Raw genomic sequence first — 55452 nt, forward strand, 5'->3', positions numbered from 1 at the left:
GCCTTGCATCTCGGCCAGTGGGTGCCTGTGCCTGTGCCACGGCAGCCGGGGCGGCGGACGGCGTGGCTGCGATCGGCGGGTTCTCGGCCGCCGGCGGCCTGCGGGATGTCGGGTTGAAGCTGAAGTTGGAGGTCAGCGAGGTGTTCACCCAGGGCAGCTGGCGCTGCCTGGTCTCGCTCAGCACCCGCACGCGCACGTTCTTGAACATCTGCTCGACTTCCAGGCCGGGGACCATGATCTCGTCGGCCAGGTTGCGGGTGTAGATGCTGTTGCGGCCGGCCGGGCCGTCCTCGGCCGGCGCGCCGGGTGCCGAGGCGAAGGCGATCAGCGTGCCGCGCGCGCCCATCTCGGCCAGGCCGCCGGCCGAGCGGACATTGCGCGTCTTTGCCGCGAACGGGTTGTCGCGGCAGGCGTCGAGGATCACGATGCGGGGGTACGAGCCCACCTTGTCGATCTTGCTGAGGAACAGCTCCTCGATGTCGACCGACTCGTCCTTCACCTCTTCCTGGTCGCGCAGGTTGATGTCCACCGGCAGCAGGTAGTTGCGCCCGTCGATCTGCACGCCGTGGCCTGCGTAGTACAGCACCGCGATGGCATCGTCCTGCTGGACCATGCGCGCGAATTCGCGCAGCGCCCGCCTGAACTGGAGCACGCCGACATTGAGCTGCAGGTTGACCTCGAAGCCCAGCTTGCGCAGGTTGCCGGCGATCAGGCGCGCATCGTTCACGGGGTTGTCGAGCGGGACCTTGGGGTATTGGCTGTTGCCGACGACCAGGGCGATGCGCTTCTCAGGGGGGCGCTCCTGGGCGTGCGCCGGCAGGACCACGAACTGCAGCGCAGAGGCGAGCGCGAGCGACAGCATCCAGAGGAGCCGGGAAACGAGCGGAGTCGTCGAGCCGAAGCTGTTCATGGCGCGGACTATCTACCTGCGCCGCTCGGATCGCAATGCGTATTTGCGGCGCGAACAATGGCGGCTGCCGGGCAGGCGCTGGATGCGCATGCCAACGAAGAAGGAAGGGCGGGCGCGAGGGAAGAAGCGGCCTCCTTCGGAGGGGCGCTCCGCCGGGCGTTCCTTGGTGGCTATTTCCAGTTGGCGGCGAGCAGCGGCGCCAGGCTGTTCTGATGGTCCTGCGGCAGGGTGGTCTGACCGGGCGGCGGGGGCGCGAAGCTGGCCATGGCCTGCACCAGGTTCTGGACCATGGTGTCGATCAGCACATGGCCGTCGCTGGTCCTGAATTCCTCGACGTGGTAGCCGCTGCCCGCGTACCAGCTGTTGAGGGTGGAATCCAAATCGGCCAGGGCGTCGAAGCCGTTCATAGCGTTCCTGCCATCGGCCTTGAGGGTGTCGATGCCGAAGAGCTCGCGGCCGGAGTCGATCGACCCGTTGCCGTTGAGGTCGCGAACGAGGATGCCGTCATCGGCGCCAATCCAGCCGGTGCCGGTGCGGATGGTGTCGGCGTTGTGGTCGAAGAGGACGGAGCCATCGGCGCGCTTGAGTTCCAGACCGTCGCCGTCGAGGTCGAGCATCAGAGGGTCGACGGGTTGGCGCCATGCGCGGGCGTCGCGGAAGCACATATTTGTGATCGCCCCCACATTCCAAGGCTTCGCTCGGGTGAGCTCAGGAAACAGACGGCTGAGCTCCCCATCCAAAGCCTTCCACTCCGCCTCCTTCATTTGGCGGCGGCCCTCGTTGTAGGTGTCTACATATGGATCGCCACCGTTTCCGTCCGACCTCCTGATGTAGCCATTTCTATCCCGCAAATAAAGAACCCCGGGGGACAATTCCGTAGTGTAACTAATCAAATTCAAAGCAATATTAGATCCTTTGAAGAGCAAACTCCCCTGGGACCAATCCAATGTTATGCCTGTATATGATTCTTGCGTCTTGTCGACAAGGTACTTTGTCGTCTCCCAAACGACTTCTTTTGGGCTAAGACCGAGAATTGACATACATCCTCAACAATATGTAGATCACAATAGAAATGAAAACAATCACGTTCAAATTGCCAGAACTAAACGACACCCAGGAGTTTTTCGCCATAAACACCAGACAAACAACTCCAAGCCCAATAAAAATGGCAAAAAACGGATCGCTTAGCGCCCTCAACATCACGGGTGTATTATTTTAATAAATCACTGCTCTAGCAAACCTCTTCGGAAAGCGACAAAACAAAATCCACCTGCAAGCGAGCGTCTAGTTCATCCTCAAATTGCATGATTTTCTGGGGCGGTGCATGGGGGCAGGCCACAATATGAACTTTATTTGGATTTCGGCGAGCGACAGCTTCGACCACAGGAGTGGCAAGATTGGAGCTTATTTTTTCGGCTTCGAATATATATAGCTTAGATCCAACGTGGATGCGCACCATTTCATCTGAATTTTGGCAGCCGGCCACCAACAGCGACCAAAGCGGCAACAATGTTGCAGAACCGAAAAAAGATGTCATTTTAAAAAAATTGAGAAAACAGTTTGTTTTATTCATGTGGTGGTGCAAGTCGTGCCTGCCGTCAAAGTTGCATCGGAACCGAGCCAGCCGGTGCCGGTGCGGATGGTGTCGGCGTCGTGGTCGAAGAGGATGGGGCCATCGGCGCGCCTGAGTTCGACGCCATCGCCGTCGAGGTCGAGCATCAGAGGGTCGACGGGTTGGCGCCATGCGCGGGCATCGCGAAAACACATCTTTGCATCGGCTCTGATTCCGGGTCAAGGCACACCCGCAAAGGGATCACCGCCGAAATCTTTGCCATCGCCGAGGCGCATGCGTAACCAGCGCGAAAGCCATCGCCTTGGGAACTGATCGAACTTGCCCCAGTTCTCCGCATAGTCGCGCACGGACTTGCCGCCGATGGAGGCGTAGTCTTCGCCGAGTCCGATGGGTGACCACATCCAGTCGCCCCAGGTTCCGGCCCAGCCCCATTGAGGCAAGCCGAGCCCACCTTCATCTAAACCCCGCACTGCGCTGTCGACACCCTTAGCGCGAATATCGCGTGCCGAAGGAATACCTCGGCCCGCAATGGCGTCGTCAAGAACCTTGTGAGCCAGGCCGTCCGAAACTCGTTGAAATTCCGCATCGCTGATTGGTTCTCCCGTGAGGCGCTCCCGAATTCCCGAAGTTGCTCCGCGGACAAATTCGCTGGCAAAGGAGCCGTCGTTGCTGTTAATGCTGGCTGCTCGATCAAGCCACGTCGATAGATTGCCAAGCTCTGTCGATCGCCCGGAATCGATCTCGGATGCTCTTGCGTTATCGACGATGCCACGCATGTAGTCATATTCGGCATAGCGCTCCTCTTGCCTCATTGTCGCAAGATCAGCGAGTTCGTTATGCGTTAAATCGATTGCTGTGGTCATTTCTTCTCTCCTGGTTGTTCGGTTTATTTGGTTAATTTATTTAACAAATCTTCTATCCATTTGTGCATTTCCCTGGGCGTGGTTTGATACCCTTTCGCAGATCCGTAGCGCACTGGAATTCCAGACAACATTCTGGCACTGCCGTAGTAATCACTATCTGCTACTAAGTCTTGTCTGAAAAAATTCGTGTCCTAACAACCACCCCCGTTTTAAGGCTCGGCAACGTCCCGTGGGTCTGATAACCATCCTTTTCGCCGACATAGCGATCAAAGCGCGAACCATTGTCAGTGCGATCTTTCCTTAATTGCCACTGCTGGACAATAAATTCTCCTTGGGTATTTTTCCAATCCGGGGAAATCAAGATATGCATGCACCTATTATTGGGCACACCATCTTGAGCGCATGGCAGCATGCTAGGGTATGCCGCATATAAGACAACGTAGTCAGTCGCCGGTGCGTCTGGGTCTTTCAAATACCCTCGATTCAAATAAAGTACATGCCTTGTTTGCCCATGATCAACATTGGGATTTGCGGCTGCCGCGGATACCGAGGCGCCCTTGTCTTCATTAGTGCGCATGGCAGGGAACACGCACGAGGTTGCGGTACTGGGCTTCCGTCATGCCCGCGAGCAGGCCGCTGATCTTGACGTTCCCATCCAGGCTGAGCTTCAGGCTCTGCCAGAAGTCCGAGCCCTGGGCCCATTGGGTGATCAGGGTCATGGAGCAGGGCGGGCTTGGCATCGCGGGTGGTCGCGCTGCTGCAGGCGGCTAGGCTCATACCGAGGGGGTGGCTCAGGCGCACGGCCTCGGCCAAATAGCTTGTTTATTCATGGAAAGGTTTTTTCAACGCATGTGCAACTGATAGACCATCAGGACGGCAAAGCCAACCAGTACGGCCACAACGACAACAAATGCTATCCATGCTCCAGCGCTCGATCGGCGACGCGGCTGGGCTGGAGCTTGCGCTGCATCGCATGATGCCAGCCTGTTACTCATCTCGATTGACCCTGAAGTGTCGTTGTGAGCGGCGATCAATACTGAATCGTCTTTTTGCTCGGTTTGATTTTTGCTGTTCATGTGACGTCTAATTCTCTGGTGACGACCGCTCTGAAGTCTTCCCTGATGCCGCCCGCCGGAACTTGCGCACCCGCTGGGCTAGGCCGGCACTTTAACGGCTTGTGAACTCGAATTTGAGCGAACCTGCTCTTCGTCAGAATTGATCAGATTTGATGTGAGTGCGCCTCGTCCCCGCGACGCTTGACGGCCTAGGCACCGGCCTTTTCAATTCACAAATGTGTCCGACAAAAAATTTTTGATTGGCGGCCCCGCGCAGCCTTAAGCCAAACACCGGAAATACAAGTGCCCAGGCAACTGGCCGCACCGAGGCAAATGTTTCCAGAATCGCCCCGGCACGGTGAGCGAGCGATGCCATACGCAACCCAGCCCATGGCATCGCCGACCCGAACACTTTTCGCTACCCTAGCGCGATGAACGCATTCGCCCCGCAGCACGCCGGCATCCCCATCGGCCCGCCGCCGCCCGCGCCCGACCTCCCGGTGCCGCCTTCACCGCCGGCGGCGCCTCCACCCCAGCCCGAGGGTGATCCTCCGCCCGCCGATCCGCCCATGACCGAGCCCGGCAGGCCGCCGCCTGTGGTCGATCCGCCGCCCGGCGCTTCGGCCTTGGGGCTGGGCCGGCTGCATGCGCGGCGCCTGCGCGAGGTGTACCGCTCGGCCGGCTGGCCTTGCTGCGACGCGATCGAGGTCGAACTGATCGCCGCCGGCCTGCTGGAACGCGTGCGCTGGCCTCAAGGCCACGAAACGCTGCGCGTGAGCGATGCCGGCGTCGCGCACATCGCGGGCAGCCTGGTCGTCAACCGCGCCGCGCTGTCGCGGCACGAGGCACTGGTCGAGCAGGTGGCGCGCGCAATGACGCGCGCCGGCCGCATCGCCTGGCGGGGGCTGAGCCTGCGCGCGCGCCTGCCCGCCGCGAACGAGGGCGACAAGCCGCGCTGGTGCATCGCGCGGCCCGATGTGTTCTCGATCCGCAACACGAGCGTCGAGGCCTATGCGCAGCCCGTCGTCCACGAGGTGAAGGTCAACCGCGCCGACCTGCTCGGCGACCTGCGCAAGCCCGACAAGCGCGCCGCCTACCTCGATCTCGGCGGCGAGTGCTGGTACGTGCTGGGCTGCGATGCCCGGGGCCGGCCGATCGCCGAGCCGGACGAGATCCCGGCCGAGTGCGGCGTGCTGGTCGCGCAGGGCGAGCGGCTGGTGGTGGCGCGCGCGGCCGTGCATCGCGCGCTGGCGCGGATGCCCTTCAGCGTCTGGATGGCGCTGGCCAAGGCGCAGCCGCTGGCGGGCTTCGACGACGAATCGCAGGAGCTGCTGGCGGAAACCGAGGACTGAAGCGGCTCAGGAGCCGCGCCGCACAGGTACCGGGCGTCCGAGCGGGGCGGCGCCGCCCTGGTCGTCGTTGTCCTCGTCCTCGTCCTCGACATTGGCGTCGAGGCTGCCTTCATCGTCCGCCAGTTCGCCGGCCGAGGCTGCCGTGGGGTCGTCGACTTCATCCGTCACCTCGCCGACATCGAAAGGCACGGTGCCGATGCGGTCGGGCAGGATGTCGGCGTCCTCCACGGGCGCAGCCGGATCGGCCGAGGCGCGCTCGCCGGTGCCGGCGGCATCGGTGTCCGTGCCGTGAGCGATGGGCAGGGCGCCCTCGGCGCTCTCGTCGGGCATGGCGGTGCGGTTGCGATCGGTCTGCACGTCGCTGCCGCTGTCGCTGCTGTCGCTGGGACCGAGCGCGTCCACGTCGGTGCCGCGAGGCCGCGACGGCGCATGCTCGCCGCCCAGGATGCTGCTTGTGGCCATGAGGTTCCTCCTTGGTCGATGGCGTGGCTCGACTGTGCGCGGCGGCAGGGCGTGGCGTGTGGGCAGCCGCCGACGCCGCTTGTCGGCCGGCGTGCAGCAAGGCCGAGGCACGGCCCTCAGCCCAGCAGGCGCGGCAGTGCCTGAACGAGCAGGAGTCCCGCCACGCCTTGCACGCTGGCGCAATGCCACATCGGCAGCGTGTTGTCGAGCGTGGCGCGTGCCTGCGGCTGCAGTCGGCCGGCGAAGGAGCGCGCCAGCAGGTAGGCGCCCATCAGCAGCAGCACGGCGACATGCAGCCCCTGGTAGGCGAGCAGCATGGCGACGGTGGCGCTCCAGGCCTGCGCCTGCGGGTTCAGGCCGGCCTGCGCCTGCGCGAAGAGATCGATGCCGAAGGCGCCGGCCGCGCACAGCATGGCGATCGCCACGTGCACGCGCAGCCCCCGCTGGCCGCGCGGATCGGCGCCGCGCAGCCGCCGCGGTGCCGTCGCCATCAGCAGCGAGCCGGCCGCGAGCAAGGCCGCCGAGGCCCAGGGCCAGTGCAGCGGCGGCAGCGCGGCGCCGGGCGGCGGGCAGGTATCGGCCGCCATCGCGACATGCACATGCGCATACGCGAAGGAGGCGAAGACCGTCATGTCCACCGCCACCAGGACGAGCATGGCCCACCACGAATGCGAGTCGACGGTGCGGCGGCTGTTCACGGGCAATTGCACCCCTCGTGCGACCTCGGCGCGCGGGCGCGGCGGCGGCTGGTCCGAGGCCCACAGCCAGCGCAGCACCGCCCCGATCGCGACCAGCCCGCAGGCGAAGGCCGCCACCGCCAGCTCCACCGTCAGCAGCAGGAAGAAGCCCGCCGTGCCGGCAGCTGCCAGCAGCGGCCACCAGCCATCGGTGGGGAGCCGCAGCAGGTGCAGAGGGCGCGCATCGACGATGCTGGTGACCAGCGTCTCGCGGCCGCCGAAGACGGTGCCGGGCAGCCAGTGCCGCCCGTCCTCGACCTCCCGCGGCAGCGACGGCTGCGCCCACAGCGGCTCGCGCGAGGCGAGCTCGGGAATGCTGCGCACGCCGTATTCGCGCTGCGGCAGCCATTCGAGCGTGCCGGCCTGCCACGGGTTGCCGTGGTCCTTCTGCGGCCGGCGCAGGATGCGTGCGGCATCGACGATGAACAGCAGCACGCCCGCGGCCAGCGCGAAGGCGCCGAGCGTCGACAAGAGGTTGAGCGCGTTCCAACCCAGGTCGCCGGGGTAGCTGTGGATGCGCCGCGGCATTCCCAGCAGTCCCGAGATGTGCATCGGGAAGAAGGCGAGGTTGAAGCCGCCGAACATCAGCCCGAAGACCCAGCGGCCCCAGCGCTCCGACAGCCGGTGCCCGTTGAACACCGGCGCCCAGTAGTAGAAGCCCGCGAACAGCGGAAACACCATGCCGCCGATCAGCACGTAGTGCAGATGGGCGACGATGAAATAGCTGTCGTGCGCCTGCCAGTCGAAGGGCAGCACCGCCACCATCACGCCGGTCAGCCCGCCCAGCACGAAGACGAAATGAAAGCCCAGCAGGAACAGCGTCGGCGCGTTGAGCCGCACCTCGCCGCGCCAGAGCGTCGCGATCCACGCGAACACCTGCACGCCGCTCGGGAGCGCGACCAGGAAGCTGGCCGCCGAGGTGATCATCATCGACAGATCGCCCAGCCCCGCCGCGAACATGTGGTGGATCCACAGCGCGAAGCTCACCAGCCCGACGCCGGCGAGCGCGGCCACGACGGCGCGGTAGGCCACCAGCGGGGTGCCCGCGAGCGCGGGGATCATCATCGAGACCATGCCCGCGGCGGGCAGGAAGATGATGTAGACCTCCGGATGCCCGAAGAACCAGAACAGGTGCTGCCACAGCAGCGGATCGCCGCCCCGCCCGGCGATGAAGAAGGGCCAGTCGAAGGCGCGCTCAAGCTCGAGCAGCGTCGTTGCCGCGATCACCGCCGGGAAGGCGAACACGATCATCAGCGCCGTCACCAGCATGGCCCAGGCGAAGACCGGCATGCGCATGAGCGTCATGCCCGGTGCGCGCGTGAGCATGACGCCGATGATCAGCTCGATCGCGCCGGCAATGGCCGAGATCTCGATGAAGCCGATGCCCAGCAGCCACCAGTCGGCGCCGCGCCCCGGCGAGAACTCCTTGCCGGTGAGCGGCGGGTACATGAACCAGCCGCCGTCGGGCGCCTGGCCGAAGAACAGCGTGCAGAAGAAGACCAGCCCGCCGATCGCATAGGCCCAGAAGGCATAGGCCGACAGCCACGGAAAAGGCAGGTCGCGCGCGCCCAGCATGCCGGGCAGCAGGTAGACCGCCACCGCCTCCACGATCGGCACCGCGAACAGGAACATCATCACCGTGCCGTGCATGGTGAAGAGCTGGTTGTAGGTGCGCGGCTCGATCAGCGTGTTGTCGGGCAGGGCCAGCTGCGCGCGCATCAGCAGCGCGAGAACGCCGGCCAGCACGAAAAAGAGCATGGCGGTCGCGACGTAGTACACGCCGATGCGCGTGTTGTTGACGGCCGAGAGCGCGCGCCAGCCCTGGGGGGGCTCCCAGGCGCGCTGCAGCGCCTCGCGCTCGCCCGCGGGCCGGGGCAGGGCAGAGGGCAGATCGCTCATTTCAGCTGGTCCAGCCAGGCGGCGATGGCCTGCAGGCCGGCTTCGTCGATGCGCTCGTGCGAGGAGGGCATGCGCGCCCCCGGCTTGAGCTGCTGCGTGTGCGCCACCCAGCGCGCGAGGCCATCGGCATCGTTGGGCATGAGGCCGGCGCCGAGGAACAGGCGACTGCCCACATGCGTGAGGTCCGGGCCGAGGCGGCTTTCCTCGCTCACGCCGCGCACCGCGTGGCAGGCGTTGCAGCGGTGCGCAAGGAAGGCGTCGCGCCCGCGTTCGAGCGCGGCCGTGGCCGGCGGCGCGGCGGCCGCGGCCTGCGCGGCAAGCCAGGCATCGAAGGCGGCAGGCGGCTCGGCCACCACATGCAGCGCCATGCGCGCATGCTGGTCGCCGCAATACTCGGCGCAGGCGCCGCGCCAGGTGCCGGGGCGGTCGGCCTGCAGCTGCAGGTGCTGCATGCGGCCGGGCACCATGTCCATCTTGCCGCCGAGCGCCGGCACCCAGAAGCTATGGATGACGTCGGCACTGGCGAGCGCGAAGTACACCGGCCGGCCCACCGGAATGTGCAGCTCGTTCGCGCCCGCGACCTCCAGGCCCGTGGCCGGATCGCGATAGCGCAGCTCCCACCACCACATGTGGCCGGTCACGGCAACGATCAATGCGTCCTTGGGCGGCGCCACCCGCCAGGGCGGCTTGTGCCATTCGCTGTAGACGAAGAGGGCGGCGAGCACCGCGCCCGGGAAGGCGAGGCCGCCGCCGAGCACCCACCACCGCGCGTTCACCCGCGCCCGGCGGCGGCGAACGGCGAGCGCGAGCAGTGCCATCACGCCCGCGAAGATCAGCGCCGCGCCGGCGACCAGCACGCCGGTCACGCCCAGCAGCGTGTCTGCCACCGGGCCCGCCGCCTGCAAGGCCGACTGCATGAGGGCGCCACTCATTCGAGCGCCAGCAGGTACGCGGCCATGTCGCGGGCTTCGTCGGCCGAGACGCCCATGGCGGGCATGGGGGTGTCGGGCACCAGCGCGGTCGGCCGGACGATCCAGCGCGCCAGCGTGTCGGGGCGGTTCGGCACCTCTCCCGCGATGTAGCTGCGCCGGCCGAAGGCCGCAAGCGCAGGCCCGGTGCTGCCGCGCGCCGCCGGCACCTCGGGGATGGCGTGGCAGCTGCCGCACTGGTACTGGGCGAGCAGCGCCTGCCCGCGCAGCACCTGGGCGCGCGGTGCATCGGCGTAGGGCAGCCGGCTGCCGCCGAGGCAGCCGGCCGCGAGCGCCAGCGGGACCAGCAGCAGCAGCGCGGTCCGCGGGCCGGGGCGGTCCAGCGAGGCGAAGGCCATGGCGGGCATTCTCGCGTCGCGAATGCGCCTTGCGCCGACAGGGCGGCGCTGTTGCGCGTCGGACAATGCCGCCAGAACATGGGAACCCTGAAGACCGTCCTGCTCACCACGGCGGCGCTAGGCCTTGCCGCCGCGGCCGCTGCGGCGGCGGTCGTGTATGGCGGCCTCTACAACGTGGCGGCGACTTCCCAGCACACGCAGCCGGTGCACACCCTGCTCGAGACCGCGATGCGCCAGTCGGTGCGCCTGCGTGCGCGCGGGGTCGAGGTGCCGCGGCTCGACGACGAGCAGCTGGTGCTGCGCGGCGCGGCCTGCTTCCGCGCCACTTGCCAGCAGTGCCACGGTGGGCCCGGGGTGGCGCAGGGCGAGATCGGCAAGAGCATGCAGCCGCTGCCCGGCCCGCTGGTGGACGCGCGCCACCACTGGAATGCGCGCGAGCTCTACTGGGTGACGAAGCACGGCATCAAGATGAGCGGCATGCCGGCCTGGGAGTACCGCCTGGCCGAGGAGGACCTGTGGGCGGTGGTCGCGTTTCTGGAGCGCTTGCCCGATCTGACGGCGCGGCAGTATGCGGAGCAGACGCGCGCCCCGGCCACCTGCGGCCCGAGCGAAGCGGCGGCGGCCGTCGCGCCGGGCGATGCGCGGCGCGGCGCGCGGGCGCTCCACCAGTACGCCTGCAATGCGTGCCACAGCATTCCCGGCATCACCGGCTCCTCCACGCATGTCGGGCCGCCGCTCGACGGCATTGCGCGCCGCGCGATGATCGGCGGCCGGCTCGCCAACACCCCCGACAACATGGTGCGCTGGCTGCGCCGCACGCACGAGGTCGACCCGCGCACGGCCATGCCGGAGATGGGCCTGACCGAGCAGGATGCGCGCGACATCGCGGCCTATCTGTCGACGCTCGATTGAGTTCGCGGCCGCCGGCCGCTGCCGCCGGGCGCGTTCAGGTCGTGTAGTCGCCGCTGGCTCCGGGCTGGAACAGGATCTCTTCCACCCGGGCGAGGCCCTGGCTGCCGCCCGGCAAGGTCCAGCTTGCCGTGGCGCCGAGGCGCAGGCCGATCAGGCTGATCCCCACGGGCGAGAGCACCGAGACGAAGCCGGCCGCGGGCTCGGCGTCCTGCGGATAGCACAGGGTCAGCTTGCGGCGCTCGCCCGACCGTGCGTCCACCAGCGTCAGCTGCGAGTTCATGGTGACGATGTCGGCCGGCACCTCGCGCGAGCGGATCACGTCGGCGGATTCGAGCAGGGCTTCGAGCGCCGGATGCGGCCCTGTTTTTTCGAGCAGCTTGAGCAGCCGGGCGTGATCGAGTTCGGTGAGCATGCGCTCGCCGGGAAGAGGCGTGTGGGTGGCCATGAGCACTCCAATCGAATGCGGGCGCGTGTGCAAACGGCGCTCGCGAATGCGCGGGGCGGGGGCCCGGCGATCGATGGTTGCGCTAAAGAAGAAAGGGGGAGGGGGATCGCCGGGCGGAAGAAAGTGCGGCCGGCACGGGCTGGCCGCCCGGCATCGCGGCCTCGACGCAGGCCGCACGCGCACGACGCACGGCCGCGCGCAGGGCGGGCTGGGCGTCGAGGTGGATGCTGGCGAAGGCCGGGGAGCGCATCGGCCCATTCTAGGCCGGGCGCGATCGCCCCACGCCGCGAACAGCCTCGACTACGACCTTCGCGTTAGCGCGCATGGCCGATAGGCAAGCCGCACCCCCCGCACCCACACTGCGCCTCGTGATCGCCCGTTCACCGACGTTGTCGGACGCAGGAGGAATGGCCATGATCCCAAGACGCTGCCCTGCGGCGAAGCGATTGCTGCTGCCGCTCGCAGTCATCCTGTGCCTCACGGCCTGCAGCAAGGGCCCGAAGCCCGGCGAGGTGCTCGACGAAGCCAGGCAGGCGGGGCGCGACGCCGCCTCCTTCCCGCATGCGGCCGAGGACTACTTCCGCGACATGGACGGCGGCATCGCGCTGACGCCCGAGGAGGTCCGCGGCCGCAACATGTGGCTGGTCTGGAGCGGCGGCAACGACCGCTTCTGGACGCAGATGACCGACTACACCTTCGGCGCCTTCGACCTGCTGAAGGTGGTGAGCACGCATCCCACCCTCGGCTATTCACGCGCCACCCGCTGGAGCTACTTCGGGCTGGTGAACGAACCCTGCTTCGAGGCTGCGACCGGCCCCGACAAGTCCCGCCGCGGCCTCTGGCTCGATGTGCGCAGCAAGGACTGCGGGCCCGACCCGTTCGAGAACGAAAGCAAGTACCCGGGCGTCAAGACCGGATCGCGCGGCCAGTCGCTCGGCGACGGCACGACGCAGCCCGTGGGTTCCTTCTACGGATGGGGCACCGGCATCGCGGGCCTCAGGCTCTTTCCCAACCCGGCCTTCGATGCCAAGGCCGCCAGGGAATGGGACGCGGAGAAGTACTACACGGACCCGGGCTACTACAACCGCAAGGACCTCGTGCGCCCGTATCGCGTGGGCATGTCCTGCGGCTTCTGCCACGTCGGCCCCAGCCCGGTGAAGCCGCCGGCCGATCCGAACAGCCCCAAGTTCGAGAACCTCAGCTCCTCCGTGGGCGCGCAGTACATGTGGGTGGACCGGCTTTTCATCTACAACGCCAACAAGCCCGAAGGCCGCACCAACTACATGTTCCAGCTGGCCCACACCTACCGGCCGGGCAGCATGGACACCTCGCTGGTCTCCACGGACAGCATCAACAACCCGCGCACCATGAACGCCGTGTACGAGTTCGGCGGCCGGCTGGAGATGGCCAAGCGCATCGGGCAGGAAAAGCTCGGCGCCGGCGAACTGCACAACAGGCAGTTCAACGACTTCGTGAGCAGCGGGCCGCTGCTGGACTTCTTCACCAAGCCCGACACCGTGCGAACGCCGCATGTGCTGAAGGACGGCGCGGATTCGGTGGGCCTGCTGGGCGCGCTCAACCGGGTCTACCTCAACATCGGCCTGTTCAGCGAGGAATGGCTGCTGCACTTCAACCCGGTGGTGGGCGGCAAGACCATCACGCCGATCCCGATCGCGACCGCGCAGAAGAACTCCAGCTACTGGCAGGCCACCGAGGCCGGCACGCCCGACACGGCGCTCTTCTTCCTCAAGGCGGCCAAGCCCGACCGGCTCGCGGACGCGCCCGGCGGCGCCGAGCACCTGCAGGCCGGCGCGGCCGTGCTGGAGCGCGGCAAGCTCGCCTTTGCCGACACCTGCGCGCGCTGCCATTCCAGCAAGGGGCCGACCCCGCCGCCGGCCCTGGAGCTCACGGCCGCGAAGTGCGCCGGCGCCGGCTACCTCGACTGCTTCAAGCGCTATTGGAAGTGGACCCAGTCCGACGAGTACAAGGCCGAGATGCGCAAGGTCGTGCAGGCGCCGGACTTCCTGCAGGGCAACTACCTGTCGACCGATGCACGCATTCCGGCGACGCTGCTGCGCACCAACGTCTGCAGCCCGCTCGCAACCAACGCGCTGGCCGGCAACATCTGGGACAACTTCTCCTCGCAGACCTACAAGCAGTTGCCCTCGGTCGGCACGGTGACGCTGCGCGATCCCTTCAGCGGCGAGCCGCGGCCCTATGCAATGCCGGCCGGCGGGCGCGGCTACACGCGCGTGCCTTCGTTGATCAGCGTCTGGTCGACGGCGCCGCTGCTGCTCAACAACACGGTCGGGCCCTTCGACATCGATCCTTCCGTCAACGCACGCCTGCGCAGCTTCGAGGCCTCGATCGAGCAGATGCTCTGGCCCGAGCGCCGCGAGCGCGACGCGGTGCTGGGCGAGAAGGCCGAAGGCCTGATCGACCGCACCACCGAGCGCAGCACCGTGACCGTGCCCACCGGCTTCGTGCCCGAGGCCCTGCAGCCGATGCAGGGCACGCTGCACCGCTGGCTGCCCTGGTTGTTCGAGCAGGACGGCGACGTCGTGCTCGGCCCCATCCCCAAGGGAACCCCGGTGGCGCTCCTGGCCAACCTCAAGTTGCGCGCCGAGGGCGACACGCTGCACGAGAAGGCGACCCATGTGCGCGACGTGGGCGAGTTGCTGATCGAGCTCAGGCGCGCGCTGAAGAGCGCGCCCGCCGACGCCACCGACGAGCAGCTGCGCGAGCACTTCGCCAAGCTGCGCCAGCCGATGCTGACGCTCAGCAAGTGCCCGGACTTCGTGGTCAACCGCGGCCACTACTTCGGCACCGCGCAGTTCAACCGGCAGGAGGCCTTGAGCGACGACGAGAAGTCCTTCGGCCGCGAGCCGGAGCTGAACGACGAGGACAAGCGCGCGCTGATCGCTTTCCTCAAGACCTTCTGAACCCGATGCCCGAAGCCGAATGGGACTACGTGATCGTCGGCTCCGGCCCCGGCGGCGGCACGCTGGCCGCTCGGCTGGCGGAGTCCGGCATGCGGGTCTTCCTGATCGAGGCCGGCGGCGACCCGCGCGCCTCGGCGCCGCGCTTGCCGGACGACTACGACGTGCCTGCCTTCCATGCCTTCGCCTGCGAGAACCCGGCCATCAGCTGGAACTTCCGCGTGCGCCACTATGCCGACGAGGCGCGGCAGTCCCGCGACTGGAAGTACGAGGCCGGGCAGGGCGTGCTCTATCCGCGCGCTGCGGCGCTGGGCGGCTGCAGCGCGCACAACGCGATGATCTTCATGCTGCCGCACGCCTGCGACTGGGACCACATCGCGCGCCTGACCGGCGACCGTTCCTGGCGCGCCTCGCGCATGCGCGGCTACGCGCGCCGCATCGAGAACTGCGGGCACCGGCCGCTGTGGCGCTGGCTGCGCCATGTGGGCCTCGATCCGACGGGGCATGGCTGGGGCGGCTGGCTGCGCACCGAAAAGGCGATTCCGCTCTCGGTGCTGGGCGACGACGGCCTGGTGCGCGTGCTGCGCGACAGCGCGAGCGTCTTCGCCGGCAGCTTGCCCACGCCGGTGCGCAGCACGCTGCGCTGGGTGCGCGGCGGGCTGGGCGATCCCAATTCGCGGCGGCTCTGGCCCGGCAGTTTCGAGGGCCTGTGCTACACGCCGCTGTCGACTTCGGACCACCGGCGCGCCGGCATCCGCGAGCGGCTGCTGGAGGTGGCGAAGCAGCATCCGGGCAAGCTGCACATCGAGCTCGACGCACTCGCCGCGCGCGTGCTCTTCGACGAGGCCGGCGCGGCCTGTGGCGTCGAGTACCGCAAGGGCGTGCATCTGTACCGCGCCCATGCCGCGCCCAGCGGGGCCGAGGGTGTACGCCGCGAGGCGCGGGCGGGGCGCGAGGTGATCCTCTGCGGCGGCGCCTTCAACACGCCGCAGCTGCTGATGCTCTCGGGCATCGGGCCGCAGGAAGAACTGCGCCGCCACGGCATCGCGCTGCGTGCCGCGCTGCCCGGCGTCGGCCGCAACCTGCAGGACCGCTACGAGGTCGCCGTCACGCACCGCATGCGCGGGCCCTGGGAGGTGCTGGAGGGCGCACGCTTCGACCGCGACGACACGCAGTGGCGCCGCTGGCAGGAAGGGCGGCTGGGCATGTACGCCTCCAACGGCGCGGCCCTGGGCGTGGTGCAGCGCTCGCGCTTCGCGATGCGGCCGGGTCTTGCGCCCGATCTCTTCTGCATGGCGGTGCTCGCGCGCTTCGAAGGCTACTTCCCCGGCTTCTCGACGTTCGTGCGCGAGCAGCCCGATCAGCTGACCTGGGCCGTGCTCAAGGCCCACACGCGCAACCGCGCCGGCACCGTGCGCCTGCGCTCGGCCGATCCGCGCGACATGCCGCTGGTCGACTTCCACTACTTCGACGAGGCCGACGACCCCGGCGGCGAGGACCTGCGCGCGGTGGTGGAGGCGATTCGCCAGGTGCGCCGCATGACGGCGCCGCTGCTGGCCAAGGGATGGATCGCCGAGGAGCTCGCGCCCGGCCCGGCCGTGCAGAGCGACGAGGCGCTGGCCGGCTATGTGCGCGACACCGCCTGGGGCCACCACGCCTCGTGTTCCTGCGCGATCGGCCCGCAGGCGCACGGCGGGGTGCTCGACAGCAGCTTCGCGGTGCATGGCGTGCCGCGCCTGCGCGTCGTCGATGCCTCGGTGTTCCCGCGCATTCCAGGCTTCTTCATCGCGTCCGCGGTCTACATGGCCGCGGAGAAGGCGGCGGATGCGGTGCTGCGCGCGGCCGCGCGCACACCACTTGCGGCAGGGCCCGTCGACACGGCAGGCCCTGATTGACGGTCCCCGACCCCGACCGGACACCGGCGGGGTCTTCACTCGAGGAGATGGCGATGGCCTACGACGTGCAGCAGCTGCTCGACATGACCCAGCAGCAACTCGACGAGCTTTTCACCGCCAGTCCGGCGGGCGACATTCCCTCCGGCGAGGCCGAGGGCACCGCGATCATCGCGCCCGGCACGCGCTACACCGAGTCGATCGCGAAGATGGTCAACTTCTTCGGCTGGCAGGGCAAGGTCTTCGACCCCGAGCACGGCGTGCTCAAGAACAAGGTCAGCCCCTTCGGCATCCAGGCCATCGTGGCCCAGGTCTACAAGGGCGACAGCTGGCTGGACCAGAAGGAGTGCGTGGTGCTTGACTACTCCAAGACCTCGGTGGTGGCCCACTGGATTCGCGACGAGATCCGGCTCATCTCGCCGGACTTCTACCTGGGCAAGGTGTACTGGGGCAAGGAACGGCTCATCGACTTCTGCCTCAGGTTTTAGCCTGCCATCCCACATCCGGATGCAGTGACTCCTCAATCGCACTTCGTGGTGGTCGCCGCCATCGCCCCGGGACGCGAAGCAGGGCTGCGCAAGCTCCTGGCCGGCATGACCCTGGCGCCGGGGGTGGCCGATCCGGCCAATGCGGTGCTGCCGTTCGGCGCCTTCGAGCGATTGCACTTCGCGCGCTTCGCGGTACTGGGCGACGCGACCATGGCCGACCTCGAGGTCTTCGGGCTGCCGCGCCCCAAGCTGCCGACCTACCTGCTCTTCATGGGCGACTGCGACGGCGCCGCCGAGGCCCAGCTCGCCGAGCTGGTGCAGCGCGCCGGCGAAGGCCTGCGCCGCATCTTCCTGCACTGCCGCGGCTTCGACCTGCGCGACGACCTGCTCGAGTGGCTGATCGAGCATGACCGGCCCGTGGCCGCGCCCTACGTCAACCGGATCGGCCGCACCGTGCAGCAGATCCGCGAGGAAAGCGCGCTGCAGCGGGCGCTGTCGGCGCGCGTGCCGCGCGGGGTGCGCGACGCGGCCATCGATCCGCAGGTGCTGCGGCGTGATCTGCTGAACTTCGTGCGCACCCGGCAGGCTGCCGGCGAGCTGCTGCTGACGCCGCCCGCGCCGACGCCGCCGGGCTGGTGGGCGGGCAACACGCTGCACGCCATCGGCCTGCCGTTCGCGGCACTGCTGCTGTCGCCGCTGCTGCTCGCGGCGCTCCCTTTCGTCCTCGCGCTGCTGCGGCGGCACGAACGCGCCGACCCGGAGTACTGCCCGCGACCGCGCGCCGCTGCCGTGAGCGAGATGCAGGAGCTGGAAGACCACGACCTGAGCAACAGCTTCACCGCGCTGGGCGCCGTCAAGCCCGGCCGGTTCCGGGCCGGCCTCGTGCAGGTGCTGCTGCTGGCGATCGCCTGGGCCTGCCGCCATGTCTTCGGGCGCGGCCACCTGGGGCGCGTGCGCACCATCCATTTCGCGCACTGGGTCTTCCTCGACAACAAGCTGCGCGTGCTGTTCGCCAGCAACTACGACGGCAGCCACGAGGCCTACATGGACGACTTCATCAACAAGGTCGCCTGGGGCCTCAACCTGGTCTTCAGCAACGGCTTCGGCTGGCCGCGCACGGCCTGGCTGATCAAGGAGGGCGCGCGCCGCGAGCTGCCCTTCAAGTACTACCAGCGCGGCCACCAGCTGCCGACCCAAGTCTGGTACAAGGCCTACCCGGGCCTCACGCTCAGCGACATGGAGCGCAACCGGCGCATCCGCGAAGGCTTCGAGCGCGTGGGCATGAGCGATGCGGAAGCGCTCGCGTGGCTGAGGCTGCTATGAGCACGCACGACACGCCGCCGGTCGACTTCGAAGACATCCAGGGCCTGGTGCGCTTCGGCTACAAGCGGCTGACGCAGGCCTGCTTCCTGCTGCTGCGCATCCGCGATGCAGCGGCCGCCCGCGCCTGGCTCGGCACGGCGCCGGTCACGCCCGCCGGCGAGCGCAAGCCGCCGCCGCGCACCGCGCTGCAGATCGCCATCAGCGCCCCGGGCCTGGACAAGCTGGGCGTGCCGAGGGACATCGTCGAGGGCTTCTCGGCAGAGTTCCTGGCCGGCATGACCGGCGACGCGAGCCGGGCACGGCGGCTGGGCGATCTCGGCGCGAACGATCCTGCCGGATGGAAGTGGGGCGGCGCGCCGCACGATGTGCCGCATGTGCTGGCGATGGTCTACGCGGTGCCGGGCGAGCTCGACGGCTGGCTTGCGACCGTGCGCGCCCAGTGCGCGGCCGGCTGCGAGGAAACGGAGGCCCTGTTCACCGCCAACCTGCGCGAGACCGAGCCCTTCGGCTTCATCGACGGCATCTCGCAGCCGCGCGTCGACTGGGAGCGCCGGCGCGCCGCGCGCGACGAGGAGCAGTTCGGCTTTACCAATCGGTCCTGCCTCGGCGAATACCTGCTGGGCTATCCGAACGAATACGGTGCCTACACCGACAGGCCCTTGCTGGAGCCGCAACGCGATCCCGGCGCGCTGCTGCCCCGGGCCGAGGAGGCCCCCGGCATGGCCGACCTCGGGCGCAACGGCAGCTACCTGGTGATGCGCCAGCTGCGCCAGGACGTGGACGGCTTCTGGCAGTTCATCGACCGCCAGGCCGGCGGCGACTCGCTGCTGCGCCGGCGCCTGGCCGAGGCCATGGTCGGACGCAAGCTGGAAGGCGGCGAGGCGCTCGTGGGCCCCGGGCGCGAGCGCATCGACGGCATCGAGGAAGACGAGCGGCGGCGCAACGGCTTCACCTACCGCAGCGACCCCGACGGCCTGCGTTGTCCTCTGGGCGCGCACATCCGCCGCGCCAACCCGCGCAATGCCGACCTGCCGCCGGGCTGGGCGAATCCGCTCTCGCGCCTGTGGCGGCGGCTGGGCTTCGGCGCGGACCCTCTGCGTCCCGACCTGGTCGCCTCGACCCGCTTCCATCGCCTGCTGCGCCGGGGCCGCGAGTACGGCGGCGCGCCGGGTGAGGAGACCGGCCTGCACTTCATCTGCCTGGGCGCGAACATCGGGCGCCAGTTCGAATTCGTGCAGAACGCGTGGCTGATGGGCACGCGCTTCGACGGCCTCTCCGGCGAGGCCGATCCGCTGCTGGGCCATCGGCTGCCGGACCCGGACGGCAGCCTCGCCGACGGCTTTTCGATGCCCGTGGGCACGGGCCCGGATCGCCGCGTTTCGGGCCTGCCCCAGTTCGTGACCGTGCAGGGCGGGGCCTACTTCTTCCTGCCGGGCATCGGCGCGCTGCGCTACCTGTCGAAAGTCCAAGCCTCATGAACCACTCGAACGCGAGCCGCCCTGCGCCCCGCGCCAACACCGGCTCGGCGCTGAAGAACTTCATCAGCGACTCCGGCATGGCCCTGCTGCGGCTGGAGCGCAGGTTCGATCCCTTCGTGCGGCCGGCCTTCGACGCGCTGCTGCGCGACCCGCTGGCGCGCCTGACCACCGCGCTGATCAACAGCCGCCGCCCGAACGAGGGCCTGGGCATCGCCGAAGAGAAACTGCTGCCCGGCGAGGAGGCGTTCGTCGACTCCATCATCCGCAGCTTCAACCAGCAGATGCGCGATCTCTGGAAGCCCGGCGGCTTCGAGCGCGGCGGCAACACCAAGACCCAGGGCATCGTGCGCGCCGAGTTCATCGTGCACGACGACATCCCCGCGCACATGAAGCGGGGCATCTACGCCGAGGCCCGGCGCTTCAACGCCTGGGTGCGCTTCTCCGGGCCCGGGCCCTACATCACCCCCGACATCGAGGACGTGGGCTTCATGAGCATCGGCATCAAGCTGATGGGGGTGCCGGGCCCGAAGCTGATGGAGGAGGAGCAGCACACGCTGGACATGTTCGGCGTCTCCACGCCCACCTTCGTCACGCCCGACGTCAAGGCCAACGCGGCGCTGCAGATCGAGAGCGTGAAGAACGCGCAGATCTTCTACTTCGTCAACCTGCGCGAATCGCATGTGCTGGACCTGGTGATGCAGTCGCTCTTCATCAAGACCCAGTCGAGCCCCTTCGAGGCGCCGTACTTCAGCTGCGTGCCTTACCTGCTGGGCGAAGGGCAGGCCATGCAGTATTCGGTGTGGCCGAAGTCCGCCCGGCGCACGCCCATCCCGCGCCTGCCGCTGCGCCCGCCCGACGACTACCTGCGCCAGGCCATGGTCGCGACCTTGAACCGGGAAGAGGTGGAGTTCGACATCCGCCTGCAGATGCAGACCGATCCGCACTTGATGCCGATCGAGAACGCGGGCGTGCTGTGGCCCGAGAAGCTGTCGCCGCGCGTCAGCGTTGCCACGCTGCGCATCCCGAAGCAGCGCTTCGATTCGCCGGCGCAGATGGAATTCGCGAAGAAGCTCTCGTACAACCCCTGGCACACCACGCCCGAGCACCGGCCGCTGGGCAACCAGAGCCGGGCGCGAAGGCGGATGTACTGGGAACTGTCGAAGCTGCGGCACGACATGAACGGGGTGCCGCACTACGAGCCGACCGGGGACGAGGTGTTCGAGTAGGGCGGGCTCGATCGGGCCGTGGGCAGCCGCCGCCCCAGCTTGCGCCGGCGACTGCGCCGCAGCCAGTGCCGGCCCGGGACCGGTCGCCGGCAGCAGCCCGCAGAGGCGAATGAAGGCGAGGTGCTCGTCATGTCACATCTCGTGCGGGTCCATCTTCTTGCCGGTGGGGAACAGGTCCACCGAAATCAGCACGGCGGTCGTGCTGCCGGTGTTCTTCCACCAATGCGAGGTGCCGTTCTTTTCGGGCGCCACGTCGCCGGCGCGGTGCACGATGGGTACCGCGCAGCTGCTGGCGTACTCCACCACCTCGCCGGAGACGATGTAGATCATCGCCGGGCGTTCGTTGTGGCTGTGCCAGGGCACGACGCCGCCGGGCTTCATCTCGAGCTGACGCAGGCGGAACAGGCGGCCCTTGAGCGCCAGCGGCTCCTTCGACAGGTCGGTGCTGTGGCGCACCACGTCCGTCACGTCCTTGGGGCTCATGGGGCCGGGCGGCTGGCCCTGGCCGTCGGCCACGACCATGCCGGCCGGGCATTCGCCGGCATGGACGGCCGGCGCCAGGATGCCGAGGGCACCGGCGGCGAGCGCGGCGAGCAGGGCGGGGCGCCACGGCAGGCGGCGCGGGGGATTGGCGATATGCATGGTGAATCTCCTGGAGGCGAAGGTTGTTGACGAGGGACGGATCGCCGTTCGGCGGCTCCGAAGTGCACTGTGGCGGCCGGGCTTCACGCTGCGGTCCGCCGGAGTTCACGCTTTGATCACGCATTGCCAGCCGGGCCGGATCTGGCGCACAGTGCGCACAGCGCGCACCTGTCGCGACATGGGAAGAGGACGAAGACCGCGATGAGCCCGACGCCCGAAGTGCATGCCTGGATCGCCGACGCCGGCGCCTTCCGGCTCGGCCGCGGCCTGCTGGCGGGCCGGCGCGTGCTGCTCAAGTGCGCACGGCAGCCGCCGACCGGCGCCGCCGAGCGCGCAGCCCTGCGCCGCGAGTGCGAGCTGATGGCCGGCCTGTCCTGCGCCGCAGCGCTGCAGCCGCGCCTGTTCGAGCTGCCGTCGGGGCTCGCGCTGGTCATGGAAGATCCGGGCGGCGAACCGCTGTCCGCGCTCCTGGCGGCCGGCCCCCTGGCGCTGCCGCTGGCCCTCGGCTTCGGCGTGCAGCTCGCCCATGCGCTGGCCGAGCTGCACCGGCGCGGCCGGGTCCATCACGCATTGCGCCCCGAGATCGTGCTGTGCGACGGTGCGTCGGGCGGTGCCTGGCTGCTCGATGCCGCGGAAGCGGGCAGCGAGGCCGGGCAAGGGCTGCCGCCCACCGCCGCCACGAGCACCGTGGCCCGGCTGCGCCATGCCTCGCCCGAGCAGACCGGCCGCACCGGCAGCACCCCCGACCACCGCAGCGACCTGTACGCGCTCGGCGTGTTGCTCTACCAGATGCTGACCGGCGAGCCGCCCTTCGCGGCCGACGATGCGCTGGCGCTGATCCACGCGCACATCGCCGGCACGCCGGTGGCGCCCGCCGCGCGCGTGGCGGGACTGCCGCAAGCGGTGTCGGACATCGTGATGAAGCTGCTGGCCAAATCGCCCGACGAGCGCTACCAGAGCGCGGCCGGCCTGGCCGAGGACCTGGCCTTCTGCGCGCGCGAATGGACGGCGCAGCGCCGCATCGCACCCTTCGTGCCGGGCCTGCGCGACCCGGCGCAGGGCCTCGCGATCCGTGCGCACCTGTACGGCCGCGAGCCGGAGCAGGCGCTGCTGCGCGCCGCCTGCGAGCGCGTGCGCGAGCCGCAGGCGCGGCCCGCGATGCTGCTGGTGGACGGCTATCCGGGCATCGGCAAGACGGCGCTGGTGCTCGCGCTGTGCCGGCCGCTGGTGCGCGGCCAGGGTGGCTACTTCGTTTCGGGCAAGTTCGACCAGGTGGTGCGGGGCGTGCCCTTCGGCGCCCTGATCCAGGCCTTTCGCGAGCTGGTGCGGCAGATGCTCACCGAGAGCGAGGCGCGCCTGGCGCACTGGCGCGCGGTGCTGGTGCAGGCGCTGGGCGCCAACGGCGGCGTGCTGGCGCAGGTGATCCCCGAGATCTGCTTCATCGTCGGCGAGCAGCCGCCGCCCGTGCCGCTCGCGCCTCCCGAGGCGCAGAACCGCTTCCAGCGCGTGTTCCGGAACTTCGTCGCCGCGGTGGCGCAGCCGGCGCATCCGCTGGTGGTCTTTCTGGACGACCTGCAGTGGGCCGATGCCGCGACGCTGGGCCTGCTCGAACCCCTGCTGGACGGCCCGGAGATCCGCGGCCTGCTGCTGATCGGCGCCTGCCGCGACAGCGAGCCCGATGCGACGCAGCGCCTCGCGCCCGCCCTGCGAGGGCTGAAAGCCGCGGGCGTGGCGGTGCAGCGCGTCGCGCTCGGGCCGCTGCGCCTGGACGATCTGGCAGACCTGGTGCGCGACATGCTGCACGGCGAGCTCGACGAGGCCCTGCCGCTGGCACGGCTGGTGCTCGAGAAGACCGGCGGCAACCCCTTCTTCGTGCACCAGTTCCTCCGCAGCCTGGAGCGCGACGGCCATTTCCGCTTCGACGCGGCGGCGCAGCGCTGGCGCTACCGCATCGAGGCCATCGCGCAGGCGCCGCCGGCCGAAGACGTGGTCGAGCTCATGACGCGCAACATCCAGCGCCTGTCGACGCGCTCGCAGTACGCGCTGACGCTGGCCGCCTGCATCGGCAACCGCTTCGATGCGCACACGCTGGCGCTGATCTGCGAGCAGCCGCAGGAGAGCGTGGCGGACGATCTGGACCATGCCATGGCGGCGGGGCTGATCGTGCCGGTCCCGCCGCAGGCCCAGGCCGCCTCCGCGCACGAGGACGACGCGCCGGCGTACGACTTCCTGCACGACCGCGTGCAGCAGGCCGCCTATGCGCTGATCCCGCAGGCGCGCAAGCCCATGCTGCACCTGCGCATCGGCCGGCTGTTGCGCGCACGCGCGGGCGAAGCGCCGGCGCAGCAGGCGCTGTTCGACATCGCGCACCATCTCAACCGCGGGCGCGGGCTGATCGAGGACCCCGACGAGCGGCACGAGGTCGCGCGGCTGGACCTGCGCGCCGGGCGCGAAGCCAAGTCGTCGACCGCGCACGAGGCCGCGCTGGAGTTCTTCCGCGCCGGCCTCGACCTGCTGGACGAGTCGCAATGGGCGAGCGACCACGCGCTGTGCTTCGCGCTGCAGCTCGAGGCCGTGGAGAGCGAGTACCTGTGCGGACGCTTCGAGGCCGCGCAGCCGCAGTACCAGCAGCTCCTTCGCCGCGCCGCGACGAACATCGAGCGGGCCAGGGTCCACCGGCTGCAGAGCGTGCAGCACGAGCACATGGCGCGCTATGCCGAGGCGCTGGCGAACACGCGCGCAGGGCTGGCGCCGTTCGGCCTGCAGCTGCCCGAGACCGCCGCCGACACCGCACGCGCGCTGGCCGTCGAGATGGAGCGCATCTCCGCGCTGCTGGGCACCCGGCCCATCGCGGCGCTGGCCGAGCTGCCGGCGATGGACCATCCGGAAACCCTGGTCGTGATGAGCATGCTGACGGACATCTGGGCCTCGGCCTTCATCCTCGGCAACCCGACGCTCGCGCGGCTGATCTCGGCGATCCTGGTGCGGCTGTCGCTCACGCACGGCAATGCCGAGGAGTCGGCCTACGGCTACGTCACCCACGCGATCACGGTCGGCCCGGTGCAGGGCGACTTCCGCAGCGCCTACGAGTTCGGCATGCTGGCGCTGGCGGTCAACCACCGCTTCGGCGACACGCGGCGGCGCGCCAAGATCTACCAGCAGTTCCATGCGCACGTGAACTTCTGGCGGCAACCGCTCGCGAGCTGCATTCCCTATGCGCGCGAAGCCTGCCGCAGCGGGCTGGAGAGCGGGGACTTCCTCTACGCGGCCTACGGGGCCGGCACGGAGCTCTGGTCGTCCTTTCTCGTCTCTGAGAGCCTCGCGCAGTTCGTGAAGATGCATGCGCCCAACGTGGCGCTGATCCGCAAGCTCAAGAACCAGGGCTTTGCCGATGCGACGCAGCTGATGCTGCAATGGGCGCTCGCGCTGCAGGGCTGCACGCGCGGGCCGCTGTCGCTGTCGGACGAGGGCTTCGACGAGCAGGCCTATCGCCAGCGCTACCGCGACAACCCCTTTTTCGCCAGCTTCCATGCGGTGGCCCGGCAGCATCTCGGCACCCTCCTGGGCACGCCGGCCGAGGCGCTGGCGGCGGCGCACGCGGCGGCCGCCACGGTGCACCACGTGGCCGGCACCGTCTGGCCGGTGACCCATGCCTTCTGGCACGCGATCGCACTGTCGGCCTCCCATGACGAGGCCGCACCCGACGAGCAGGAGGCAGTGCGCGCGCAGATCGGCCAGGCCCGCGCCTATTTCGCGCTGCTGGCCGGGAACTGCCCCGAGAACTTCCGCTGCCAGGCGCTGCTGCTGGCTGCGGAAGGGTCGCGCATCGACGGCGAAGAGCTCATCGCGATCAAGTTCCACGAGCAGGCGATCGAGTTCGCGGCGCAGCACCCCGCGCTGCTGCAATTGCGCGCGCTGGCCAACGAGCTGCATGCGCGCTTGCGGCTCGCGCGCGGGGAGGCCGCGCTCGGCGCGCTCTTCATGGCCGAGGCGCGTGACTGCTATGCGCGCTGGGGCGCGAAGGCCAAGGTGGCGCAGCTCGAGGCCCGGCATGCCTGGCTGCGTCCGGCGCCGCCCGCTTCGGGGGCGGACTCGGCGGCCGTGCCGCCCGTCGCGGCTGCGCTGCCGGCAGGCGGGCACGGCGACGGCCTCGACTTCGACAGCGTGATGAAGGCCGCGCAGGCCGTGGCGGCCGAAGTCGAGCTCGACCGGCTGCTGGCGCGCTTGATGCGCATCGCGATCGAGAACGCCGGCGCCGAGCGCGGCTGCCTGGTGCTGGAGGGCGAGGACGGATCGATGGTGCATGCGGCCGACACCGCGGAAGCGCCGCAGGCCGCGGTCTCGCACGGCACGCCGCTGGCGCGATCGCGCAGCCTGCCCCTGGGCATCGTGCACTACGTGCGCCGCACCGGCGAGAGCGTGGTGCTGGCCGATGCGGCGGGCGACGACCGCTTCGGCAACGACCCCTACATCCGGCAGCACCGGCCGCGCTCGGCCATGTGCGTGGCGGTGCAGAAGCAGGGGCGCCTCGTGGGGGTGCTCTACCTGGAGAACCGCCAGCTGGCCGGCGCCTTCACCGCGCAGCGCATCCTGGTGGTGCGCATGCTCGCCACCGAGGCCGCCATCGCGCTGGAGAACGCGCGCCTGTTCGAGGGCCTTCGGCGCGAGATCGGCGAGCACCAGGCGGCGCGGGCGCAGCTGGCCGAGGCCCTGGCCCAGGTGCAGCGCCTCAAGGACGACCTGGAGGCCGAGAACGTCTACCTGCGCAGCGAGCTGATCGCCAACGTGTCGCACGACCTGCGCACGCCGCTGGCGGCGCTGCGCGGCTACCTGGAGATGCTCGCGCTGAAGGGCGGCGAACTGCCGGCGCCCACGCAGCGCAGCTACGTCGAGATAGCGCTGCGCCAGAGCGAGTACCTGGCGACGCTGGTCGACGAGCTGTTCGAGCTCGCCAAGCTGGACTTCAAGGGCGTGCGGCTGGCGCGCGAGGCCTTCCAGCTGGCCGAGCTGGCGGCCGATGTGCTGCAGAAGTTCCAGCTCGCGGCCGACCGGCAGCAGGTCGCACTGCACTTCGAGGGCGGGCAGGGCGTGCCGCCGGTCGATGCCGACCTCGCGCTGGTGGAACGCGTGCTCGACAACCTGATCGGCAACGCGCTGCGGCACACGCCGGCCGGCGGGACGGTGAGCGTGTCGCTGCGCGCCGAGGCGGGGCGGGTGGCGGCGTGCGTGGGCGACACCGGCGGCGGCATCGCCGAGGCGGCGCTGCCCTTCATCTTCGATCGCTTCTACCGCGGAGACCGGGAGCGCGAGCGCGCCGGCGCCGGCCTGGGCCTGGCGATCGCCAAGCGCATCGTGGAGCTGCACGGCGGCGAGCTGCGGGTGCAGAGCGTCGCCGGCCAGGGCTGCCGCTTCAGCTTCGACCTGCCGCAGGCGCGGGCGGACGGTGCTCAGGATGCGACGGCGCCGGAAGCTTCCAGGCGCAGCCGCGCCAGCGCCTGAATGCGCTCCAGCTCGGCCGCAGCGCGCGCGAGGAAGATGCGGTAGACCGCGTCGACCAGCACGTCGTCGCCCAGCGGCGCACGATGGCGGAAGGCCAGGTGGCCCAGCATGCGGCCGTCGCTGGCGACGATCGGCAGGCCCAGGTAGGACTCCCAGCCGGCCTCCCGCGGGAACATCCGAGCCAGGCCGCAGCGGTGCAGTGCAGGTTGCTCGGTGTGCACCACGGCTTCGCAGGGGGTGCCGGCCAGGGCGAACTCGATGTTGTCCTTGAGCGTGCCGTCGGACCAGTAGGCCAGCGTGCGCACCCGCGTCGGTGGTTGGTCGGCGCATTCGGCGACGAAGGCGCAGTCCAGGCCGAGCGCCTGCGCGAAGTGCCGCACCATGGCCGGGAAGAAGGCCTCGCCGACGGCGCCGGCCGTGCCGTCGGCCACCGCCTGCAGCACGTGGGAGACGCGGCGCAGCTGCGTCACGTCGGTGTCCTGCCCGATGACGCGGTAGGCGGCGCCGCCGGCGCGCCGGAGCGCGACTGCGCGCGACAAGACCCAGCGCACGCTGCCGTCCTTGTGCACCAGGCGCAGCTCATGCTCGAAGCGCGCGCCGTTTTGGGCGGAGCCGCTCGCCAGCGGACGTGCCAGGGCTTCGTCGAGCGCAGCGCGGTCCTCGGGATGGACGCGGGAGCGCCAGCCCTGCAGGTCGTCGGCGAGCTCGTGCGCCTCGAAGCCCAGCATGCTCTTCCAGCGCGGCGAGAGCTGCACGCGGCCCGAGGCCAGGTCCCAGTCCCACATGCCGTCCTGGCTGCCGCGCAGGGCGGCGGCATAGCGCTCCTCGCCGGCGCGCAGCTCGGCCTCGGCGGCGGCGCGCGAGGCCTCGGCGCGCTCGAGCGCACCGTGCTGCTCGGCCAGCTGCCGTTCCAGCTGCGCCAGCCTGGCGTTCCACGCGTCGCGGCGGCGTGCGGCGCGGCGCGCGGCCGAGAGGGCCAGCCAGGCCAAAAGGGCGAGAACCAGCAGTGCTGCAATGCCGATGGATGAGCTCATGCGCCGACTCCCTCCGTGATGCGCGCCGCGGAAGCCGCCGCGGCCGGCGCGAGCGGCAGGTCGAAGCTCAGGCAGGCGCCTTCGCCTTCGACGCTGCTGACCGCCAGCTCGCCGCCGTGCAGCCGCACCATGCGCCGTGCGATCGCCAGGCCGAGGCCGCCGCGGCCGCCGGGCAGTGCGCGGTCGGCATGGTCGTAGCGCTCGAAGATGCCGGGCAGCTGGTCGGCCGCGATGCCGCAGCCGGTGTCGCGCACGGCCACGCGGGCGCGCTGCGCATCGCGGCCGCACTCGATGCTCACGGTGCCGCCCGGCGGCGTGTGGCGCAGGGCGTTGTCCAGCAGGTTCTCGAGCACGCGCTCGACCATGCCGATGTCGGCCAGCGCGCGCACGCCGGCGGCCCGGGCCTCGCCGGCCTCGGCCCGCAGCGCGATCCCGCGCCGCTGCGCGTCGAGGGCGAACTTCTGCGCCACGTCCTGCGCCAGCTCGGCCAGCGCGAAGGCCTCGGGCTGCGGCTGCGCCTCGTCGCCTTCCAGCTGGCTCAGCGCGAACAGGTCGTCGACCAGCCGCCCCAGCCGTTCGCTGTGTCGCACCGCGGTCTCCAGGTAGTTGCGCTCCTCCTCGGCCGGCAGGCTGCCGTGGCGCAGGAGCAGCAGCTCCAGGTAGCCGCGCATGGAGGCCAGCGGCGTGCGCAGGTCGTGCGACACGTTCGCCAGCAGCTCGCGGCGCCGGCTTGCGTTGCGCTCGAGTTCCGCCACCTGCTCGCCGATGCGCCCCGACATGCGCTCGACGTGCGCCGACAGACGCTGGATCTCGTCGCCGTGCGCGTCGGCGCCCGGCACCCGCAGCGGCTGCCGGCAGCCGAGCTGCGCGCCGGCCTCGACCGCATCGGCCAGGCGCCTGAGGCGCCGTGAGAAGCGCCAGTAGATGGCCAGCGCCGCCAGCGCGGCCGGGGCGGCGCCGACGATCAGCATGTAGAGGCTGTCCACGGCGGCGGCGCCCGTTTCAACTGCGCGGATCGGCGAACTTGTAGCCGACGCCCCACACGGTCTGGATGTAGTCGGGGTTGCCCGGATCGCGCTCGATCTTGTTGCGCAGGCGGTTGATGTGGGAGTTGACGGTGTGCTCGTAGCCGCTGTGGCTGTAGCCCCAGACCTGGTCGAGCAGCTGCGCGCGCGTGTGGACCCGGCCCGGGCTGCGCGCGAAGTAGGCGAGCAGCTCGAACTCCTTGGCCGTGAGGTCCAGCAGGCGGCCGTCGAGCAGCGCCTCGTGGCGCTGGAGGTCGATGCGCAGGCTGCCGGCCTCGATGGCCTGCTCGGCCTGCTGCAGGCGCTCGGCCGCGGCCTGCTGGTGGTCGGCGCGGCGGAACACCGCCTTCACGCGGGCCGCCAGCTCGAGCATGCTGAAGGGCTTGGTCAGGTAGTCGTCGGCGCCCAGCTCCAGGCCCAGCACGCGGTCGAGCTCGGAGGACTTGGCCGTCAGCATCAGGATCGGCGTGTAGCGCGGCAGGGCGCGCAGGCGGCGGCAGATCTGCAGGCCGTCCATGCGCGGCAGCATGAGGTCGAGGATGACCAGGTCGTAGTTCCCGGCCTCGCCCTCGGCCAGCGCGCCCAGGCCATCGGCGATGAGGCGGCATTCGCAGTCGAGCTCTGCCAACTGGAGCGTGACCAGGCGGCCGATGTCCGGATCGTCCTCCGCAACGAGCACGCGGCGGGGCACTGGAGTGCGGCTCACGACAACAGCTCCGTGAAGAGTCCCAGCGCCAGGTGGCGAGCCATCGTGGACGCCAGGTCGAAGGCCGGGTCGAGGTCGAAGGCACAGGCGCTGGCCTGGCCCAGCCCGGCGCCATCGGCCAGGGCGCGGAGCCAGTGGTCCTCGGCGGCATCGAGCGGCAGGAAGACGATCTCCAGCGCCTGCTGAAGCACCAGCAGCCGCACGCCGCCTTCGTCCAGCGAGACCGTATCGGCCTCGTCGGCGCCGGCCTGGTTGATTTGCCAGATGCGCAGCACCGGGTAGGGCGAGGACACGAATCGCGCCGACGGCTGCAGCAGCAGGCGCAGGCCGGCCTGCGCGTGCGGCGGCACCCCGATGAACCGGGCGAGCGGCAGAGGCGGGAGTGCCGCCTCGTGATAGGCGCGGTGCACCGCCCATTCGAGCGCCGCCACATCCGGCAAGTAGGGCAGCGCGGCCGCCGGCGCCCAGGCGCGCAGGAAGGCCGGGAAGTCGGCGCCGAAGTCGTGCAGGTCCCCGGAGCGCGAGGGATGGATGCCGATGCAGGCCTTGGCGGCCTGGCGGAAGAAGACGCTGCCCACCAGCCGCTCGGTCACGGGGTAGACGGCGGCCAGGGCCGCCACCAGGCTCTGCACCATGTTGTTGCGGTAGATCGCCAGCCTTCGCTCGGCGGGCAGGGCGCTGGCGCGCACCAGGGGCACCGCGGCAGCCGGATCGCCGCGCCGCAGCAGCGCGTTCATCACGCGGACCTGGGTGTCAGGCAGGGCAAGCATGGCGAGCCTCCATCATCGCGCCGGCCTTGGCTGCCTCGGCCACGAGGGCCGGCAGCGGGGGCAGTTCGGCGTCCCATTCGACCAGCGTGGGCACCGGGCCGAAGCGCTCCAGCGCCGCCGCATAGAGCGCCCACACCGCATCGTCGACCGGGGCGCTGTGCGTGTCGATCAGGACCTCGGCGCCGTCGTCGAGCCGGTTGCGCGTGAAGCCTGCCAGGTGCATTTCCTGCACCGCGTGGCGCGGGATGGCCTCGATGTAGCCGAGCGCATCGAAGCCGAGGTTGTGGGCGCTGACGTGGATGTTGTTGATGTCCAGCAGCAGCCCGCAGCCGCTTCGCGCCGCCACCTCGGCCAGGAATTCCCATTCGGGCATGGTCGACTGGGCGTAGTCGAGGTAGGCCGAGAGGTTCTCCAGCAGGATCGGCCGTGCGAGGCAGTCCTGCACGCGCTGCACGCGCGCGACCACGTGCGCCAGCGCCTCCTCGGTGTAGGGCAGGGGCAGCAGGTCGTTGGCGTGGATGCCGCCCACCGAGCTCCAGCACAGGTGCTCGGAGACCAGCGTGGGCTCGAGCATGCGCACCAGCTCGGCCAGGCGCGCGAGATGGGTCTCGCACAGCGGGTCGATGGAGCCGATGGAAAGGCCCACGCCGTGCAGGCTGAGTGCATGGCTCTCGCGCGCGAGCTGCAGGAAGTGCAGCGGCTTGCCGCCGCGGCCGAAGTAGTTTTCGCTGTGCGCCTCGACGAAGCCCACGGACGGCCGCGTCTCCGCGAAGGCGCGCCAGTGCTCGGGCCGAAGGCCGATGCCGGTGCGTCCGGCCAACGGGGAATGCGGATGTCGCATGCTGCCCTCCTGGTGCTGGAAATTCTAGGCAGGTGCCGCGGGGTGGCGGCGCCCGTGACCAAATCGTGAAGATTGCGCCCGGCGCATCAGGGCCGGGTTCGCCGCGCCAGCAGCAGGGCCGCGCCGATGGTGAGGCACATCAAGAGGAAGGCGACCCAGGCATAGGGCCACAGCAGCGGCATGCCCACCAGAATCAGCCCGTCGTTGCCGCCGGGGATCAACAAGCTGCCCCAGCCCATCAGCAGGCCGCCGGCCAGGCAGCGCAGGCACTGCGCCGCGCTGATGCCCCTGCTGCGCCAGCGCCCGGCGCTCCAGCCGCCCCAGACGGCGCCCAGCAGGAGGGCCGCGAACAGCGCGCCTCGCGCCGCGAGGCTCGCGGCCATGCCGCGCGCCAGTTCGGCCAGCACGTCGGTGTAGGCCCAGGCGCCCGCCACCAGCAGCATGAGCACGAAGCTGATGCCGATGACGGTGGTGGCCGCGTGCGGCGACCAGATGCGCGCGGCCAGGGCGCGCCGCGCACCGGGCATCCGCAGCGGCAGCAGCACCCGCCAGGCAGCGAACGCAAGGAAGAGCACGGCCACCCAGGCCGGCGCCTGCAGCACCGGCGAGCCCTGCGGCAGCGGCGGCTGCAGCGCCGCGCCGAACAGGGGCCCCACGCTCAGGCAGCCCAGGTAGAAGCCCAGCGGCGTCAACGCATAGCTCCACTCGCCCGAACCCAGCCGCGCGATGGCGCCGAACACGCAGGCGCGGTTGACCCAGGCGCCGAGGCCCAGCAGCGCGCCCCCCGCAACCGTCCAGCCGCTGAGCGCATGGCCCGCCGCCAGCGCCGGCAGCATGTGCATCGCCTGCGCCAGCAGCAGGCCGCCGGCCACCCACAGCGAGGCCTCGCCGAGCGCAAGCAGCCGGCGCGCGCTGTGCTTGTCGACGATCTCCTCGACGGCCGCCACGGTGCAGGTGCCACCGCGCTGGATGGCGAAGCCCATCACGCCCGCGCACAGTGCGGCGAGCGCGAAGCCCAGGCCCGCGAGCATCGGGCTCATGTCAGCGCTCCGGCACCGTGATGCTCGATCACGCCCTCGATGGGATCGGCGTGCGCCTGGTGCCAGGGTGCGCGCTGGATCATCCGCATCGTGTCGGCATGGCCGGCCTGCCGGCGCGTGCGGATGCCGGCGGGCGTGAAGTCGATGTCCTTCGTGTGGTCCTCGCCCTCGACGCGCGGCGCCAGCAGATGGGCGACGTGGATGGTGGTCCCGCACCCCCAGGCCGCCAGCGAGGCCACCTTCGGGTCTGCTCGCCGCGACGCGGGAATCTGCCGGTGCAGCTCGCGGATCACGTGGCGCAGCCGATGGATCTGCTTCTGCCGTGCGATGTGGCTGTCGGCCCGGCTGGCGTACTGGATGTCCTTCTGGCGCGCCATCACCTGCCAGATCGACTCGGGCTCGGGGGCCGTCTGGTGCCAGACGTTGACCGCGAAGATCAGCGAGTCGCGGCGCGGCTTGTCGTCGAGCACGGCCTCGATGGGCGTGTTGGAGTAGATGCCGCCGTCCCAGTAGGGCTGGCCGTCGATGCGCACCGCCGGAAAGGCCGGCGGCAGCGCGCCGGAGGCCATGACATGGTCGACGCCCAGGCGTTCCCTGCGGGTGTCGAAGTAGCGCATCTCGCCGCTGCAGGCGTTGACCGCGCCCACCGTCATGCGCGTGTGGCACTCGCACAGGTACTCGAAGTCGACCAGCGACTCCAGCGTGCCGCGCAGCGGCGCCGTGCTGTAGTAGGAAGCCGTCTCCACCCCCAGCGGCGCGGCCGAGCCGCGCAGCGCATGCAGGTTGGGCGTGAAGAAGTCGGGAATGCCGCGCATCACCGTCGCCATGTTCGACACCAGGTTGCCCAGGCCCATCCAGTCGGGGAAGCGCGCGCCGGGCGCGTACGCCTGCATCATGTTCCAGAAGGTGTCGAGCCGCTCCATGCGGTGCCGCGGCGCGTTGCCGGCGATGAGCGAGGCGTTGATGGCGCCGATGGAAGTGCCGATCACCCAGTCGGGCTCGATGCCCGCCTCGTGCAGTGCCTGGTACACCCCGGCCTGGTATGCGCCGAGTGCGCCGCCGCCCTGCAGCACCAGCACCACCTGGCCGGGCAGCGCGGCCTTGGGATCGCCGCGGCCGGCGGCGGGCTGCTTCGTTGCGTTGGCCATGACGATGCGCTCCGGCCTTCAGTGCAGCGTCCAGCCGCCGTCCATGGCCAGCGCGGAGCCGGTCATCGATGCCGCCGCGTCGGAGGCGAGGAACACGGCCAGCGCGGCGAGCTCCTCCACCTCGATGAAGGACTTGCGCGCCTGGTGCGAGAGCATCACGTTGCGCACCACCTGCTCGGGCGAAATGCCGTGCGCCTTGGCCTGGTCGGCGATCTGCCTTTCCACCAGCGGCGTCTTCACGTAGCCGGGACAGATGGTGTTGGAGGTGATGCCGAATTCCGCCAGCTCCACCGCCACCGTCTTCGACAGCCCGATCAAGCCGTGCTTGGCCGCCACGTAGGCGGACTTGAAGGGCGAGGCGGTGAGCCCGTGCGCCGAGGCGACGTTGATGATGCGGCCGAAGCGGCGCGCCTTCATGCCCGGCGTGACGGCCTTGATCACGTGGAAGGCCGAGGAGAGGTTGATGGCCATCACCGCGTCCCATTTGTCGTCGGCGAAATCCTCGATGGGCGCCACGTGCTGGATGCCGGCGTTGTTGACCACGATGTCGACCTTGCCGAACTCGCGCTCGGCCGCCGCGATCATGTCGCGCACCTGCTCGGGCCGGCTCATGTCGGCGCTGCTGTAGCGCACCTTGACGCCGAACTGGCGCTGCATCTCGCCGCGCGTGAACTCGACTTCCACCGGGTTGCCGAAGCCGTTGAGCATGATGTCGGCGCCGCGGCCGGCGAGGCCGCGGGCGATGCCCAGGCCGATGCCGCTGGTGGAGCCGGTGACGATGGCGGATTTCTGCTTGAGCATGGTGCTCTCCTCAGGGTTGCGGTTGGATGCGGGAAAGCGCTTCGCCGGCGGCCGCGGGGTGCTCCGCGTCGGCCTCTCCGGTGCGCGTGAAGCGCAGGTGGGTGATGTCGGCCGCGAACAGCATGCTCCACGTCCACTCGATCCAGATGCGCAGCTTGCGGCCGGCGGTGGGCATGCGCGACAGGTAGTAGGCGCGCCACAGCAGCCAGGCCGGAAGCCCTTGCAGGCGCAGGCCGAAGACGCTCGCCACGCCCTTGAGATGGCCGGTGGTGGCCATCATGCCCCTGGACACATGGCCGAAGGCCTGCGTCGGCCGGCCCTCGATGCGCGCCAGCAGGTTGCGCGCCAGCGCGCGTGCCTGGGCCACGGCGAACTGCGCGGTGGGCGGCGCGAACTGCCGCGTTGCGCGGTTGTGGACCAGCGCGCAATCGCCCAGGGCCCAGAGCTGCGGCGAGCCGCAGACCGACAGGTCGGGCTCGGTCTGGATGCGTCCGCGCAGTCGGGGCAAGGACAGGGCATCGAGCAGCGGGTTGGGCCGGGTGCCGATCGTGCAGATCACGGTGGCGGCGCGGAGCCGCTCGCCCCCGGTGAGCCGAACGCCGTCGGCATCGACCTCGGCGGCCAGTGCGTTGAGCCGCACCGCGATGCCGCGCCCGCGCATCGAGCGCGCGGCGGCATGGCCCAGCGAGTCGGGCAGCTCGGCGAGCAGCCGCTCGCCGCCCTCGATCACGCTGACCTGCAGTTCCTCGGGCCGCACCTGCGGGTAGTAGCGCGCGGCGCTGCGCAGGAAGTCGGCCAGCGCGCCGGCCACCTCGACGCCGGAGAAGCCGCCGCCGATCACCACGAAGTGGCCGAGCCGCCGGCGCTCGGCCGGGTCGTGCTCGAGCTCGATGCGCGCGATGCGCTGCAGCACCCGGTTGCGGATGAACAGGGCGTCGCCGACCAGCTTGAGCGGCAGTGCGTGCTGCTCCAGCCCGGGCACCAGGCCCAGGTGGGCGCGCGTGCCGAAGGCCAGCACCAGGTGCTCGTAGGCGATCTCCAGCGGGCCTGCCAGCGTCTGCGCCTGCACGCGGCGGCGTTCGGCGTCGACGCCGGTCACGCGCCCCATGACGAAGCGGCTGGTCTCGCCGGGCCGCAGCATCTGGCGGATCGGCGCCACCACGTGCTCGGGGAACACCGAGGCGCCCACCACCTCCGCCAGCATCGGGTTGAAGGTGGTGTAGCTCTCCTCGCTGACCAGCACCACGCGCCAGCCCTGCGGCAGGCGCGGCGCCAGCGCGCGCGCCAGGGTCGTGCCGGCGAAGCCGCCGCCGACGATGACGATGTTCCTGTCTTCGGACATGGGGCGCTCCGGTTTCAGCGGTGGCCGATGCGGCGGCCGATCAGGTGGTCGAACGAGATGGCTCCCGGCCCGTGCAGCAGGCTCACCAGCAGCAGCAGGCCCCAGGTCTGGTGATCGCGCAGCCCCACCGCGCCGAGGTCCGGGTAGGAGATCACGGCGACGATGTTGAAGACGAACAGCACCGCGGCCGAGAAGCGCGCCCCCAGCCCGATCGCGAGCAGCACCGGAAACAGCAGCTCGATGCCGGTGCCCAGCCAGGCCGCCGACTCGGGGGAGAGCAGCGGCACCGCGTACTCGTTCTCGAACAGCGCGAGCGTGGAGCTCCAGGTCGCGATCTTGGTCAGTCCCGCCTTGAAGAAGACGGCGGCGACGAAGAGCCGCACCGCGAGGTCGGCCAGCGGCGCGAGCGCCTGCAGGCCGCGGTGTGCGCTGCCCATCCGGCTGGCCACGCGGCGTGCCGGGCCGGCGTGGGGCGCATGGGCGGCGGGCATGGAAGCCGTGCCTTGCACGATCTTCTCCTCAGCCCTTCTTGGGCGCAGCGACGGCCGCGGCGCCGCCATGCACGTTTTCGGGCTTGTTGGTCACCATGCCGCCGGCGATGCGCGCGCACGTGCCCTTGGCGACATAGATCCACGCCTCCGGATCGCGGTCCATGGTGGACGTCCCCGCACAGGAGCCCTTGCTGGTGCCGCAATCGTTCTGGCCGGCCTTGACGATGCCGGCGCATTTCTCGGTCTGCGCCTTCTGCGCCATGGCACCGGTGGTGGCGGCGGCCAGGCCCAGGGCGAGCAGGCTGGCAATGGCGCCGTGGATGCGTTGGTGGTGGTTCGCGGTCATGTGAATCTCCTGTCGATGGTTGGGTGAAGCGAGGTGGGACGGTCTCGATGCGACTGCCGCATCGCTGTTCCGTCCTGGAAGCCAGTCTGGCTTCCTCGGTTCACGCGTCCATCAACGAAGATTCACGAATCGATCACGGCCGGCCCGCGCTCTTCAGATCAGCCTGCGGATGGCCTTCTTGCGCCATACGAAGCGGTAGTAGCCGGCCTGCAGCGTCAGCATCGCCGCGAACGCCACGGGGTACGACACCCAGATCCCGTTGAGCCCCATGCGGTGGCTCAGCCACCACGCCACCGGCACTTCGATCAGCGCGATGCAGAAGATCGAGATGGAGGTCGGCACCAGCACCGAGCCGCTGGCGCGCATGATCCCCGACAGCGCCGCGCCCATGCCGAAGATGACGGTGCTCCACAGCATGATGTGCAACAGGGTCTGCGCCACTTCGATCACCGGCTCGCTGGTGATGAAAAAGCCCATCAGCGGCCGCGAGAACAGGTAGCCCAGCAGCACCAGGCCGCCGGTGAGCACCACGTTCATCATCAGCGCGGTGCGGGCGATGGCGCCCAGGCGCTTGACCTGGCCGGCGCCGATGGCCTGCGCCCCCAGTACCGAGGCGGCGATGGCGATCGAGATGGCGGGGAACTGCACGTAGGCCACCACCTGGTTCACCGCGCCGTAGGCCGCGGTCGCCTCCGAGCCGTAGGCGTTGACGAAGGAGAGCAGGGCGAGCTCGGCCAGCGAGACCACGATCATCTGCACGCCGGTGGGCACGCCCACCTTCAGCACCGCCTTCAGGATCGCCGGCCGCACGCGCAGGTGCCGCACGAAGGCCGCATCGGGCGCCAGAGGGCTCTTCTTGCGCCGCAGATGAAAGCCCAGCCACGTGGTCGCGACCACGAAGGAGATCACCGTGGCCCAGGCGCCGCTGGTGACGCCCAGCTGCGGCAGGCCGAACCAGCCGCGGATCAGCGCCGGCGTGATGGCCAGGCCCAGCAGGGTCGAGATGATCAAGGTGTAGAGCGGCGCCACCGTGTCGCCCACGCCGCGCAGCATGGCCGTGGAGAGCAGGAAGACGAACAGGCCCGGCATCGCGATCAGGATGATGCGTGCGTAGCGCGTGGCGTCGGCCAGGATGTCGGGCGGCGTGCCCAGAGCGGCCAGCATCGGCTGCGTGAACGCGCCGCCGAAGACCGCGACGCACAGCGCGAACAGCACGCCCACCGTGAGCGTGGTGCCGGCCACCGCGCGCGCCTTCTCGGGCTCGCGCGCGCCCCAGGCCTGGCCGATCAGCACCGAGGCGCCGGCGCCCAGGCCGATGGTGAAGGCGATGAAGAAGAACATCACCGGGAAGAAGCTGGACACCGCCGCCAGCGCGCCCACGCCGATCATCTGGCCGAGGTAGACGTTGTTGAGCGTGCCCGAGAGCGACTGCAGGATGTTGCTCAGCAGCATGGGCGCGAGGAAGATCAGGAAGGTCTTCCACAGCGGGCGCGAGGCCATGGCCGCGGCGCGCGGATCGGCCCTGGGAGCGATCGGCGGCGGCACCGGGTCGGCCACCGCCGCCGGCGGGGCGACGACCTCGCCGGCGTGTTCGACGTTCTCGGGCTCCATCGGCTGGACAGGCAAGGCGCGGTTCATTGGCCGCTCCACGCCGCGGCCGCCAGCTTCTGCAGGTAGGCGCGCACGTCTTCAGGCCACGCAGCGACGAGTTCCGCGAAGCGCGTGCCCTCGCCGGCGAACAGCGCGCGCGCCGCCTCCTCGAAGCCGGGCAGGTCGCCCGCGATCGCGCTCATGAAGCGATAGGCGGCTTCGCGCGAGGCGCGCTGGGCATCGCGATCGGCATGCACGCGGCGCGCCTCGTCGATGAGCCGGCGCAGCGCCACCGAGGCGCCGCCGGGCTGACGGCTGAGCCAGTCCCAGTGGCGCGGCAGCAGCGTGACCTCGCGCGCGACCACGCCGAGCTTGGGGCGGCCGACGCCGCGGGTGGCCTGTTCGTCGGATGCTTGCTGCGCGCCCGGCCCGGCATCACGCAGGTCGAGCTCGAGCCGCTCGCCCGTGCTGTCGTTGAAAACGAGGGCTTGCGCTGCCTCGGGGTGCGAGCGCAGCCGGGCGATCACTTCGGCCTGCGGACCCGCTTCGATGCGCGTCACGCCCGCAAAGGCGGTAACGGTGGATTCGGTAACGAGAGATGACATGGGGCTAATAATACCCGGGCAAAACGTGGCTTTCAATTGACCCGGGTGAAAGTTTGCACTTTGCTCCATCGATGGGTAAAATGCTACTCTTTAAGCGTCATAACGAGTCACAAAATGCCCACTCGCCGAGTTCAAGCGCTTCCATATGAAGTCACCGAGGCGGCGCGCAAGCTCGGCGAGAAGATTCAGCTTGCCCGTATTCGTCGGCGCATGACGCAAGACGAACTGGCAAAGGCCAGCGGCATCAGCCGCAAGACCGTCTACGCCATCGAAAGTGGCTCATCCGCCACAGCCGTGGGTACGCTCTTTTCGGTTCTATGGAAGCTGGGTCTGTTGGACTCCGCCGCGGCGCTGGCGGACCCAGAGCAGGACGAACACGGCAAGGTGCTGGAGGCAGCGAACCAGCCACAGCGCGTGCGCCACTCGACCGCCATCGACAACGACTTTTGAGCCGCCCCATGCCCGCCCCCGAACGATCTTGCTTCGTCTACATCCAGCTCCCCGGTACCTTCGAGACGGTCACCTGCGCCAGGCTGACGGTGGCCGAAGTCTCCACCGGTGTCTACGAGGGTACTTTCCAGTACGGCCGCCGGTTCCTCGAACGCAAGGACGTCGTGGCCCTGGATGCCTTCCATCTGGGTCTGACATCCCGGCCACTCAAGTTCACCAAGCTCAAGGGGGTGCCTGGCGCCGTGCGGGACGCGAGCCCCGACGCATGGGGGCGCCGCGTCATTCAAGCCAAGCTGCAGCGCCCAGAGCAGGACATCCAGGAGATGGAATACCTTTTGAACGGCCCCGACGACGGCGCCGGCAATCTGAGCTTCGGGACGCAGGTGGAGCCGCCCAAGGAGCGGCGCCCCTTCAATCGCACCCATCAGCTCGAAGCGCTCGTCGCCGCTGCGGAGAAGTTGGAGGAAGATGGTCGCCTGCCTCACGAGGTCCTCGAAAAACTGGAACCCGGCACCAGCATGGGAGGCGCGCGTCCGAAGGTCACGCTGGAAGACGGCAACAAGATCTGGCTGGCAAAGTTGCCCGAAAAAGGCGACAGGCAGAACATGCAGCGGATCGAGTACGCGACGCTCGAGCTTGCCCGCGCGGCTGGACTCAAGGTGTGCGGTACTCGAATGGAATCGGTGGGGGCCAAAGAGGCGCTCCTGCTCGAGCGTTTCGATCGGGAATGGGCGCCCGAGGCCAAGGCGTATCTGCGCTACGGCCTCGTGTCCGGGCTCACGGTGCTCGACGCGGAAGATGGGTACTTCGGCCGTGAGCGCTGGTCGTATCCGCTCTTGGCCGACGAACTGCGCCGCTGGTCCCGCAAGCCCGACGAGGACCGACTCGAGCTCTACAAGCGGATGCTCTTCAACGCGATGGTCACCAACAACGACGACCACCCGCGCAATCACGCCATGTTGCGCACGCATGAGGGCTGGCGCCTCTCGCCGGCCTACGACATCGTTCCCAAGCCGCTGCTCTCCTTGGAGCAACGAGACCTTGCCCTGACCGTCGGGAAGTTCGGCCGCTCTGCGGGGCGCTACAACCTGCTGTCCCGGTGCGATGCGTTCGGTCTTGGCGTCGCGCAGGCGCGCCACGAGCTCGACTCCATGCTGAAGGTCGTGCAAGGCTGGCGGGACTTCTACGCCGAGAGGGGTGTGAGCAAAGACGACCTCGAGTCTCTCGAGCAAGCCATCTTGCCGCAGTCCTTCTACAGGGATGCACCGCCGGAGCCCATCTGAGTCCCGTCCACCGAGTTGTTGCAAGCTGTCATTGGGGCGGGCGCGGGCGCGGGACCAGCGAAATGGCGCTATGGCAAACTTCTACGCTTCCGATTTCTCTTCTCTCGACCCGAGGCGCCACGCCCGCGGTTATCCAGGCACCTTTTCCCATCCATGCAGAAAATCATTCGCCAGCTCGCCGCCGAGATCAAGGTCGGCGAGCACCAGGTGAAGGCCGCCGTCGATCTGCTCGACGGAGGTGCCACCGTCCCCTTCATCGCCCGCTACCGCAAGGAGGCCACCGACGGCCTCGACGACGTTCAGCTGCGTGAGCTCGAGGCGCGCCTTGCCTACCTGCGCGAGCTCGAAGAGCGGCGCGCGGCGGTGCGCAAGAGCATCGAGGAGCAGGGCAAGCTCACGCCCGAGCTGCGCGTTGCGATCGATGCCGCACCGACCAAGCAGGAGCTGGAAGACCTCTACCTGCCCTACAAGCCCAAGCGCCGCACCAAGGGCCAGATGGCGCGCGAAGCAGGCATCGAGCCGCTGGCCGACAAGCTCTTCGCAGACCCGACGCTGAACCCGGCCGAGGAGGCCGCGGCCTTCGTCAAGCCGGCCGCCGACGGGCTGGATTTCTCCACCGTGCAGCTGGTGCTCGACGGGGTGCGCGACATCCTCTCCGAACGCTGGGCCGAGGATGCCGCGCTGGTGCAGCGGCTGCGCGAATGGCTGTGGGCCGAGGGCCTGTTCAAGTCCAGCCTGATGGCGGGCAAGGACGAGAACAACGCCGACGTCGCCAAGTTCCGCGACTACTTCGACTACGACGAGCCCATCGGCCGCGTGCCCTCGCACCGCGCGCTGGCCGTGTTTCGCGGCCGGGCGCTGGACATCCTCGACGCCAAGCTGGTGCTGCCCGTCGAGCCCGAGCCCGGCAAGCCCTCGATCGCCGAAGGCAAGATCGCGCTGCACCTGGGCTGGAGCCATGCAGGCCGCGCCGCCGACGACCTGATCCGCAAGTGCGTGGCCTGGACCTGGCGCGTGAAGCTTTCGCTGTCGACCGAGCGCGACCTGTTCTCGCGGCTGCGCGAGGAGGCCGAGAAGGTCGCCATCAAGGTCTTCGCCGACAACCTGCGCGACCTGCTGCTGGCCGCACCCGCCGGCCCGCGCGTCGTGATGGGCCTGGACCCGGGCATCCGCACCGGCGTGAAGGTCGCGGTGGTCGATGCCACCGGCAAGCTGGTCGACACCGGCACCGTGTTCCCGCACGAGCCGCGGCGCGACTGGGAAGGCTCGCTGCACGCGCTGGGCAAGCTGTGCGCCAAGCACGGGGTCAACCTGATCGCCATCGGCAACGGCACCGCCAGCCGCGAGACCGACAAGCTGGCGGCCGACCTGATCAAGCTGCTGGCGAAGATGGCCGAGCAGGCCGGCGCGCCGCCGCTGAAGGTCGAGAAGGTGGTGGTGAGCGAGGCCGGCGCCTCGGTGTACTCCGCCAGCGAGTTCGCCTCGCAGGAAATGCCTGACGTGGATGTGAGCCTGCGCGGCGCCGCCAGCATCGCCCGCCGCCTGCAGGACCCGCTGGCCGAGCTGGTGAAGATCGACCCCAAATCCATCGGCGTCGGCCAGTACCAGCACGACGTGAACCAGAGCGAGCTGGCCCGCACCCTGGGCGCCGTGGTGGAAGATTGCGTGAACTCCGTGGGCGTCGACCTCAACACCGCGAGCGTGCCGCTGCTGTCGCGCGTCTCGGGCCTGTCGGCGGGCGTGGCCAAGGCGGTGGTGCGCTGGCGCGAGGCCAACGGTGCGTTCTCGACGCGCAAGCAGCTGCTGGAGGTCACGGGCTTCGGCGGCAAGACCTTCGAGCAGAGCGCGGGCTTCCTGCGCATCCGCGGCGGCGCCAATCCGCTGGACATGACGGGCGTGCACCCCGAGACCTACCCGGTGGTCGAGCAGATGATCGAGAAGACCGGCACCCCCATCGATGCGTTGATGGGCCGCGCCGAGATGCTCAAGACGCTGAAGCCCGAGCTCTTCGCCAACGAGAAGTTCGGCGTGATCACCGTCAAGGACATCCTGGGCGAGCTCGAGAAGCCGGGCCGCGATCCGCGCCCGGACTTCAAGGTGGCACGCTTCAACGAAGGCGTCGAGGACATCAAGGACCTGGTCGAGGGCATGGTGCTCGAGGGCACGGTGAGCAACGTGGCCCAGTTCGGCGCCTTCGTCGACCTGGGCGTTCACCAGGACGGCCTGGTGCACGTGAGCCAGCTGTCGCACAAGTTCGTCAACGACGCCCGCGAGGTGGTGAAGACCGGCGACATCGTCAAGGTCAAGGTGATGGAAGTGGATGTGGCGCGCAAGCGCATCGGCCTTTCGATGAAGCTGGACGCAGCGCCCGGCCGGCGCGACGGCCCGCGCGAGAACCGCTTCGAAGGAGCAGGGCGCGGCCAGCAGGGTCCGCGCCGCGACAACGCGCCGCAGCCGGCGGGCCAGATGGCCAGTGCCTTCGCCAAGCTGCAGGGCCTGCGCAAGTCATAGGAAGGATCACAGGAATGGGAAGTGCGCATGCCTGATCGCCGCCACCTGGCCCGGCGCGCCGACGGGCTGCCGGCGCAGTCCGCCGCGGCGGCCGGCACCCGCGACCTGAACGCGGACTACCTGAAGGCCGCCGCCATCGTCGGCGTGGTCTGCATCCATGCGGGCCTGCCCTTCGAGGACGTGTACCGCTTCGGCGTGCCGGTCTTCATCGGCTTGTGGGCCTACTACCTCGAGAAGGCGCTGGCACGCCGCGCGCCCGAGACGCACCTGGCCTACCTCGGGCAGCGGCTGGTCGAGCTGGGCGTCGCCTACATCGCCTGGACGCTGCTCTACATCGAGAAGTTCTACGACGGGCGCTGGGACGCCACGCCGCTGCACACCATCGTGGGTGGCTGGTTCGGGGGCTATGGGTGGTCGGGGCAGTACTACTTCGTGATCCTGTTCCAGCTCACGCTGCTCTTTCCGCTGCTGCGCCGATGGGTGGCGGAGGCGCCGACCCTGCCGGTGATCGCCGCCGGCGTGGCGCTGAACGTGGCCGCGGGCTACTGGCTGTTCGAGAACCGGTGGATCTCGGCCGTCGGCGACCGGCTCTTCATCTACTGGATTCCCTACGTGGCCATGGGCATCGCGCTGGCGCGCGGCGAGTTCGGCCGCAAGCCGGGCCTGGGCCTCGTCGCCGTGCTGCTGCTGCTCGCGGCACCGATCGAGAGCCGGCTCTTCGCCGAGCACTCGGCCTACCTGGCGCTGACCGTGACGCTGGCCTCGCTGCTGCTGCTGATGAGCGCCGTCGCGGCCGACCGCGCGCCGCTGCGGCGGCCGGGGGTGCTGGGCCGCACCGTCGCCTTCGTGGGCCGCAACACCTTCGCCATCTACGTGGCCAACGTCGCCATGCTGGAGGTGAGCAAGAGCACGGGCTTCACCGCCTTCGCCGTTTCCCACGGCGGGCCGTGGGGCCTCTTCGCGGTGGTCGCGGCCACGCTGGCGGGTGGCCTGGGCATCGGCTGGCTGCTGCAGGCCCTGGGGCTGGGCGTGCTCGTCGGCAAGCGGTGAAGGCCCTGCGCATTCATGCGGGCCCGGCGGCGCGTGCGCACATTGCCGCGCAGGGCCTGTCACCGCAGGACGTGCGCACCGTGCCCGGTGCGGCCGGCGGCCCCAAGGGGCTGGTGCTCGGGCCCATCGACCGCTTTCTTTTCGGCGACTGGCTGCCGCAGTCCATGCAGCCCGTGGACCTGGTCGGCGCTTCCATCGGCGCGTGGCGGCTGGCCAATGCCTGCCTGAGCGATCCGAAGACGGCCTTCGATCGGTTCGAGCACGGCTACATCCACCAGCATTTCGAGGTGCCGGCGGGGCAGAAGCGCATGAGTGCGCAACAGGTCAGCGCGAAGTTCGGCGAGGGGCTGCGCGACTTCTACGGCGGCCGCACGCGCGAGGTGCTTGCGCATCCACGCTATCGGCTGCACGTGATCACCGCGCGCGGGCGCCACATCCTCGGGCGCGAGGGCAGGGCGCGCACGCCGGCCGGCTATCTGGGCGCCTTCATCACCAACAGCGTGCATCGCAAGGGCCTGGGCGCCTGGCTGGAGCGCGTGGTCTTCTCCAGCCCCGGCGCGGCGCTGCCCTTCGGCACGCAGGACTTCCGCACGCGGCAGGTGGTGCTGGCCGAGACCAACTTCGAGCTCGCGCTGCAGGCGTCGTGCTCGATCCCCTTCATGCTGGAGGCGGTGCACGACATTCCGGGCGCGCCACCCGGCGCCTATTGGGACGGCGGCATCACCGACTACCACCTGCACCTGAACTACGGCAATGCCGACGGCGTGGTGCTGTATCCGCATTTTCAGAAGGCGGTGGTGCCGGGCTGGCTGGACAAGGGGCTCAAGTGGCGTCACAAGCCCACGCGCTTTCTGGAGCGCGCAGTGGTGCTGGCGCCCGATCCGGAGTGGGTGCGCAAGCTGCCGAATGGCAAGCTGCCCGACCGCAACGACTTCCTGCACTACGGCAACGACCAGGCAGGCCGCATCAAGGCCTGGGGCATCGCCGCGCAGGAGGCGCGCCGGCTGGCGGACGAGCTGGCCGAGTGGCTGCACCGGGGCAGCCCGGTGGCGGACGTGCAGCCGCTCTGACCGGCGCCGGCCGCGCGGCGGCTACAGTCGGGCTTCTCTACTTCGAACCACGGGGAAGCACGACACCATGAACGCAACACGAATCATCGGCCTGATCCTGATCGTCGCCGGCATCGCCGCCATCGGCCTGGGCGGCTTCAGCTTCACCAAGGAAACGCACCAGGCCAAGATCGGACCGATCGAGCTGTCGGTGAAGGAAAAAGAGACCATCAGCTTCCCCACCTGGGCCGGCGTGGCCGCGATCGTGGTGGGTGGGGCGCTGGTGGTGTTCGGCGGCAGGAAGGGCTGAGCGCAAGGAACCCCGCTCCCTCCTCGGCGGGGGCAAACCCCGAGCGCCAAGCCCCGGCCGGCCTCACAGAATGGCCGCTGAACCGGAAAATCCCATGTCACCCAGCCTCATGTCTCGCCGCGCCTTCCACCGCGCGGCCACCGCCGCGGCGGTCTCGATCGCCGCACCATCTTTCGCCCAATCGCCCTGGCCCAACAAGCCGATCCGCATCATCGTCCCCTACACACCCGGCGGCTTCACCGACCAGATGGCGCGCCTGGTGCAGCCCGGCCTCGCAGCGCGGCTGGGCCAACCGGTGGTGATCGACAACAAGCCCGGCGCCAACAGCCTGATCGGCGTGGATGCGCTGGCCAAGTCGGCGCCCGATGGCAGCACCTTCGGCGTGGTGATCGCGGCCTACGCGGCCAACACCACGCTCTACCCCAAGCTGCCCTACGACCCGAAAAAGGACCTCGTCGGCGTCTCCCTGCTGGGCATCTCGCCGCTGCTGGCAGCGGTGAACAACGACGCGCCCTTCAAGACCGCGAAGGAGCTGATCGACTATGCGCGCGCGCATCCCGGCAAGATCAGCTTCGGCTCCTCGGGCAACGGCTCGGCCGCGCACCTGACCAGCGAGCTGTGGAAATCGCTGACGAAGACCTACATGACTCACATCCCGTACCGCGGCGCAGTGCCGGCGCTGACGGACCTGCTGGGCGGGCAGATCCAGCTCTTCTTCGACGCACCGACCGGGCTGATCAATCAGGGAAAGGCCGGGAAGGTGCGCCTGATCGGCGTGGCCAGCGACCGCCGGCTGCCGGCCGTGCCGGAGGTGCCCACCTTCATCGAACAGGGCTTCGCGGGCTTCACCGGCAGCACCTGGGCCGGGATGCTGGCGCCGGCGGGCACGCCGCGCGAGATCGTCAAGCGGATGTCGGAAGAACTGGCGCGGATCATCAAGAGCGACGAGACCCGCGCGAAGCTCGACGCGATGGGCACCTTCCCGGCCGGCAGCACGCCGGAAGAGTTCGATGCCTTCATCGCGGCCGAGACCGAGAAGTGGGGCAAGGTCATCCGGACGGCGGGCGTGAAGGCCGAGTGAGCGCGGGGAGGGTGCGCGCCCGATGCCGAGTCGACGGGCGCTTCGTCAGGCGCCGGTGACCCAGGCGGCGGCCGCGGCGGCGACGGCGGCGTGGGCCGCATTCCGATCGGCCATCGACGCCTTGGTCTGCGTCAGGTAGACCGACAGCAGGATGGGCGCGCGCCCCGGCGGCCGCAGGATCGCGATGTCGTTGGTTGCGCCGTTCTCGCCCGTGCCAGTCTTGTCGCCCACCTTCCATTCCGCGGGCAGTCCGGCGCGGATGCGCTGGCCGCCGGTCTTGTTGTCGTCCAGCCATTGCAGCAGGCGGGCGCGCGAAGCGGGTTGGAGGGCATTGCCCAAGAGAATCTTTTGCATGGCGCCCACGATCGCGGCGGGCGTGGTGGTGTCGCGGGGGTCCCCGGCGCGGGCTTCGTTGAGGCCGGGCTCGATGCGGTCGAGCCGCGTGTGCGTGTCGCCCAGCGAGCGCATGTAGGCGGTGAGGCCTGCGGGTCCGCCGAAGCTCGCAAGCATCAGGTTGCCGGCCGTGTTGTCGCTCAGGGTGACAGCGGCCTCGCACAGCTGGGCCATGGTCATGCCGTCCGTGCCGGCGTGCTTCTCGGTCGCGGGCGAATAGGTCACGAGTTCGTCGCGCGAATAGACGACCCTTCGATCCAGCCGCTCCTGGCCCTGGTCCACCCTCGCCAGCACCAGCGCGGCGGCCAGGAACTTGAAGGTGCTGCACAGCGCGAAGCGCTCGTCCTGGCGATGGCCGGCGCGCCGGCCGTCCGCGGTGTCGAGCACGTGGACGCCGAGCCGGCCGCCGACCTTGTTCTCGATCTCGGCGAGTTGCCGCGCAAGGCCGGGACGGCTCTCGGCGCGAAGGTCGAAGGAGGCGGCGGCCAGCGGAAGAAGAAGGGCGCCGGTGAATTGACGTCGATGGATCATGAAATGAAAGCTCCTGAAAGAGAGGCGACTTTCGGTGATCCGCGGCGCAGGCACAAACGATAGTATTTGCTGAGTCGCACAAGAAAATCTTATGGCACGCGCCCACCTTCCCCTCAACGCCCTGCGCGCCTTCGAATCCTCCGCGCGCCATCTCAGCTTCACGCTGGCGGCCGACGAACTGAACGTGACGCAGGCCGCTGTCAGCCAGCAGGTGCGCGGCCTGGAGGCGCGGCTGGGCGTGGCGCTGTTCCGACGGCTGCCGCGCGGGCTGGCGCTCAGCGACGAGGGGCAGGCATTGCTGCCGGTACTGGCCGAGTCCTTCGGGCGCATGGAGTCGGTGGTCCAGCAGTTCGACAACGGCCGGTTCTTCGAGGTGCTGACGGTGGGCGTGGTGGGCACCTTCGCGGTCGGCTGGCTGCTGCCGCGGCTGCGCCTGTTCCAGCAGGGCTGCCCCTTCGTGGACCTGCGGCTGATGACGCACAACAACGTGGTCGACCTGGCGGGCGAGGGGCTGGACTTCGCGATCCGCTTCGGCGACGGCAACTGGCCGGGCCTGAAGGCCGAGCACCTGATGGCGGCGCCGCTCTCGGTGCTGTGCGCGCCCGCGATCGCGGCGCGCATCGCCAGGCCGCGGGACCTCGCGCAGCAGACCTTGCTGCGCTCCTATCGCGCGGAGGACTGGCCGGCCTGGTTCGCGGCCACCGGCACGGGCTGCCCGGCGATCCGCGGGCCGGTCTTCGATTCCTCGCGGCTCATGGTGGAGGCCGCCATGCAAGGCGCCGGCGTGGCGCTCGCACCGGCGTCGATGTTCGAGCGCGAGCTGGACGAAGGCCGGCTCGTGCGGCCGCTGTCGACCGAGGTGATGACGGGCAGCTACTGGCTGGTGCGGCTCAAGTCGAGGAAGCCGAGCGCCGCGATGGAGGCTTTTCGGCGCTGGCTGTTGGACTACATCGAGGCTTCGAGCATCGCGCGGTAGTCGTCGCGCGTCGCCAGCCGCGGGTTGGTCTTGTGGCAGTGGTCGGCCATCGCGCCGTCGATGATGGGCTCGAACATCGCGGGCGTGACGCCCACCTCCGCCAATCCTTTGGGCAGCCCCAGGCGCGCATTCATGTCCCGGATGGCGCTGCCCAGGTCCGCGGGCGAATCGAGATGCATGGCCTGCGCCATGCGCTGCAGGCGCAGCTCCTTCTGCACCGATTCCGCGCCCGCGTTGAAGGCGATCACGGCCGGCAGGAACAGGGCGTTGAGCGTGCCGTGGTGCAGGCGCGGGTCGATGCCCCCGAGGCTGTGGCTCAGCGAATGCACGCAACCCAGGCCCTTCTGGAAGGCCATGGCGCCCTGCATCGAGGCGCTCATCAGGTTGAGGCGCGCCTCGCGGTCGCTGCCGTCCTTGGTGGCGCGTTCGATGTAGCCCCAGGCGCGCTGCAGGCCGTCGAGGCCGATGCCGTCGGCCGGCGGGTTGAAGGCGGCCGACATGAAGGTCTCCATGCAGTGCGCGATGGCGTCCATCCCGGTGGCGGCCGTGAGCCGCGGTGGCAGGCCCAGCGTGAGCTCCGGGTCGCAGATGGCGGCCTTGGGCATCAGGAACCAGCTGTGGAAGCCGAGCTTGCGATGGTCGTCGACGATGACGATGGCGCCGCGCGCCACTTCACTGCCGGTGCCGCTGGTGGTGGGCACCGCGATCAGCGGCGCCACGCGCTCGGTGATCTTCGGCGAGCCGCCTTCGATGGTGGCGTAGGTCTTGAGCGGGCCCTCGTGCGTGGCCGCGATCGCCACGCCCTTGGCGCAGTCGATGGCCGAGCCGCCGCCGACGGCGACCAGGCCGTCGCAGTGCTCGTCGCGGTAGATCGCGGCGGCGGCGCGCACGGCGGCTTCGGTGGGGTTGGAGGGGGTCTGGTCGAACACCGCGGCGGGAAGGCCGCCCAGCGCGTCCAGCGCCTTCTGCAGGATGCCGGCCGCGCGCACGCCGGCGTCGGTCACGATGAGCGGGCGCGCGATGCCGATGCGATCGCATTCGCTGCGCAGCAGCTGGATGGCGCCGAAGTCGAACTGGATCTGGGTCAGGTATTGGATGAGGGCCATGGGGCTTGTGGAGGTGAGGCTACGATTCGGGCCTTCCAATTTAACAAGTGCCGCCCCTCTTGCCCATGACCCAAACCCTCGCGCCGCCCCTCACCGTCAAGATGGCCGGCGTGATCGAGCGCATGGCTCGCGCCCACCAGGCGCCGTACTACACGCTGACGCCGGCCCAGGCCAAGGCCGCCTACGAGAAGGGCGCCGGGGTGCTGGAGGTGCCCAAGCCGCAGCTGGCGCGCGTCGAGGACTTTGCGGTTCCCGCGCGCGATGGCCATGCGCTGCCGGCCCGCCTTTACGCGCCTTCGCAAGCGCGGCTGCCGGTGCTGCTGTTCTTCCACGGCGGCGGCTTCACCGTCGGCAGCATCGCCACCCACGACACGCTGTGCCGCGTGCTGAGCGAGAAGAGCGGCTGCGCGGTGGTGTCGGTGGACTACCGCCTCGCGCCCGAGCACAAGTTTCCGACCGCGTCGAACGATGCCTGGGACGCCTGCCTCTTCGTCGCGAAAAGCGCCGCCGAGCTGGGCCTGGACGGCTCGCGCCTGGCGCTGGGCGGCGACAGCGCGGGCGGCACGCTGGCGGCGGTCTGCGCCATTCTGGCGCGCGACGCGGGCCTGCCCGTGGGCTTGCAGATGCTGTTCTACCCGGGCACCACCGCGCACCAGGACACGGCTTCGCACCAACGCTTCGCCGAGGGCCCGCTGCTCGGCGAGCCGCTCATCACCTGGTTCTTCGCCCAGTACCTCAACGGCCCGGCCGAGCGGGACGACTGGCGCTTCGCGCCGCTCAATGCCGAAGACGTCGAAGGCGTGGCGCCGGCCTGGATCGGCCTGGCCGAATGCGACCCCGTGGTCGACGAAGGCATCGCCTACGCCGACAAGCTGCGCGCCGCCGGCGTGCCGGTGGATCTGGAGATCTACCGCGGCGTGATCCACGAGTTCGTCAAAATGGGCCGTGCCATCCCCGAAGCGCTGCAGGCCCAGGCCGATGCGGCGCGCGCCCTCAAGGAAGCCTTGCAACCATGACAGAGAACACCCGCCGATCCGACTACCGCTTCTTCCACCGCCTGCGCGTGCGCTGGGCCGAGGTGGACATGCAGAAGATCGTCTTCAACGCCCACTACCTGATGTACTTCGACACCGCCATCTCGGACTACTGGCGCGCGCTGGCGCTGCCGTACCAGGAGGCAATGGACGCGCTGGGCGGCGACCTCTACGTGCGCAAGGCCACGATCGAGTTCCAGGCCTCGGCGCGGGTCGACGACGTGCTGGACGTCGCGATGAAATGCGTGCGCGTGGGCAATTCCTCCATCGTCTTCCACGGCGGGCTGTTCCGGGGCGAGGACTTCCTGGTCGGCTGCGAGCTGGTCTACGTGTTTGCCGATCCGGCCACCCAGACTTCGAAGCCGGTGCCGCTGCTGCTGCGCGAGATCTTCACGGCCTACGAAGCGGGCGAAGCCTTGAGTGAAGTCAAGACCGGCAGCTGGGCCGAGCTGGGCGAGGGCGCCGGCGCGGTGCGCCGCAGCGTCTTCATCGAGGAGCAGCGCATTCCGAAGGAACTCGAATGGGACGAGCACGACGAAAGCGCCGTGCACGCGGTCGCGCGCAACCGGCTGGGGCAGGTGATCGCGACGGGCCGGCTCGTGCCGGGCGCCACCGGCCAGGGCCGCATCGGCCGCATGGCGGTGCATCGGGTGCTGCGCGGCGGCGGCCATGGCGCTGCGGTGCTGCGTGCGCTCGAGGAAGCTGCCAGGGCACGCGGCTATCGCGAGGTGACGCTGCATGCGCAACGCAGCGCCGAAGCCTTCTACACGCGCCTGGGCTATGTGCCGCACGGCGAGCCCTTTGAAGAAGCGGGCATCGCGCACATCGAGATGCAGAAAAAGGTCGAGGCGAAGTCTTAACCCCCGGGCCTGTGCGGTTCGCGCGGCGCCTGATCCTTTTTCCAGCGCACATAGGCGGGATTGGACTGCAGCATCCTCACCACGCTCGGCGACGGGTCCGCCTCCAGCCGGGTCCAGGCAGCCGGCCCCAGGCCGCGATTGAATGACAACCACAGGCGGACTTCTTCGGGCTGATCTGCGAGGATCGCGTCGACGAGATCGGGCGGACACGATGGGTTCATTGCGATGCTCTCCTTTCCCGCCTCTTTCGACTGGTACATGGCCCGCAGGACATCGAGCGGAATGGAAGGATTGCGTGCGAGGTAGTCGTTCATCGTCGAATATTTTCCCGGCGTGCGCAATCTGGCCATGGTGTCGACCGAGAGCTTGGGGTTCCTTGCTGCTCCCCATCGAACTTCGAGATCGTCGCTGGCAGCGAGCTTTTCGACGATGGCTGCCGGGGTGCTCTTGTTGGAGGCCAGCAGAAACAAGGTGGCAGTGTCCTGGTATTGCAGGAGGATCTGAACGTCGGCCGGCCTCAGCGGCTGTCCGCCGGTGAGCCATTGGATGACTGCCTCGTCGACGCCCCGCCTTTCGAGGTACGCCCTGGCGCGGCTTTCATACAACGGGGGTGTATTCATCACACAGGCCGTCAGCAGAACGCTGAAGACCACTGTGCCGAGCCCTGAAAATCTCCACATGATTCATGCCTTTGCGCCGTCCAGCGCATCGGGTGAATGCAATACCTGTTTGCCGGCCGGCTGCGAGCATATCAACCTGATCTGCCCGACAGCAGGTGGTAGGCTTGCCGCCCCATGACCCTTCGCACCAAGATCGTCGCGCTCGCCGTCGCGCCGCTGCTGGTCGCGCTGGTACTGGTCGCCTTGGCGGTGCGCCACCAGGAACGGGACCTGGCGCAGCGCGAGCGTGCGTTGATCGAACAGACCTACATGAACCAGCGCCGCGACGAGCTGCGCAGCTATGTGGAGCTGGCGATCAGCGTGGTGCGGCCGCTCTATGACGCGGGCCTCGACGACGAGGCCACGCGCGCCGAAGCCTTGCGCCGGCTCGCCGCGCTCGACTATGGCAGCGACGGCTACTTCTTCGTCTACGACCTGCAAGGCCGCTCGCTGATGCATTCGCGCCAGCCCGAGCTGGTGAACCAGAACCTGTGGGAGCTGCGCGACTCGCGCGGCCGCTTCACCATCCAGGAACTGATCGCACAGGCACGCGCGGGCGGCGGCTTCGTCCAGTACGAATGGCGCAAGCCCTCCAGCGCGCAGACCGCGCCCAAGCTGGGCTACGTGACGACGCTGCCGCGCTGGAACTGGATGGTCGGCACCGGCCTGTACATGGATGACATCCAGTCGACCATGCAGACGCTGGACCGGCAGATGAACCAGAACGTCGCGACCACCATGCTGTGGATCGCCGGCATCGCGGCCCTGTGCCTGGCGGTGGTCAGCGCCGGCGGCCTGCTGCTCAACCTCAGCGAGCACCGCGTGGCCGAGGCCAAGCTGCGCCTGCTGGCACGCCAGGTCGTGCAGTCGCAGGAAGAGGAGCGCGGCCACCTCGCGCGCGAGCTTCACGACGGGACCAGCCAGACGCTGGTGTCGACCAAGCTGCTGGTGGAGTCCGCGGTGGATACGCTGGAGCGCGCGCATCAGCCTGCGCCGGCGGTGTTGGGCAAGGCGCTGGTGCGGCTGAACGAATCGCTCGCCGAGGTGCGGCGCATCTCGCACCGGCTGCGGCCGGCGCTGCTGGACCAGCTGGGCTTGCCGGCCGCCCTGGAGCGCCTGGGCGCGGAGTTCGGCGAGGAGGGCGAGGTCGCCGCCGCGGTCGCGGTACAGGGAACGCCTTGTGAGCTGCCGGAGGAGGTCAAGACCGCGCTGTTCCGTGTGACCCAGGAGGCACTGACCAATGTGCGCAAGCATGCACGGGCACGACAGGTGCGCATCGCACTGGACTTCGAGCGGCGCGGCGTGCGGCTGGAGGTGAACGACGACGGGGTCGGCTTCGACCTGGCCGCCACGCAGCTCGATCCGCGGCGCGGCATCGGGCTGCGAAACATGCGCGAGCGCATCGCGGCCATCGGGGGGCGGCTGGACCTGCACTCGGGCAGCAAGGGGACCGCCATCGTCGCCTTCGTCCCGGCGAAGAGCCTGGAGACGAGTTGATGACGGCACCGATCCGCCTCTTCCTGGTCGACGACCATCCCCTGGTGCGCGACGGGCTGCATGCGCGGCTCGATCCGCTGCCGGGCATCGAGATCGTGGGCGAGGCCGGCAGCGCCGCCGAGGCGCTGGAAGCCATCGAGCGGCTGCAGCCGCAGCTGGTGCTGGCCGATGTCGGCATGAAGGACATGAACGGCATCGAGCTGGCCGCGCGGCTGCAGGCACTTGCGCCCGCGGTGCGCGTGGTGATGCTGAGCATGTACGACAACCCCGAGTACGTGCAGCAGGCGCTCGCGGCCGGTGCGCGCGGCTATGTGCTGAAGGATGCACCGGCAGCGGAGATCGTGGCGGCCATCGAGGCGGCGGCGGCGGGCGGGACCTTCCTGAGCCCGGCGGTGTCGCAGCGGCTGTTCCGCAACCAGGCGCCGCGGCCGCTGCTCACGCCGCGGGAAAGCGAGATCCTCTCGGCGCTGGGGCGGGGGGAGTCGAGCAAGCAGATTGCCCGGAACCTTGGGCTGAGCGTGCGCACGGTGGAGGCGCATCGGCAGAGCATCAAGCGGAGGCTGGGGATCGAGGGGCAGGCGGAGCTGATCAAGTATGCGGTGGAGCATGCTCGGCAGTTCGGGCGGGGCTGAGGTGAGAGGACGGCCTGAACTGCAAGTGCGCATAGGCTGCATTCGCAAAGCCTCTGAAGAGGGGCCGTCGTATCAGTCTCTTAGTCGCGCCATGATCCAGACTCTGAGATAGTGGCGAGATCCCGGATTGGAATGCGCCGTCCCGTCCTCCAGCTTTCGGCTCATTTCCCTCTGGAGCCGGTCGCGGCCGCGCGGAACTGTCATTTGGCCTACATAGTCGCGGGAAGGAATATCGATCACAGCTGTTCCATCGAAGGGGTCTTTGGTGATCACCATGTCTTCTAGCGACTTGACGAGTTTCTTTGCGTCAACAAGTTCAAGCTTGGCATTGAGCAACAACTCTTCCAGCTTGAATGGGTCAATGCAGTCGTCTAAGAACGCCAGCTGTTTTAATTGCATGACCACTTCAAGCGCGCCCCGTACATGAACGGAGCGAGGTGAGTCCTTGTCGAATCCCCGCTGGAATTCAGAATATTCGCTTGCGGCGCCCGCACCAAAGCAGATTCCAAGCGCGTCGCCCATACATTTGGCGACTGATTCCAGCAAAAATGCGCCGCGATGATGGATGAATGGAGTTGAATGAGCTATCAGTTCGTCGCAGGCCCCAATGAATCCCCAGGGCTCGATCGTAGGCGCGTACGCTATGCCGTCCGGGGGATCTTTCAGAATGTCTTTTACCTCTTTGACGAAGACAGAAGGCAGATGCTGCTCCATGAGTCTTGAATAGTCCGGTGGATTCTTCGGCCTCAGCTGGTACTCCATGCCCATGATGGGCTGATCATTGCAATGCAAGAGCAGCAGGAACATGTTCTCCCCTTGGGTATCCTTGTGAGCTCGGATGTTCAACGGATTGCGGTTGAAATAGGGATTGATATCGACCAGGATGTCCCACGCGCGCAGTTTCTCGGCGTTGGCTGTCAGGTACTCGACATAGCCGCATTCGGACATTGCTTGCCAGACTGCGGCCCGCACGTCCTCAAAATGGGTGTCGAACACCTCGATCGTCTTCGGCAAATCCTCGGCGTCCGGCGAGTCCGGATCGAGATCATCAGCCTCATCAATGGGTGGATCAACGAGCTTCACCAATTGAAGCCCGCCAACAGACGAGTAATCCACCTTGAAGCCTCCCACGTGGTAGTCAGAACCTCTCGCGCTCAGGACTCCACGCACGTTGTTCATGAAGCGTTGAAGCCCGTCCTTCGCGTCTGCGTGGAGTGTCCCGACGTAGGGGCGATAGACCGAACGAAGCGTGGTTCGCGGCAAATCACA

General features: G+C 69.2%; 53 protein-coding genes (2 of these 53 running past the window's edge). 21 read left to right on the plus strand and 32 right to left on the minus strand.

Going from position 1 to position 55452, the window contains the following annotated elements; genetic code table 11:
* From AC3A6Y_RS11695 to AC3A6Y_RS11730, 8 genes are all read right to left on the minus strand, one after another.
* A protein-coding gene (locus tag AC3A6Y_RS11695; protein WP_487868389.1) for a caspase family protein crosses the window boundary here: on the minus strand, positions 1-910 show its 5' portion. It extends 596 nt beyond the left edge of the window; only the first 910 of its 1506 coding nucleotides appear in the window; it begins with the start codon at positions 908-910; its stop codon lies beyond the left edge, outside the window.
* A 170-nt stretch (positions 911-1080) separates the two neighbouring features.
* On the minus strand, positions 1081-1674 hold the full coding sequence (locus AC3A6Y_RS11700) for a hypothetical protein (protein ID WP_487868390.1): 594 nt from the start codon (positions 1672-1674) through the stop codon (positions 1081-1083).
* A 467-nt stretch (positions 1675-2141) separates the two neighbouring features.
* Positions 2142-2483, minus strand: a complete 342-nt coding sequence (locus tag AC3A6Y_RS11705; RefSeq protein WP_487868391.1) for a hypothetical protein — start codon at positions 2481-2483, stop codon at positions 2142-2144.
* Entirely contained in the window at positions 2480-2629 is a 150-nt protein-coding gene (locus tag AC3A6Y_RS11710; protein ID WP_487868392.1) for a hypothetical protein, read from the minus strand. Before AC3A6Y_RS11710 ends, AC3A6Y_RS11705 begins: the two co-directional genes overlap by 4 nt.
* A gap of 72 nt (positions 2630-2701) precedes the next feature.
* Positions 2702-3346, minus strand: a complete 645-nt coding sequence (locus AC3A6Y_RS11715) for a hypothetical protein (RefSeq protein ID WP_487868393.1) — start codon at positions 3344-3346, stop codon at positions 2702-2704.
* A gap of 163 nt (positions 3347-3509) precedes the next feature.
* On the minus strand, positions 3510-3716 hold the full coding sequence (locus AC3A6Y_RS11720) for a hypothetical protein (RefSeq protein WP_487868394.1): 207 nt from the start codon (positions 3714-3716) through the stop codon (positions 3510-3512).
* A gap of 196 nt (positions 3717-3912) precedes the next feature.
* A complete protein-coding gene (locus AC3A6Y_RS11725) occupies positions 3913-4065 on the minus strand; it encodes a hypothetical protein (protein WP_487868395.1) in 153 nt (50 codons plus the stop codon).
* 123 nt (positions 4066-4188) lie between these two features.
* Entirely contained in the window at positions 4189-4422 is a 234-nt protein-coding gene (locus AC3A6Y_RS11730; RefSeq protein WP_487868396.1) for a hypothetical protein, read from the minus strand.
* A 410-nt stretch (positions 4423-4832) separates the two neighbouring features.
* Between AC3A6Y_RS11730 and AC3A6Y_RS11735 the strand changes: the two genes are divergently transcribed.
* Positions 4833-5753, plus strand: coding sequence for a hypothetical protein (locus tag AC3A6Y_RS11735; RefSeq protein ID WP_487868397.1), 921 nt, complete (start codon positions 4833-4835; stop codon positions 5751-5753).
* A gap of 6 nt (positions 5754-5759) precedes the next feature.
* Here the strand turns inward: AC3A6Y_RS11735 and AC3A6Y_RS11740 are convergent, their stop codons facing one another.
* The 4 genes from AC3A6Y_RS11740 to AC3A6Y_RS11755 form a co-directional block, all read right to left on the minus strand.
* The gene (locus tag AC3A6Y_RS11740) at positions 5760-6215 is read right to left on the minus strand and encodes a hypothetical protein (RefSeq protein ID WP_487868398.1); all 456 of its coding nucleotides are present in this window, start codon (positions 6213-6215) and stop codon (positions 5760-5762) included.
* A gap of 116 nt (positions 6216-6331) precedes the next feature.
* Positions 6332-8851 (minus strand): cbb3-type cytochrome c oxidase subunit I, encoded by a 2520-nt coding sequence (locus tag AC3A6Y_RS11745; RefSeq protein ID WP_487868399.1) that lies wholly within the window; start codon positions 8849-8851, stop codon positions 6332-6334.
* Complete coding sequence (locus tag AC3A6Y_RS11750) at positions 8848-9783, minus strand: cytochrome c oxidase subunit II (protein ID WP_487868400.1); 936 nt, start codon at positions 9781-9783, stop codon at positions 8848-8850. Before AC3A6Y_RS11750 ends, AC3A6Y_RS11745 begins: the two co-directional genes overlap by 4 nt.
* On the minus strand, positions 9780-10178 hold the full coding sequence (locus tag AC3A6Y_RS11755) for a c-type cytochrome (RefSeq protein WP_487868401.1): 399 nt from the start codon (positions 10176-10178) through the stop codon (positions 9780-9782). Before AC3A6Y_RS11755 ends, AC3A6Y_RS11750 begins: the two co-directional genes overlap by 4 nt.
* 78 nt (positions 10179-10256) lie before the next feature.
* Here AC3A6Y_RS11755 and AC3A6Y_RS11760 point away from each other — a divergent pair, with 78 nt between their 5' ends.
* The gene (locus tag AC3A6Y_RS11760) at positions 10257-11090 is read left to right on the plus strand and encodes a c-type cytochrome (RefSeq protein WP_487868402.1); all 834 of its coding nucleotides are present in this window, start codon (positions 10257-10259) and stop codon (positions 11088-11090) included.
* 34 nt (positions 11091-11124) lie between these two features.
* Here the strand turns inward: AC3A6Y_RS11760 and AC3A6Y_RS11765 are convergent, their stop codons facing one another.
* On the minus strand, positions 11125-11535 hold the full coding sequence (locus AC3A6Y_RS11765; protein ID WP_487868403.1) for a GreA/GreB family elongation factor: 411 nt from the start codon (positions 11533-11535) through the stop codon (positions 11125-11127).
* Between the two features lie 82 nt (positions 11536-11617).
* Positions 11618-11785, minus strand: coding sequence for a hypothetical protein (locus tag AC3A6Y_RS11770; protein WP_487868404.1), 168 nt, complete (start codon positions 11783-11785; stop codon positions 11618-11620).
* Positions 11786-11948: 163 nt separating this feature from the next.
* On the opposite strand from AC3A6Y_RS11770, the gene AC3A6Y_RS11775 reads away from it, so the two are divergent.
* From AC3A6Y_RS11775 to AC3A6Y_RS11800, 6 genes are read left to right on the plus strand one after another with little or no spacing between them, the layout of a single operon-like run.
* On the plus strand, positions 11949-14477 hold the full coding sequence (locus tag AC3A6Y_RS11775; RefSeq protein WP_487868405.1) for a hypothetical protein: 2529 nt from the start codon (positions 11949-11951) through the stop codon (positions 14475-14477).
* Positions 14478-14482: 5 nt separating this feature from the next.
* Entirely contained in the window at positions 14483-16369 is a 1887-nt protein-coding gene (locus tag AC3A6Y_RS11780) for a GMC family oxidoreductase (RefSeq protein WP_487868406.1), read from the plus strand.
* Positions 16366-16854: a hypothetical protein gene (locus tag AC3A6Y_RS11785; RefSeq protein WP_487868407.1), complete on the plus strand. Its 489-nt coding sequence runs from the start codon at positions 16366-16368 to the stop codon at positions 16852-16854. Before AC3A6Y_RS11780 ends, AC3A6Y_RS11785 begins: the two co-directional genes overlap by 4 nt.
* A 24-nt stretch (positions 16855-16878) precedes the next feature.
* A complete protein-coding gene (locus tag AC3A6Y_RS11790; RefSeq protein WP_487868408.1) occupies positions 16879-18177 on the plus strand; it encodes a hypothetical protein in 1299 nt (432 codons plus the stop codon).
* Entirely contained in the window at positions 18174-19655 is a 1482-nt protein-coding gene (locus tag AC3A6Y_RS11795; RefSeq protein WP_487868409.1) for a Dyp-type peroxidase, read from the plus strand. The genes AC3A6Y_RS11790 and AC3A6Y_RS11795 overlap by 4 nt, the downstream gene beginning before the upstream one ends.
* The gene (locus tag AC3A6Y_RS11800; protein ID WP_487868410.1) at positions 19652-20881 is read left to right on the plus strand and encodes a catalase family protein; all 1230 of its coding nucleotides are present in this window, start codon (positions 19652-19654) and stop codon (positions 20879-20881) included. The genes AC3A6Y_RS11795 and AC3A6Y_RS11800 overlap by 4 nt, the downstream gene beginning before the upstream one ends.
* A 132-nt stretch (positions 20882-21013) precedes the next feature.
* On the opposite strand, the gene AC3A6Y_RS11805 is transcribed toward AC3A6Y_RS11800, so the two are convergent.
* On the minus strand, positions 21014-21523 hold the full coding sequence (locus tag AC3A6Y_RS11805; protein ID WP_487868411.1) for a cupin domain-containing protein: 510 nt from the start codon (positions 21521-21523) through the stop codon (positions 21014-21016).
* A gap of 201 nt (positions 21524-21724) precedes the next feature.
* On the opposite strand from AC3A6Y_RS11805, the gene AC3A6Y_RS11810 reads away from it, so the two are divergent.
* Positions 21725-27022 (plus strand): sensor histidine kinase, encoded by a 5298-nt coding sequence (locus AC3A6Y_RS11810; RefSeq protein ID WP_487868412.1) that lies wholly within the window; start codon positions 21725-21727, stop codon positions 27020-27022.
* Here the strand turns inward: AC3A6Y_RS11810 and AC3A6Y_RS11815 are convergent.
* The 13 genes from AC3A6Y_RS11815 to AC3A6Y_RS11875 all read right to left on the minus strand — a co-directional run bounded on the left by AC3A6Y_RS11815 (position 26971) and on the right by AC3A6Y_RS11875 (position 38761).
* Positions 26971-28056, minus strand: coding sequence for a PAS domain-containing protein (locus tag AC3A6Y_RS11815; protein WP_487868413.1), 1086 nt, complete (start codon positions 28054-28056; stop codon positions 26971-26973). The genes AC3A6Y_RS11810 and AC3A6Y_RS11815 overlap by 52 nt on opposite strands.
* Positions 28053-29042 carry a sensor histidine kinase gene (locus tag AC3A6Y_RS11820; protein WP_487868414.1) on the minus strand — a complete coding sequence of 330 codons (990 nt, stop codon included), beginning with the start codon at positions 29040-29042 and terminating at the stop codon, positions 28053-28055. Before AC3A6Y_RS11820 ends, AC3A6Y_RS11815 begins: the two co-directional genes overlap by 4 nt.
* A 16-nt stretch (positions 29043-29058) precedes the next feature.
* Positions 29059-29787 (minus strand): response regulator transcription factor, encoded by a 729-nt coding sequence (locus AC3A6Y_RS11825; protein ID WP_487868415.1) that lies wholly within the window; start codon positions 29785-29787, stop codon positions 29059-29061.
* Complete coding sequence (locus AC3A6Y_RS11830) at positions 29784-30557, minus strand: HvfC/BufC family peptide modification chaperone (protein WP_487868416.1); 774 nt, start codon at positions 30555-30557, stop codon at positions 29784-29786. The genes AC3A6Y_RS11825 and AC3A6Y_RS11830 overlap by 4 nt, the downstream gene beginning before the upstream one ends.
* Complete coding sequence (gene bufB, locus AC3A6Y_RS11835; protein ID WP_487868417.1) at positions 30541-31398, minus strand: MNIO family bufferin maturase; 858 nt, start codon at positions 31396-31398, stop codon at positions 30541-30543. Before bufB ends, AC3A6Y_RS11830 begins: the two co-directional genes overlap by 17 nt.
* Before the next feature lie 86 nt (positions 31399-31484).
* A complete protein-coding gene (locus AC3A6Y_RS11840; protein WP_487868418.1) occupies positions 31485-32438 on the minus strand; it encodes a YeeE/YedE thiosulfate transporter family protein in 954 nt (317 codons plus the stop codon).
* Positions 32435-33586, minus strand: a complete 1152-nt coding sequence (locus AC3A6Y_RS11845) for a patatin-like phospholipase family protein (RefSeq protein WP_487868419.1) — start codon at positions 33584-33586, stop codon at positions 32435-32437. Before AC3A6Y_RS11845 ends, AC3A6Y_RS11840 begins: the two co-directional genes overlap by 4 nt.
* Positions 33587-33604: 18 nt before the next feature.
* The gene (locus AC3A6Y_RS11850) at positions 33605-34387 is read right to left on the minus strand and encodes a 3-hydroxybutyrate dehydrogenase (RefSeq protein ID WP_487868420.1); all 783 of its coding nucleotides are present in this window, start codon (positions 34385-34387) and stop codon (positions 33605-33607) included.
* Between the two features lie 10 nt (positions 34388-34397).
* Positions 34398-35729: an NAD(P)/FAD-dependent oxidoreductase gene (locus AC3A6Y_RS11855; protein ID WP_487868421.1), complete on the minus strand. Its 1332-nt coding sequence runs from the start codon at positions 35727-35729 to the stop codon at positions 34398-34400.
* Positions 35730-35743: 14 nt separating this feature from the next.
* Entirely contained in the window at positions 35744-36220 is a 477-nt protein-coding gene (locus AC3A6Y_RS11860; RefSeq protein WP_487868422.1) for a DoxX family protein, read from the minus strand.
* A gap of 28 nt (positions 36221-36248) precedes the next feature.
* Positions 36249-36566 (minus strand): BufA1 family periplasmic bufferin-type metallophore, encoded by a 318-nt coding sequence (locus tag AC3A6Y_RS11865; RefSeq protein WP_487868423.1) that lies wholly within the window; start codon positions 36564-36566, stop codon positions 36249-36251.
* Between the two features lie 153 nt (positions 36567-36719).
* The gene (locus AC3A6Y_RS11870) at positions 36720-38066 is read right to left on the minus strand and encodes an MATE family efflux transporter (RefSeq protein ID WP_487869049.1); all 1347 of its coding nucleotides are present in this window, start codon (positions 38064-38066) and stop codon (positions 36720-36722) included.
* 134 nt (positions 38067-38200) lie between these two features.
* Positions 38201-38761: a DUF2239 family protein gene (locus AC3A6Y_RS11875; protein WP_487868424.1), complete on the minus strand. Its 561-nt coding sequence runs from the start codon at positions 38759-38761 to the stop codon at positions 38201-38203.
* A 114-nt stretch (positions 38762-38875) separates the two neighbouring features.
* On the opposite strand from AC3A6Y_RS11875, the gene AC3A6Y_RS11880 reads away from it, so the two are divergent.
* From AC3A6Y_RS11880 to AC3A6Y_RS11910, 7 genes are all read left to right on the plus strand, one after another.
* Positions 38876-39211, plus strand: a complete 336-nt coding sequence (locus tag AC3A6Y_RS11880) for a helix-turn-helix transcriptional regulator (RefSeq protein WP_487868425.1) — start codon at positions 38876-38878, stop codon at positions 39209-39211.
* An 8-nt stretch (positions 39212-39219) separates the two neighbouring features.
* Positions 39220-40494, plus strand: coding sequence for a type II toxin-antitoxin system HipA family toxin (locus tag AC3A6Y_RS11885; protein ID WP_487868426.1), 1275 nt, complete (start codon positions 39220-39222; stop codon positions 40492-40494).
* 153 nt (positions 40495-40647) lie between these two features.
* On the plus strand, positions 40648-43005 hold the full coding sequence (locus AC3A6Y_RS11890) for a Tex family protein (RefSeq protein WP_487868427.1): 2358 nt from the start codon (positions 40648-40650) through the stop codon (positions 43003-43005).
* Between the two features lie 27 nt (positions 43006-43032).
* Positions 43033-44055, plus strand: coding sequence for an acyltransferase family protein (locus AC3A6Y_RS11895; RefSeq protein WP_487868428.1), 1023 nt, complete (start codon positions 43033-43035; stop codon positions 44053-44055).
* Positions 44052-45125, plus strand: a complete 1074-nt coding sequence (locus AC3A6Y_RS11900) for a patatin-like phospholipase domain-containing protein (protein ID WP_487868429.1) — start codon at positions 44052-44054, stop codon at positions 45123-45125. The genes AC3A6Y_RS11895 and AC3A6Y_RS11900 overlap by 4 nt, the downstream gene beginning before the upstream one ends.
* Before the next feature lie 67 nt (positions 45126-45192).
* A complete protein-coding gene (locus AC3A6Y_RS11905) occupies positions 45193-45414 on the plus strand; it encodes a hypothetical protein (RefSeq protein ID WP_106554674.1) in 222 nt (73 codons plus the stop codon).
* Positions 45415-45508: 94 nt separating this feature from the next.
* A complete protein-coding gene (locus tag AC3A6Y_RS11910; RefSeq protein WP_487868430.1) occupies positions 45509-46495 on the plus strand; it encodes a tripartite tricarboxylate transporter substrate binding protein in 987 nt (328 codons plus the stop codon).
* Positions 46496-46540: 45 nt separating this feature from the next.
* On the opposite strand, the gene bla is transcribed toward AC3A6Y_RS11910, so the two are convergent.
* Complete coding sequence (bla, locus tag AC3A6Y_RS11915) at positions 46541-47419, minus strand: class A beta-lactamase (RefSeq protein ID WP_487868431.1); 879 nt, start codon at positions 47417-47419, stop codon at positions 46541-46543.
* 91 nt (positions 47420-47510) lie between these two features.
* Here bla and AC3A6Y_RS11920 point away from each other — a divergent pair, with 91 nt between their 5' ends.
* Positions 47511-48395 (plus strand): LysR family transcriptional regulator, encoded by an 885-nt coding sequence (locus AC3A6Y_RS11920; RefSeq protein ID WP_487868432.1) that lies wholly within the window; start codon positions 47511-47513, stop codon positions 48393-48395.
* Here AC3A6Y_RS11920 and AC3A6Y_RS11925 read toward each other — a convergent pair.
* A complete protein-coding gene (locus tag AC3A6Y_RS11925; RefSeq protein WP_487868433.1) occupies positions 48365-49501 on the minus strand; it encodes an iron-containing alcohol dehydrogenase in 1137 nt (378 codons plus the stop codon). The genes AC3A6Y_RS11920 and AC3A6Y_RS11925 overlap by 31 nt on opposite strands.
* A gap of 65 nt (positions 49502-49566) precedes the next feature.
* Between AC3A6Y_RS11925 and AC3A6Y_RS11930 the strand changes: the two genes are divergently transcribed.
* On the plus strand, positions 49567-50517 hold the full coding sequence (locus AC3A6Y_RS11930; protein WP_487868434.1) for an alpha/beta hydrolase: 951 nt from the start codon (positions 49567-49569) through the stop codon (positions 50515-50517).
* Positions 50514-51395 carry a YbgC/FadM family acyl-CoA thioesterase gene (locus AC3A6Y_RS11935; protein ID WP_487868435.1) on the plus strand — a complete coding sequence of 294 codons (882 nt, stop codon included), beginning with the start codon at positions 50514-50516 and terminating at the stop codon, positions 51393-51395. Before AC3A6Y_RS11930 ends, AC3A6Y_RS11935 begins: the two co-directional genes overlap by 4 nt.
* On the opposite strand, the gene AC3A6Y_RS11940 is transcribed toward AC3A6Y_RS11935, so the two are convergent.
* Positions 51392-52015, minus strand: a complete 624-nt coding sequence (locus AC3A6Y_RS11940; protein ID WP_487868436.1) for a hypothetical protein — start codon at positions 52013-52015, stop codon at positions 51392-51394. The genes AC3A6Y_RS11935 and AC3A6Y_RS11940 overlap by 4 nt on opposite strands.
* 174 nt (positions 52016-52189) lie before the next feature.
* Between AC3A6Y_RS11940 and AC3A6Y_RS11945 the strand changes: the two genes are divergently transcribed.
* Both AC3A6Y_RS11945 and AC3A6Y_RS11950 read left to right on the plus strand, forming a co-directional pair.
* A complete protein-coding gene (locus AC3A6Y_RS11945; RefSeq protein WP_487868437.1) occupies positions 52190-53551 on the plus strand; it encodes a cache domain-containing protein in 1362 nt (453 codons plus the stop codon).
* Positions 53551-54183, plus strand: coding sequence for a response regulator (locus tag AC3A6Y_RS11950; RefSeq protein ID WP_487868438.1), 633 nt, complete (start codon positions 53551-53553; stop codon positions 54181-54183). The genes AC3A6Y_RS11945 and AC3A6Y_RS11950 overlap by 1 nt, the downstream gene beginning before the upstream one ends.
* Before the next feature lie 72 nt (positions 54184-54255).
* Here the strand turns inward: AC3A6Y_RS11950 and AC3A6Y_RS11955 are convergent, their stop codons facing one another.
* Positions 54256-55452 carry the 3' portion of a hypothetical protein gene (locus AC3A6Y_RS11955; protein ID WP_487868439.1) on the minus strand. It continues 459 nt past the right edge of the window, so only the last 1197 of its 1656 coding nucleotides appear in the window; the start codon falls outside the window, past its right edge — the gene reads right to left on this strand; the stop codon is at positions 54256-54258.

It is taken from the genome of Variovorax sp. Soil_C_17 (assembly GCF_057657265.1).

Excerpts from the sequence above, each read along its gene's own strand:
- AC3A6Y_RS11715 (WP_487868393.1), bottom strand. The coding sequence starts at position 3,346 with ATGACCACAGCAATCGATTTAACGCATAACGAACTCGCTGATCTTGCG.
- AC3A6Y_RS11745 (WP_487868399.1), bottom strand. The coding sequence starts at position 8,851 with ATGAGCGATCTGCCCTCTGCCCTGCCCCGGCCCGCGGGCGAGCGCGAG.
- AC3A6Y_RS11760 (WP_487868402.1), top strand. The coding sequence starts at position 10,257 with ATGGGAACCCTGAAGACCGTCCTGCTCACCACGGCGGCGCTAGGCCTT.
- AC3A6Y_RS11910 (WP_487868430.1), top strand. The coding sequence starts at position 45,509 with ATGTCACCCAGCCTCATGTCTCGCCGCGCCTTCCACCGCGCGGCCACC.
- AC3A6Y_RS11735 (WP_487868397.1), top strand. The coding sequence starts at position 4,833 with ATGAACGCATTCGCCCCGCAGCACGCCGGCATCCCCATCGGCCCGCCG.
- AC3A6Y_RS11815 (WP_487868413.1), bottom strand. The coding sequence starts at position 28,056 with ATGAGCTCATCCATCGGCATTGCAGCACTGCTGGTTCTCGCCCTTTTG.
- AC3A6Y_RS11810 (WP_487868412.1), top strand. The coding sequence starts at position 21,725 with ATGAGCCCGACGCCCGAAGTGCATGCCTGGATCGCCGACGCCGGCGCC.
- AC3A6Y_RS11895 (WP_487868428.1), top strand. The coding sequence starts at position 43,033 with ATGCCTGATCGCCGCCACCTGGCCCGGCGCGCCGACGGGCTGCCGGCG.
- AC3A6Y_RS11840 (WP_487868418.1), bottom strand. The coding sequence starts at position 32,438 with ATGAGCCCGATGCTCGCGGGCCTGGGCTTCGCGCTCGCCGCACTGTGC.
- AC3A6Y_RS11740 (WP_487868398.1), bottom strand. The coding sequence starts at position 6,215 with ATGGCCACAAGCAGCATCCTGGGCGGCGAGCATGCGCCGTCGCGGCCT.
- AC3A6Y_RS11850 (WP_487868420.1), bottom strand. The coding sequence starts at position 34,387 with ATGCTCAAGCAGAAATCCGCCATCGTCACCGGCTCCACCAGCGGCATC.
- AC3A6Y_RS11750 (WP_487868400.1), bottom strand. The coding sequence starts at position 9,783 with ATGAGTGGCGCCCTCATGCAGTCGGCCTTGCAGGCGGCGGGCCCGGTG.
- AC3A6Y_RS11830 (WP_487868416.1), bottom strand. The coding sequence starts at position 30,557 with ATGCTTGCCCTGCCTGACACCCAGGTCCGCGTGATGAACGCGCTGCTG.
- AC3A6Y_RS11720 (WP_487868394.1), bottom strand. The coding sequence starts at position 3,716 with ATGCATATCTTGATTTCCCCGGATTGGAAAAATACCCAAGGAGAATTT.
- AC3A6Y_RS11870 (WP_487869049.1), bottom strand. The coding sequence starts at position 38,066 with ATGGCCTCGCGCCCGCTGTGGAAGACCTTCCTGATCTTCCTCGCGCCC.
- AC3A6Y_RS11775 (WP_487868405.1), top strand. The coding sequence starts at position 11,949 with ATGATCCCAAGACGCTGCCCTGCGGCGAAGCGATTGCTGCTGCCGCTC.
- AC3A6Y_RS11710 (WP_487868392.1), bottom strand. The coding sequence starts at position 2,629 with ATGCTCGACCTCGACGGCGATGGCGTCGAACTCAGGCGCGCCGATGGC.
- AC3A6Y_RS11940 (WP_487868436.1), bottom strand. The coding sequence starts at position 52,015 with ATGAATACACCCCCGTTGTATGAAAGCCGCGCCAGGGCGTACCTCGAA.
- AC3A6Y_RS11905 (WP_106554674.1), top strand. The coding sequence starts at position 45,193 with ATGAACGCAACACGAATCATCGGCCTGATCCTGATCGTCGCCGGCATC.
- AC3A6Y_RS11945 (WP_487868437.1), top strand. The coding sequence starts at position 52,190 with ATGACCCTTCGCACCAAGATCGTCGCGCTCGCCGTCGCGCCGCTGCTG.
- AC3A6Y_RS11800 (WP_487868410.1), top strand. The coding sequence starts at position 19,652 with ATGAACCACTCGAACGCGAGCCGCCCTGCGCCCCGCGCCAACACCGGC.
- AC3A6Y_RS11845 (WP_487868419.1), bottom strand. The coding sequence starts at position 33,586 with ATGGCCAACGCAACGAAGCAGCCCGCCGCCGGCCGCGGCGATCCCAAG.
- AC3A6Y_RS11755 (WP_487868401.1), bottom strand. The coding sequence starts at position 10,178 with ATGGCCTTCGCCTCGCTGGACCGCCCCGGCCCGCGGACCGCGCTGCTG.
- AC3A6Y_RS11700 (WP_487868390.1), bottom strand. The coding sequence starts at position 1,674 with ATGAAGGAGGCGGAGTGGAAGGCTTTGGATGGGGAGCTCAGCCGTCTG.
- AC3A6Y_RS11730 (WP_487868396.1), bottom strand. The coding sequence starts at position 4,422 with ATGAACAGCAAAAATCAAACCGAGCAAAAAGACGATTCAGTATTGATC.
- AC3A6Y_RS11930 (WP_487868434.1), top strand. The coding sequence starts at position 49,567 with ATGACCCAAACCCTCGCGCCGCCCCTCACCGTCAAGATGGCCGGCGTG.
- AC3A6Y_RS11880 (WP_487868425.1), top strand. The coding sequence starts at position 38,876 with ATGCCCACTCGCCGAGTTCAAGCGCTTCCATATGAAGTCACCGAGGCG.
- AC3A6Y_RS11765 (WP_487868403.1), bottom strand. The coding sequence starts at position 11,535 with ATGGCCACCCACACGCCTCTTCCCGGCGAGCGCATGCTCACCGAACTC.
- AC3A6Y_RS11925 (WP_487868433.1), bottom strand. The coding sequence starts at position 49,501 with ATGGCCCTCATCCAATACCTGACCCAGATCCAGTTCGACTTCGGCGCC.
- AC3A6Y_RS11805 (WP_487868411.1), bottom strand. The coding sequence starts at position 21,523 with ATGCATATCGCCAATCCCCCGCGCCGCCTGCCGTGGCGCCCCGCCCTG.
- AC3A6Y_RS11875 (WP_487868424.1), bottom strand. The coding sequence starts at position 38,761 with ATGTCATCTCTCGTTACCGAATCCACCGTTACCGCCTTTGCGGGCGTG.
- bla (WP_487868431.1), bottom strand. The coding sequence starts at position 47,419 with ATGATCCATCGACGTCAATTCACCGGCGCCCTTCTTCTTCCGCTGGCC.
- AC3A6Y_RS11770 (WP_487868404.1), bottom strand. The coding sequence starts at position 11,785 with ATGCGCTCCCCGGCCTTCGCCAGCATCCACCTCGACGCCCAGCCCGCC.
- AC3A6Y_RS11795 (WP_487868409.1), top strand. The coding sequence starts at position 18,174 with ATGAGCACGCACGACACGCCGCCGGTCGACTTCGAAGACATCCAGGGC.
- AC3A6Y_RS11865 (WP_487868423.1), bottom strand. The coding sequence starts at position 36,566 with ATGACCGCGAACCACCACCAACGCATCCACGGCGCCATTGCCAGCCTG.
- AC3A6Y_RS11950 (WP_487868438.1), top strand. The coding sequence starts at position 53,551 with ATGACGGCACCGATCCGCCTCTTCCTGGTCGACGACCATCCCCTGGTG.
- AC3A6Y_RS11855 (WP_487868421.1), bottom strand. The coding sequence starts at position 35,729 with ATGTCCGAAGACAGGAACATCGTCATCGTCGGCGGCGGCTTCGCCGGC.
- AC3A6Y_RS11935 (WP_487868435.1), top strand. The coding sequence starts at position 50,514 with ATGACAGAGAACACCCGCCGATCCGACTACCGCTTCTTCCACCGCCTG.
- bufB (WP_487868417.1), bottom strand. The coding sequence starts at position 31,398 with ATGCGACATCCGCATTCCCCGTTGGCCGGACGCACCGGCATCGGCCTT.
- AC3A6Y_RS11920 (WP_487868432.1), top strand. The coding sequence starts at position 47,511 with ATGGCACGCGCCCACCTTCCCCTCAACGCCCTGCGCGCCTTCGAATCC.
- AC3A6Y_RS11725 (WP_487868395.1), bottom strand. The coding sequence starts at position 4,065 with ATGACCCTGATCACCCAATGGGCCCAGGGCTCGGACTTCTGGCAGAGC.
- AC3A6Y_RS11890 (WP_487868427.1), top strand. The coding sequence starts at position 40,648 with ATGCAGAAAATCATTCGCCAGCTCGCCGCCGAGATCAAGGTCGGCGAG.
- AC3A6Y_RS11705 (WP_487868391.1), bottom strand. The coding sequence starts at position 2,483 with ATGAATAAAACAAACTGTTTTCTCAATTTTTTTAAAATGACATCTTTT.
- AC3A6Y_RS11860 (WP_487868422.1), bottom strand. The coding sequence starts at position 36,220 with ATGCCCGCCGCCCATGCGCCCCACGCCGGCCCGGCACGCCGCGTGGCC.
- AC3A6Y_RS11780 (WP_487868406.1), top strand. The coding sequence starts at position 14,483 with ATGCCCGAAGCCGAATGGGACTACGTGATCGTCGGCTCCGGCCCCGGC.
- AC3A6Y_RS11885 (WP_487868426.1), top strand. The coding sequence starts at position 39,220 with ATGCCCGCCCCCGAACGATCTTGCTTCGTCTACATCCAGCTCCCCGGT.